53 protein-coding genes are annotated in these 57,479 nt (G+C 55.3%); 13 read left to right on the forward strand and 40 right to left on the reverse strand.

Annotated features, from left to right (window positions below):
- Positions 1 to 109: 109 nt before the first annotated feature.
- The 10 genes from MJ257_RS06800 to MJ257_RS06845 form a co-directional block, all read right to left on the reverse strand.
- Entirely contained in the window at positions 110 to 271 is a 162-nt protein-coding gene (locus MJ257_RS06800; RefSeq protein WP_240268513.1) for a hypothetical protein, read from the reverse strand.
- Between the two features lie 47 nt (positions 272 to 318).
- Complete coding sequence (locus MJ257_RS06805; RefSeq protein ID WP_240268514.1) at positions 319 to 1,611, reverse strand: CehA/McbA family metallohydrolase; 1,293 nt, start codon at positions 1,609 to 1,611, stop codon at positions 319 to 321.
- 19 nt (positions 1,612 to 1,630) lie between these two features.
- Positions 1,631 to 2,503, reverse strand: coding sequence for a carbohydrate ABC transporter permease (locus tag MJ257_RS06810; RefSeq protein WP_240268515.1), 873 nt, complete (start codon positions 2,501 to 2,503; stop codon positions 1,631 to 1,633).
- 2 nt (positions 2,504 to 2,505) lie between these two features.
- A complete protein-coding gene (locus tag MJ257_RS06815) occupies positions 2,506 to 3,384 on the reverse strand; it encodes an ABC transporter permease subunit (protein ID WP_240268516.1) in 879 nt (292 codons plus the stop codon).
- 27 nt (positions 3,385 to 3,411) lie between these two features.
- A complete protein-coding gene (locus MJ257_RS06820; protein WP_240268517.1) occupies positions 3,412 to 4,866 on the reverse strand; it encodes an extracellular solute-binding protein in 1,455 nt (484 codons plus the stop codon).
- Positions 4,867 to 4,935: 69 nt separating this feature from the next.
- Positions 4,936 to 5,973 carry a LacI family DNA-binding transcriptional regulator gene (locus MJ257_RS06825; RefSeq protein ID WP_240268518.1) on the reverse strand — a complete coding sequence of 346 codons (1,038 nt, stop codon included), beginning with the start codon at positions 5,971 to 5,973 and terminating at the stop codon, positions 4,936 to 4,938.
- Between the two features lie 214 nt (positions 5,974 to 6,187).
- A complete protein-coding gene (locus MJ257_RS06830) occupies positions 6,188 to 7,474 on the reverse strand; it encodes an alpha-L-fucosidase (RefSeq protein ID WP_240268519.1) in 1,287 nt (428 codons plus the stop codon).
- A gap of 154 nt (positions 7,475 to 7,628) precedes the next feature.
- Positions 7,629 to 7,880 carry a zinc ribbon domain-containing protein gene (locus tag MJ257_RS06835; protein WP_178024475.1) on the reverse strand — a complete coding sequence of 84 codons (252 nt, stop codon included), beginning with the start codon at positions 7,878 to 7,880 and terminating at the stop codon, positions 7,629 to 7,631.
- 49 nt (positions 7,881 to 7,929) lie between these two features.
- Entirely contained in the window at positions 7,930 to 8,601 is a 672-nt protein-coding gene (locus tag MJ257_RS06840; protein ID WP_240268520.1) for a TetR/AcrR family transcriptional regulator, read from the reverse strand.
- Positions 8,602 to 8,774: 173 nt separating this feature from the next.
- Positions 8,775 to 11,270 carry a beta-mannosidase gene (locus MJ257_RS06845; RefSeq protein WP_240268521.1) on the reverse strand — a complete coding sequence of 832 codons (2,496 nt, stop codon included), beginning with the start codon at positions 11,268 to 11,270 and terminating at the stop codon, positions 8,775 to 8,777.
- A gap of 136 nt (positions 11,271 to 11,406) precedes the next feature.
- On the opposite strand from MJ257_RS06845, the gene MJ257_RS06850 reads away from it, so the two are divergent.
- Positions 11,407 to 12,279 carry a helix-turn-helix domain-containing protein gene (locus tag MJ257_RS06850; RefSeq protein ID WP_240268522.1) on the forward strand — a complete coding sequence of 291 codons (873 nt, stop codon included), beginning with the start codon at positions 11,407 to 11,409 and terminating at the stop codon, positions 12,277 to 12,279.
- On the opposite strand, the gene MJ257_RS06855 is transcribed toward MJ257_RS06850, so the two are convergent.
- The 5 genes from MJ257_RS06855 to MJ257_RS06875 all read right to left on the reverse strand — a co-directional run bounded on the left by MJ257_RS06855 (position 12,242) and on the right by MJ257_RS06875 (position 20,858).
- Positions 12,242 to 13,087: a GNAT family N-acetyltransferase gene (locus tag MJ257_RS06855; protein ID WP_240268523.1), complete on the reverse strand. Its 846-nt coding sequence runs from the start codon at positions 13,085 to 13,087 to the stop codon at positions 12,242 to 12,244. The two genes, MJ257_RS06850 and MJ257_RS06855, sit on opposite strands and share 38 nt — an antisense overlap.
- A gap of 230 nt (positions 13,088 to 13,317) precedes the next feature.
- Positions 13,318 to 18,513, reverse strand: coding sequence for a S8 family serine peptidase (locus MJ257_RS06860; RefSeq protein ID WP_240268524.1), 5,196 nt, complete (start codon positions 18,511 to 18,513; stop codon positions 13,318 to 13,320).
- Between the two features lie 173 nt (positions 18,514 to 18,686).
- Positions 18,687 to 19,745 carry an NAD(P)/FAD-dependent oxidoreductase gene (locus MJ257_RS06865; RefSeq protein ID WP_240268525.1) on the reverse strand — a complete coding sequence of 353 codons (1,059 nt, stop codon included), beginning with the start codon at positions 19,743 to 19,745 and terminating at the stop codon, positions 18,687 to 18,689.
- Between the two features lie 94 nt (positions 19,746 to 19,839).
- Positions 19,840 to 20,550: a PIG-L family deacetylase gene (locus tag MJ257_RS06870; RefSeq protein ID WP_240268526.1), complete on the reverse strand. Its 711-nt coding sequence runs from the start codon at positions 20,548 to 20,550 to the stop codon at positions 19,840 to 19,842.
- Positions 20,547 to 20,858 carry a DUF1806 family protein gene (locus MJ257_RS06875; RefSeq protein ID WP_240268527.1) on the reverse strand — a complete coding sequence of 104 codons (312 nt, stop codon included), beginning with the start codon at positions 20,856 to 20,858 and terminating at the stop codon, positions 20,547 to 20,549. Before MJ257_RS06875 ends, MJ257_RS06870 begins: the two co-directional genes overlap by 4 nt.
- A 185-nt stretch (positions 20,859 to 21,043) precedes the next feature.
- Here MJ257_RS06875 and MJ257_RS06880 point away from each other — a divergent pair, with 185 nt between their 5' ends.
- The 3 genes from MJ257_RS06880 (at position 21,044) to MJ257_RS06890 (ending at position 23,844) form a co-directional block, all read left to right on the forward strand.
- A complete protein-coding gene (locus MJ257_RS06880) occupies positions 21,044 to 21,388 on the forward strand; it encodes an iron-sulfur cluster biosynthesis family protein (RefSeq protein ID WP_240268528.1) in 345 nt (114 codons plus the stop codon).
- Positions 21,389 to 21,628: 240 nt separating this feature from the next.
- Positions 21,629 to 22,546 (forward strand): aldo/keto reductase, encoded by a 918-nt coding sequence (locus tag MJ257_RS06885; protein WP_240268529.1) that lies wholly within the window; start codon positions 21,629 to 21,631, stop codon positions 22,544 to 22,546.
- A 92-nt stretch (positions 22,547 to 22,638) separates the two neighbouring features.
- Positions 22,639 to 23,844: an MFS transporter gene (locus MJ257_RS06890; RefSeq protein ID WP_240268530.1), complete on the forward strand. Its 1,206-nt coding sequence runs from the start codon at positions 22,639 to 22,641 to the stop codon at positions 23,842 to 23,844.
- 106 nt (positions 23,845 to 23,950) lie between these two features.
- Here the strand turns inward: MJ257_RS06890 and MJ257_RS06895 are convergent, their stop codons facing one another.
- Complete coding sequence (locus MJ257_RS06895) at positions 23,951 to 24,373, reverse strand: NUDIX domain-containing protein (RefSeq protein ID WP_240268531.1); 423 nt, start codon at positions 24,371 to 24,373, stop codon at positions 23,951 to 23,953.
- A 192-nt stretch (positions 24,374 to 24,565) separates the two neighbouring features.
- Between MJ257_RS06895 and MJ257_RS06900 the strand changes: the two genes are divergently transcribed.
- Entirely contained in the window at positions 24,566 to 26,467 is a 1,902-nt protein-coding gene (locus MJ257_RS06900) for an FAD-dependent oxidoreductase (protein ID WP_240268532.1), read from the forward strand.
- Positions 26,468 to 26,529: 62 nt separating this feature from the next.
- Here the strand turns inward: MJ257_RS06900 and MJ257_RS06905 are convergent, their stop codons facing one another.
- Together MJ257_RS06905 and MJ257_RS06910 are read right to left on the reverse strand one after the other, a co-directional pair.
- On the reverse strand, positions 26,530 to 27,114 hold the full coding sequence (locus tag MJ257_RS06905; protein ID WP_240268533.1) for a TetR/AcrR family transcriptional regulator: 585 nt from the start codon (positions 27,112 to 27,114) through the stop codon (positions 26,530 to 26,532).
- A gap of 123 nt (positions 27,115 to 27,237) precedes the next feature.
- On the reverse strand, positions 27,238 to 28,965 hold the full coding sequence (locus tag MJ257_RS06910) for a methyl-accepting chemotaxis protein (protein ID WP_240268534.1): 1,728 nt from the start codon (positions 28,963 to 28,965) through the stop codon (positions 27,238 to 27,240).
- A 331-nt stretch (positions 28,966 to 29,296) separates the two neighbouring features.
- On the opposite strand from MJ257_RS06910, the gene MJ257_RS06915 reads away from it, so the two are divergent.
- Both MJ257_RS06915 and MJ257_RS06920 read left to right on the forward strand, forming a co-directional pair.
- Positions 29,297 to 29,482, forward strand: coding sequence for a hypothetical protein (locus MJ257_RS06915; protein ID WP_240268535.1), 186 nt, complete (start codon positions 29,297 to 29,299; stop codon positions 29,480 to 29,482).
- 17 nt (positions 29,483 to 29,499) lie between these two features.
- Positions 29,500 to 29,748: a spore coat protein gene (locus MJ257_RS06920; protein ID WP_240268536.1), complete on the forward strand. Its 249-nt coding sequence runs from the start codon at positions 29,500 to 29,502 to the stop codon at positions 29,746 to 29,748.
- 87 nt (positions 29,749 to 29,835) lie between these two features.
- On the opposite strand, the gene ssuE is transcribed toward MJ257_RS06920, so the two are convergent.
- The 11 genes from ssuE to MJ257_RS06975 form a co-directional block, all read right to left on the reverse strand.
- Positions 29,836 to 30,405, reverse strand: a complete 570-nt coding sequence (ssuE, locus tag MJ257_RS06925) for an NADPH-dependent FMN reductase (protein WP_240268537.1) — start codon at positions 30,403 to 30,405, stop codon at positions 29,836 to 29,838.
- Positions 30,406 to 30,423: 18 nt separating this feature from the next.
- Positions 30,424 to 31,761, reverse strand: coding sequence for an LLM class flavin-dependent oxidoreductase (locus MJ257_RS06930; protein ID WP_240268538.1), 1,338 nt, complete (start codon positions 31,759 to 31,761; stop codon positions 30,424 to 30,426).
- Positions 31,762 to 31,813: 52 nt separating this feature from the next.
- Positions 31,814 to 32,281: a DinB family protein gene (locus MJ257_RS06935; RefSeq protein WP_240268539.1), complete on the reverse strand. Its 468-nt coding sequence runs from the start codon at positions 32,279 to 32,281 to the stop codon at positions 31,814 to 31,816.
- A gap of 34 nt (positions 32,282 to 32,315) precedes the next feature.
- Complete coding sequence (gene solA / locus MJ257_RS06940) at positions 32,316 to 33,482, reverse strand: N-methyl-L-tryptophan oxidase (protein WP_240268540.1); 1,167 nt, start codon at positions 33,480 to 33,482, stop codon at positions 32,316 to 32,318.
- Positions 33,479 to 34,678 (reverse strand): amidohydrolase, encoded by a 1,200-nt coding sequence (locus MJ257_RS06945; protein WP_240268541.1) that lies wholly within the window; start codon positions 34,676 to 34,678, stop codon positions 33,479 to 33,481. Before MJ257_RS06945 ends, solA begins: the two co-directional genes overlap by 4 nt.
- A 2-nt stretch (positions 34,679 to 34,680) precedes the next feature.
- A complete protein-coding gene (locus MJ257_RS06950) occupies positions 34,681 to 35,697 on the reverse strand; it encodes an LLM class flavin-dependent oxidoreductase (RefSeq protein ID WP_240268542.1) in 1,017 nt (338 codons plus the stop codon).
- Between the two features lie 18 nt (positions 35,698 to 35,715).
- Positions 35,716 to 36,468, reverse strand: coding sequence for an amino acid ABC transporter ATP-binding protein (locus tag MJ257_RS06955; protein ID WP_240268543.1), 753 nt, complete (start codon positions 36,466 to 36,468; stop codon positions 35,716 to 35,718).
- Positions 36,465 to 37,175 (reverse strand): amino acid ABC transporter permease, encoded by a 711-nt coding sequence (locus MJ257_RS06960; protein ID WP_240268544.1) that lies wholly within the window; start codon positions 37,173 to 37,175, stop codon positions 36,465 to 36,467. Before MJ257_RS06960 ends, MJ257_RS06955 begins: the two co-directional genes overlap by 4 nt.
- Positions 37,172 to 37,957 (reverse strand): amino acid ABC transporter permease, encoded by a 786-nt coding sequence (locus MJ257_RS06965; RefSeq protein WP_240268545.1) that lies wholly within the window; start codon positions 37,955 to 37,957, stop codon positions 37,172 to 37,174. The genes MJ257_RS06960 and MJ257_RS06965 overlap by 4 nt, the downstream gene beginning before the upstream one ends.
- Before the next feature lie 30 nt (positions 37,958 to 37,987).
- On the reverse strand, positions 37,988 to 38,821 hold the full coding sequence (locus MJ257_RS06970; protein WP_178023460.1) for a transporter substrate-binding domain-containing protein: 834 nt from the start codon (positions 38,819 to 38,821) through the stop codon (positions 37,988 to 37,990).
- A gap of 103 nt (positions 38,822 to 38,924) precedes the next feature.
- A complete protein-coding gene (locus tag MJ257_RS06975; protein WP_240268546.1) occupies positions 38,925 to 39,833 on the reverse strand; it encodes a LysR family transcriptional regulator in 909 nt (302 codons plus the stop codon).
- Between the two features lie 238 nt (positions 39,834 to 40,071).
- On the opposite strand from MJ257_RS06975, the gene MJ257_RS06980 reads away from it, so the two are divergent.
- Positions 40,072 to 40,620 (forward strand): GNAT family N-acetyltransferase, encoded by a 549-nt coding sequence (locus MJ257_RS06980; RefSeq protein WP_178023462.1) that lies wholly within the window; start codon positions 40,072 to 40,074, stop codon positions 40,618 to 40,620.
- 100 nt (positions 40,621 to 40,720) lie between these two features.
- Positions 40,721 to 41,470 carry a GTP pyrophosphokinase gene (locus MJ257_RS06985; RefSeq protein WP_178023463.1) on the forward strand — a complete coding sequence of 250 codons (750 nt, stop codon included), beginning with the start codon at positions 40,721 to 40,723 and terminating at the stop codon, positions 41,468 to 41,470.
- An 84-nt stretch (positions 41,471 to 41,554) separates the two neighbouring features.
- Here MJ257_RS06985 and MJ257_RS06990 read toward each other — a convergent pair whose 3' ends face one another.
- The 3 genes from MJ257_RS06990 to MJ257_RS07000 all read right to left on the reverse strand — a co-directional run bounded on the left by MJ257_RS06990 (position 41,555) and on the right by MJ257_RS07000 (position 43,927).
- Positions 41,555 to 41,698, reverse strand: a complete 144-nt coding sequence (locus MJ257_RS06990; RefSeq protein WP_240268547.1) for a DUF3934 family protein — start codon at positions 41,696 to 41,698, stop codon at positions 41,555 to 41,557.
- Between the two features lie 30 nt (positions 41,699 to 41,728).
- The gene (locus MJ257_RS06995; protein WP_240268548.1) at positions 41,729 to 42,967 is read right to left on the reverse strand and encodes a DEAD/DEAH box helicase; all 1,239 of its coding nucleotides are present in this window, start codon (positions 42,965 to 42,967) and stop codon (positions 41,729 to 41,731) included.
- Positions 42,968 to 43,333: 366 nt separating this feature from the next.
- Positions 43,334 to 43,927: a GNAT family N-acetyltransferase gene (locus tag MJ257_RS07000; protein ID WP_240268549.1), complete on the reverse strand. Its 594-nt coding sequence runs from the start codon at positions 43,925 to 43,927 to the stop codon at positions 43,334 to 43,336.
- A gap of 252 nt (positions 43,928 to 44,179) precedes the next feature.
- Here MJ257_RS07000 and MJ257_RS07005 point away from each other — a divergent pair, with 252 nt between their 5' ends.
- Both MJ257_RS07005 and MJ257_RS07010 read left to right on the forward strand, forming a co-directional pair.
- Positions 44,180 to 45,955, forward strand: coding sequence for an ABC transporter ATP-binding protein (locus tag MJ257_RS07005; protein WP_240268550.1), 1,776 nt, complete (start codon positions 44,180 to 44,182; stop codon positions 45,953 to 45,955).
- A complete protein-coding gene (locus MJ257_RS07010) occupies positions 45,942 to 47,720 on the forward strand; it encodes an ABC transporter ATP-binding protein (protein ID WP_240268551.1) in 1,779 nt (592 codons plus the stop codon). The genes MJ257_RS07005 and MJ257_RS07010 overlap by 14 nt, the downstream gene beginning before the upstream one ends.
- A 62-nt stretch (positions 47,721 to 47,782) precedes the next feature.
- On the opposite strand, the gene MJ257_RS07015 is transcribed toward MJ257_RS07010, so the two are convergent.
- The gene (locus MJ257_RS07015; RefSeq protein ID WP_178023474.1) at positions 47,783 to 48,322 is read right to left on the reverse strand and encodes a CarD family transcriptional regulator; all 540 of its coding nucleotides are present in this window, start codon (positions 48,320 to 48,322) and stop codon (positions 47,783 to 47,785) included.
- Positions 48,323 to 48,649: 327 nt separating this feature from the next.
- Between MJ257_RS07015 and MJ257_RS07020 the strand changes: the two genes are divergently transcribed.
- Entirely contained in the window at positions 48,650 to 50,197 is a 1,548-nt protein-coding gene (locus tag MJ257_RS07020; protein WP_240268552.1) for a flavocytochrome c, read from the forward strand.
- 145 nt (positions 50,198 to 50,342) lie between these two features.
- Positions 50,343 to 50,540: a hypothetical protein gene (locus MJ257_RS07025; protein ID WP_240268553.1), complete on the forward strand. Its 198-nt coding sequence runs from the start codon at positions 50,343 to 50,345 to the stop codon at positions 50,538 to 50,540.
- Between the two features lie 264 nt (positions 50,541 to 50,804).
- Here the strand turns inward: MJ257_RS07025 and MJ257_RS07030 are convergent, their stop codons facing one another.
- The 7 genes from MJ257_RS07030 to MJ257_RS07060 all read right to left on the reverse strand — a co-directional run bounded on the left by MJ257_RS07030 (position 50,805) and on the right by MJ257_RS07060 (position 57,408).
- Entirely contained in the window at positions 50,805 to 51,512 is a 708-nt protein-coding gene (locus MJ257_RS07030) for a DNA alkylation repair protein (RefSeq protein WP_240268554.1), read from the reverse strand.
- 99 nt (positions 51,513 to 51,611) lie between these two features.
- Positions 51,612 to 52,478 carry a formylglycine-generating enzyme family protein gene (locus MJ257_RS07035; protein WP_240268555.1) on the reverse strand — a complete coding sequence of 289 codons (867 nt, stop codon included), beginning with the start codon at positions 52,476 to 52,478 and terminating at the stop codon, positions 51,612 to 51,614.
- 90 nt (positions 52,479 to 52,568) lie between these two features.
- A complete protein-coding gene (gene xynA / locus MJ257_RS07040) occupies positions 52,569 to 53,204 on the reverse strand; it encodes an endo-1,4-beta-xylanase XynA (protein ID WP_504928357.1) in 636 nt (211 codons plus the stop codon).
- Positions 53,205 to 53,589: 385 nt separating this feature from the next.
- Positions 53,590 to 54,063: an IS200/IS605 family transposase gene (gene tnpA / locus MJ257_RS07045; RefSeq protein ID WP_240268557.1), complete on the reverse strand. Its 474-nt coding sequence runs from the start codon at positions 54,061 to 54,063 to the stop codon at positions 53,590 to 53,592.
- Positions 54,064 to 54,267: 204 nt separating this feature from the next.
- The gene (locus MJ257_RS07050; protein ID WP_240268558.1) at positions 54,268 to 55,782 is read right to left on the reverse strand and encodes a solute symporter family protein; all 1,515 of its coding nucleotides are present in this window, start codon (positions 55,780 to 55,782) and stop codon (positions 54,268 to 54,270) included.
- 5 nt (positions 55,783 to 55,787) lie between these two features.
- On the reverse strand, positions 55,788 to 56,120 hold the full coding sequence (locus MJ257_RS07055) for a DUF485 domain-containing protein (RefSeq protein WP_240268559.1): 333 nt from the start codon (positions 56,118 to 56,120) through the stop codon (positions 55,788 to 55,790).
- 244 nt (positions 56,121 to 56,364) lie between these two features.
- A complete protein-coding gene (locus tag MJ257_RS07060; protein ID WP_240268592.1) occupies positions 56,365 to 57,408 on the reverse strand; it encodes a LacI family DNA-binding transcriptional regulator in 1,044 nt (347 codons plus the stop codon).
- Positions 57,409 to 57,479 lie beyond the last annotated feature (71 nt).

Below are 57,479 nucleotides of genomic sequence, written 5' to 3' on the forward strand. Positions count from 1 at the left end.
ATTACTCCATTCCGATCTAACGATCATCGCCAATCTATCTGTCAGTTGGGGCTTTCATTTAGCTGTTCTTTGCTCCTGCGAGTTTGACTCTTATTACTTTTTAACCTGATCAATCGGGATAATCATGCAAAGGAGTCGGACAGCAGCCGAACGGCACCTTATTGACCTGCCGCCCAGTGCCCAGAGCCCGGCGCTCTCCCAGTGCCCAGAGCCCGGCCCGGCTCACAGAGCCGGCACTCTCCCATTGCCCGGCGCTCGGTGCCCGGCTCACAGAGCCCGCGCTCTCCCAGTGCAGTACCAATGCGCGGGGAGCAGCGCCTAGCGCCCAGCGGGAAGCACGGCTTGCGCGATATAGACCGGGTTGGTCAGGCAAGTCATGACTTCAACGTCCCACTCGGGCAAGTATCGCCGTGCCTCCACACGGTAAAACAACCGATCCGCCGGCATACGGCAAACGAGTTCCCGTTCGCCTTCTTCCATCGTCCATTCCCGCTCCAAGCCGCGGTCCGACCAGAGGCCAACGCGATCCCCTTGCGCCCCGAGAATGGTCATCGTTAGCTCTATGTCGTCCCGCCCGGCAACCTTCAGTTCTTCGCCTACGCCTGCTTCATCTGCCTCCAACGTGATAAACGTATCCTCCGGCCCCATCGACAGCACTACCGCACCGCGTCGAACGGCTTCCAGCACCGCCGCAACCGTCTCCTGGGCGACGTAAACATGCGCGGTCGGCCCCCCGTGCCGGACAAGCGGATCCTCCCGGTGCGTATCGCTGCCGCCGACAGCCACGATGCGCCGGCCTTCCGCAAGCCGTTGCTGCCACCAGGCCACCGCCTTCTCGTTCAGCCCTCTCCACGGCCCGTTCCACACCTCGATCGCGTCGAACGGCACGTCGAAGCCGAGCTCCCACGGGCAGTCCGGGCAAAACGGATGATTCAGCGAGACCAGCGCGCCTTTCTCCCGTGCCTGGCTCAGCTCCTTTGCAGCCGCTTCCGTCGTTAAAACCCGGAAGTCGGTCAACGCGTCCGGATGCCCGAGCAGGTTGGCGTGGCCTTTATAGCTGGTCAGCTCTACGCCGGGGATCAGCAGCAACGTCTCATCCTTAGCCCCGGTAAAGAGATTTTGCGAAGACGTGTTGTGGTCGGTCAATGCCAGGAAATCGAGCCCCTTCATCCGGCAAGAGTCCAACGCTTCGCTAATCGTATATTTCCCGTCACTATGGACGGTATGGGCGTGCAAATCCCCTTTGATCCAATGCGGGTGCTTTAAGATAATCGTGATATGGAGCTCTATCAGAATCCCTTCCGCGGGGACCCGATAAGCCCCTAGCAGCACTGCCCATTCCCCGGCGTGGATCGGACCGGCGAGGTAACCGGGCGTTGCTTTTTCCAAACCTATCTGAAAACCGTCCCGCGCCCCACCGCTCCAACCGATGATCCGGTCCGGCGAACGCAGGCCGAGGTCGACCACGGAACGATCGTTTTTTTCATAGCGATAACGAACTTCGATGGACTCCGCCCCCTCCGGAACGGAAAAGGCGACCTCCGGATAACTCCGCTCCTGTTCATGACCTAGCCGGACGTGAACTTGGCGCTCCAATCGGTTGTTTGCCATATCTTAGCCGCATCCTTTCCTATTCCTTGCTGGCTCCCAGCATGATGCCCTTCATGAAAAAACGTTGAACGAACGGGTACACCGCAATCAACGGGAGGATCGCGATGACGATGCCGGCCATTTTCACATTGGTCGTTACCAAATAATTGCTCGACACGCTGCTCGTATCGATGATGATCGATTTCAGCGCGACCTGCAGCGTATATTTCATGCTGTCGTTAATGAAAATAAGCGGTGCCGTAAACATGTTCCAGCGCCCGACAAACTCGAACAGCGACACTGTGGCGAGTCCCGGTGCGGCGAGACGCAGATAGATTTTGGCGAAAATCCAGAAATCTCCCGCTCCGTCGATTCGACCCGCTTCGGCGATCTCGTATGGGATGCCCATAAAGAAATTCCGCATCAACAGAATCGAAAAACCGGACACCAAACCAGATAACACTAGCACCGTCAGGGTATTAATCAGATGAAAATCCTTGTTCACCACGTACAGCGGAATCAACACCGCTTCCTGCGGTATCATCATTGTCAGTAAAATAAACGTGATCATCCCTTTCTTCCCCGGCACATGCGGATGGATCAGCACATATCCCGCCAGCGAGGACAAGAGCACATGCAGGACCGTCCCGACTCCAGTGACGATCGCGCTGTTCAGGAACGGCCGCCACAGGTCCAGGCTTTCCCAAATCGTCTTGTATCCCTCTGCGCTAAACTGCGTCGGAAACAGCACGACGTTCGGCTGCATCGAGGCAAGACCCGACGAGAATGACAAGGCTAATACATTTAGAAACGGGATTACCATCACGAGCATCAAAAGCAGCAGAAAAAGCACGTTCACGGCGTCAAACAGCTTGTTTTTCCAGCCCAATCGTTCGAAACGTTCGCTCCCCATCGTTATCCCACCTCGTCGAATCGGGTTATTTTGCGTACGATCAACGTCAGCGCCAGGGTGAACAGCAGCACCATGAAGCTCGCGGCCGCGGCTACGCCGACCTGCATGTTCATGATCCCTTTTTCGAACGTATACACCATCAACACGTCGACATCCGGTGCCGTAGATGGATTGCGAAGCACAAAAACCTGGTCGAAGATCCGCAGCACGCCCATCGTGTTTAGCAACAAAACGACTTTCATCGTACCCAGCAACTGAGGCAGCGTTACGTAACGAACCTGCTGCCAGCGGGTTGCCCCATCCATGCGCGCCGCTTCATAGAGCGACGGATTGATCGTTACGATGCCTGCCAGGAACAAGATGCAATTGTAGCCCATGTCCTTCCAGGTCGCGACGAGGATCATCACCCAACGGGCCCAAAACGACTCCGCCAAAAAGTGAATCGGCGGCGTGCCCGCCCAGCGCTGGAGCAGTAAATTGACTAACCCGGTATCCGGCGAAAGCAGGAATATCCAGATCCCGCCAACGATGACCCAGGACAGCAAATGAGGAATGTAGAGCACCATTTGGGCTGCTTTTTTGAAACGGGCATGCAGCACCTCGTTTAAAGACAACGCCAGCACCAAGGGAGCGGCAAAGCCAAAGGCCAGAATACCTCCCCCGATCACCAGGGTGTTCGTCAGCGACTTCCAGAAGAACGGGTCATGCCAGACCTGCGAGTAATTCGCAAGCCCGGCATAAGGACCGTCCCCCATGAGCCGATAATCCTGAAAGCTAACCTGCAGCCCCTTAATGAGCGGATAATAACCATAGACAAGAAAGTAGATGGCTACAGGGATCATCATGAGATATAAAGCCGCGTACTTTCGAAGAGCTTTCATGATTGAACGTCACTTCCTATCCTTGGCCTATTCGTCGATGAGATTCGCTGCCTTCAGTTCTTTCTGCATTTGCTTCACCGCATCGGCCGCCGGCATTTCCCCGGACATCGCCTTCAGGGCGTAGTTTTGCACGATTTTTTCGGCGTCGGCCCACTCCGGCAGCGACAACTCCAGAGTGGCATACTGCTTGACCAGATCCTGCGCTTCCTGCACGCCCGGCAGCTTGCCGAACGGCGGCTTGACCGTTTCGTTGTACCAGAACGGTACGCCGTGGTCCATGTTATGCTCCTTGCCGGTCGCGGTCAGCATGTACTGGCCGCCGTCCTTCGTATAATCCTCGCCTTCGATCCCAAGGCTGCCCAGCGTAATCCCCGCTTCGGTATGCCAGAACTCCAGGAACTTCTTCGCCGCGTCTGGGTGCTCGGCATTCACCGGTACCATCCAGTAGTCAGGGTCTCCGCGGCGCATCAGCAGGCTGCCATCCGGTCCCGTCGCACTGGCTAAAGCCTTCGCTTCAAACGTCGTGTTCGGGTCGGCTTCCTGACGCGTGCTGTTAAACATGCCGACCCAAGCATCCCAATAAGTAACCATGCCGACGCGGTCGGTCAGGAACAGGTTGCGCATTTTGCCGGTATCGTTCGTGACGAAGTTCGGGTCCATGATGCCTTCCTTCGTTAGTTTGGCAAACCACTCATACATCGGGATTGCTGCGTCTGACGCGTACGGGATCGTCCGTTTCCCATCCTTGACTACATAGCGGTATTTCAAGCCCGCCGCGCTCATGAAGCCCTGAATATCGTACAGCCCGGAGGTACTGAGCCCATAGGTGTCCGCTTTCCCATTGCCGTCCGGATCCTGTTCTTTGAACGCCTTCAGTACGTTGTAGTAGTCGTCCAGCGTTTTGGGCTCTTGCAGGTTCAGCTTATCCAGCCAATCCTTGCGAACGATCGGCATCGTACCGCCCTGAAATTTGGAGAACACGGCATAAATGTTCCCATCTTGGCCTTTCAACTGATCCCATTCCGAAGCGGGAACGACGCTAGGATCCGACAATTGGCTTGAACCCTGCACGAAACCGGTGAGATCGGTGAGCGCGCCTTGATCGACGAAGCTGTTCAGCTTGCCGAGATCGCTGCCTTCGATGAGATCGTATTTCTCGCCGGAACCCAGCGCCGTCAGTACCTTTTGGTCATAGTCGCTAGCCGGGCGTTCGATCGTCACGTCGATGCCGGTTAATCGCTTAATCTCCTGCTCGAATTTAGCGTTTTCCTCCGGCGTTTTCCCGCCTACGTTAGCGGACAGGATGCGCAGTTTCATGTCGCCTGCCGCTGTATCCGTTTGCTCCGCGGCAGATGCGCCGTCTTGCGTTCCGGTCGTTCCGCCGTTCGCCGGGGCACCGCTATTCGGGGTATTTCCGCCGCAGGCGGACAGAAGCATTGAGCCGATCGCCAGCAGCACCATGAGTTGGGTCGCTTTCCTCATCATGATTTCCTCCTTAATAATCTTATAGGTTCCTATCCTGATCTTGTTTTCTCTCTCTTCTTCTACTCTCTAGAGCTTAGCGCTCACCGGGGACGCGCAGGAACCGCGTACCACAATGTCGGCCGGGATCAGCGTTCGCTTGGCGAGTCGCTTGCCGGTTTCAAGCTGCTCCAGCAAGAGCAGCATGGACTCTTGGCCCAATTGGTCGGCATGAAGCCGGACTCCGGTGAGAGGCGGCGAAAATTCCTGCGCCAACGGGGTGTCATAAGCGAAGGACAACACGGACAATTGCTCCGGAATGCCTAACCCCAGCTGCTCCGCGGCTTGGTATGCGCCAAGCGCCATCGAGTCGGTATCGGCGAGTACCGCTGTGATGCCGGGGTTTGCGCGCAGCTCGGCCAAAACCGTTTCGCAACCGAACGTCACTGACGAGGTGGTACCGTCCGGCTTGTGCACGATCATCTCCCTTGGAGGCGTTAGCCCCGCCTGCTCAAACGCGTTCAGATATCCCTGCCCGCGGTCCACGGCCACCGTGCGATTCGCCGGTGCATTCAGGAACAGAATGCGCCGGTGCCCTAGCGACATCAGGTAGTGCGTCGCTTTGGCAGCGATACCGACGTTGTCGTTGTCGACGTAGCAGACGCGGGACTCGTCCTCCTCGGACGGACGGCCGATCACGACGATCGGGATGTCCCGCTGCAAACAATCGTCGATCCGGGAATCGCCGATCACCGCGTCGAGGATAATCTCGCCATCCACGGGATCGGAGGCAATGTGTTCGACCTGATTTTTGAACGTAGATGACACCGTGTTGATTAACAACCGATAACCTTTCTCGTAACAAACGGGCAGCACCCCGTTAAGCAGCGAATACTGGAATTGGTTCAGCTTCGCCTTTTCTTCGCCCCTCATATTGAGGCCGATGATGCGCGTCGTTTTGTTCACCAGACTACGGGCCCAGTAGTTTGGCCGGTAATTCAGTTCCTTCGCCACTTTGAGAACCTCTGCCGTCACCTCTTTGCTGATCGGGCGCTTTTTGCTGAACACGCTGGACACGGTGCTCTTCGAAACTCCCGCCGCTTTGGCCACATCATCAATCGTTGCCACTGCCAATCGTTCCTCTCCACATTTCGTACTAGTACGAACCTAGATTAAACCGGTTTTGTTAAAAGCGTTTCGGCTTCCCGTCCGAAGTTTGTAAAATCGCTGCCCGATTGTTTGCGAAACCGGTTTAATGTAGATCCGCCGTTTGGAACACAAAAAAGCGGCCGGAGGGCCGCTTTGCATCGAGATATATTGTGTTTGTTAACTTCCCCTGCTGCTAGTTATGGGTGACGACCGCGCCGGTACCGCCGTACATTTCGACCTGCTCGGCAAACTCCAGCTTCAGGACGGTGACCTGCTCATGACAATCCTCGGACGTCAAATCAATCCATGTCGTACCCGGGATGTTAAACCAAGGCACGCCGCCGTGAATCTCATATTTCAGTTCTTTGCCCGAATGGAGCACGGTTATTTCCCGAATCGGATTGCATAAGCCCTTTAGGCAGACGCTTTCCTTCGGATCATCGTAAACGAACAGGTATAACGTCTTCCGATCTTTCGTTAACGTGCTTCCGCCTAACCAATAGCGGGTCATGAGCCCTTCGACCGTGCCATACACCGCTTCTTCATGCGTTCGGATCCAGTCGCCCAATCCAAGCAGGATGTCGGCTTGTCTCGGATCGATCGTTCCGTCCTCCCGGGGACCGATATTCAGCAGCATATTGCCTCCCATGGAAATACAGTCGCAGAACATGCGAATGATTTGCTTTAAGGTTTTATATTTTTGATCTTTGGGCTGGTACCCCCAAGACGTGTTGATCGTCGTACAGAATTCCCAAGGTCCTTCGGGTCTCGTGATCGGCAGCCCTTGTTCCGGCGTTTTGTAGTCCCCGTGGCCGGCCAAACGCGAATTGATGAGGATATTCGGGTTAAAAGACCGCAAAAACTCCTTAAACTCCGGCAGTCCCCATTGCTCGGCGCTGCGTTCCCAGTCCCCGTCGAACCAAAGCAAATCGACCGTGCCATACCTCGTCAAAATTTCGCTCAACTGATGACGATTAAATTGCAGGAAATTCTGCCACTTCTCCTCGTCCTGTTCACCGTCCAGCGGGTCCGAGAATCGGTTAACCCGGCTCAAGTCCTCAGGCACGATTCCGCCGGGATACACGCTAGGGTAATCCGGATGCGACCAGTCAATCAGCGAGTAGTACAAGCCCAGCCGGATTCCCCGTTTCGAGATGGCTTCGGCATACTCCTTGACGATGTCGCGTCGGGCCGGCGTTCGCTTCACCACGCTCAAATCGCTGTACTTCGTATCGAACAGAGCTACGCCGTCATGGTGTTTCGTCGTCAAGACCGCGTACTTAGCCCCGGACTTTTCGATCAATTCGGCCCAGGAATCGGCATCGAACCGGGAAGCCGTAAACCCGTCCAATTGTTTCATGTAGTCCTCATACGAAATCACGCCGTTATGAAAGGACCAGGATTCGGAAACGCCGTCAACCGCGTAAATCCCGTAATGGATAAAGATCCCCAACTTGGCGTCTTCAAACCATGGCTGCATCGTCTTGCCCTCCTCTGTCGTTTATTCCTCTCTAACGATAGACTTTAGGGGCTTGAGGGGTAAATATGTGGTTTTTATGAAAGGTATGTCGTTTTGGAACTCGCTCCCTGGTTTAACTTCTGAAACCGACGTTCCATGGCGTCCATTCGCGTTCCTATCCTTCCCGCAGTTGCTCCTGCCAAGCCGGCAGCCGCGCCATCTGACTTCTGGCGGCGGACTCGGCCGCCTGCATGTCCAGACCTTGGGTTCGAACGATAAAAGCCGTCATGGATTTCAACTTCTCTTCCAGCGACTGCATGGTACCGTCCGGCCGTGCACAATGCACGCAGTAATCCTTACTCGTGTCGCCCAAGGCGAACTCGGACGGCTCCTGCATCGGCATGCCGCAGGCAATACATGTTTTCATATTGAACACTCCTTTTTTTGGATACTGTTTGAGGTCTAGATGGGTTCCTTTATCCCCGAGGCGCGAGCAAAAATAGATAATGCTCCAGCAATTCCTCCCCGTAACGCTCCAACACGGGGCCTTCCGGGGCAAACAGATCGTCGTTCGCCAAATAATAATGGAGCAAACCGATCCAGGTGTTGAACAGCAAGTGGAGCGGCATGTTCCGAATCAAACCGGCTTGCATCTCCCGCTCGGCGGCGGCGCAGAGATGATGCGAGACTACCGACTGGACCGCGGTTAAAATATGCCGCGATTCGTCCGGCAGCAGCCGGTTTTCCCGGACTAGCCGGGCATAAAAAGGCTCCGCTTCCCGCAATCCCGCCAAATGGGCCTGCAGCACCTCGCGCAAGCTGCTGCCCTGGGAAGCCAGCTCATGCAGCCGGGCACCCGTTTGCGTGCCAAACGCCTCGATAACCGCATTCAAGAGCGCCTCCTGCGTGGCGAAGTGGGCAAATACCGTGCCGTGCGACACCCCCGCCTCCCGGGCCACATCCGCAGTACGGGTGGCTACCAGTCCTTGCCGGGCATACAACGACAGCGCCGTATCGATTAACCGCTGACGGGTTTGTTCCTTTTGCTGCTGGCGCTGCGACTTTACCGTCCTCCCGCTGCCCTTGTTGTCCAAGAAAAAATCCCCCTCCTTTCCGTCCATTGTCGAAGTTTCATGCAATTGGTTCATGAAGCGATTCTCCGTTCGCATCACACTGAGTCTTGACTCATTGAGTACAAACTCAATATAATCCCCTGGGATCCCATTGTCAAGTTTTGGTTTTGGGTCTAGACAGCCCATGTCAGTGGTTCTCAAAACGCAAGAAGGGTGCTCCATCAGGAACACCCCGTATCTTCTATAGGTTAGATATCGTACACGCTGCGAACCGTGAGCCGTTCTTGCAGCTCGGTGAGTCCCGCCGGCCGGCTCAGTGCCGATTTGGCGACGGTGACCGTCTTCCGCGTCCCGGCCGACAAATCGAAGTAGTTGTCGCTGAAGATCGCGTCCAGCCCAGTAAAATCCAACTCCACGAACCGGGCATAGGCTTCCGAGCCCAACGTGATCCTAAAACGTTCTTCCTCTTCCGTGATCGCCGCTTGGATGCCCGGATCGACGAACCCGAAATGTTTCGGCTTCACGAACAGGACCGTCCCGCCGCTCACCACTTCTCCGTCCGCCACCCAAGCGTATTCGAGGTAGGTATCGCGTAACTTTGCTTTGGTGTCCAGCTCTCCGGCAAAATCCAGCTGCTCCAGCTCCACGGTAGCAAACGAAGCGACCTCGGCCGCCCGTTCCCCTTGCCGGAGCACTACGGAGCGCGCATTCCGCAGCGTCCAGACCAGCTTGCCCTTCGCGGTCCGCTTGCTTTCGTTAGATACGTGCAAGGCAACCTGTGTGCCTTCCTCACAGGCCGATGCGAGCACCGGGGCGAAGAAGCGCTTGGCCTCGTACTGCAGCGCCTTCCAGCGTCCATAGTAATCGATGCTCGACCAGGAGGCCACCGGCCAGATATCGTTCAGCTGCCAGTACAACGCTCCCATGCAGCGGCCGCGATGACGCCGCCAATGCTCGACCCCGCAGCGCATGCCTTCGGCTTGAATCAGTTGGGAGGCATACAGCAAGGACGAGAAATCCTTCGGATAACGATACGTCTCCCCGATGTAGTAGAGAATCTTTTCGTTCCCCGTTCCGTTCTTCTGGTGGGACTCCATCACATACGAGAAGATGTTCCGGTCCTCGGGCAGCGTAAACGTCTCCACCGTCTTGAGCGACGGGAACGATTGCAGACCGAACTCCGACATATACCGCGGATACAGCATGCGGTAAGCGGTGAAGGGCTTTTTGCCGTGCCAGACGTCCCAGTAGTGCATGTCCCCGTAATTTTCGTCGTTGGGCTTGTCGAAGCTCCCCTTCGAGGACGGCGAAGCCCGCCAATAAAACGTGTTCGGATCGATTTCCTTCGCGATCTCCGGCAGCAGCACCTCGTACATCTTGATGTAGTCCGCCTGCAATTGCAGCGAGGTTTGCTCCGCCCAGTTCCACTCGTCCCAAGCCATCTCCTGCTCGTTGTTCCCGCACCAAAGCCCCAGCGAAGCGTGATGGCGCAGCCGCTTCATGTTGTCGATCGTCTCCTGCGTGATGTTCTCCTTAAATTCCTCGGTCAACTCATATACACCGCACGCGTACATATGGTCCTGCCATACGACGATCCCGTATTCATCGCACAGATCGTAAAAATAGTCCTCCGGATAATGCCCCCCGCCCCAAACGCGAATCGTATTGAAGTGGGCTTCGGCACAGCTGCGGATCAGGTGCTCCGTGCGTGCTTTGCTGCGCCGCGGGAAGATGTTGTCCTCGGGAATGTAATCGGCCCCCATGGAAAAGAACGGAATCCCGTTCGCAACGATTTGGAACGATTCGCCCCATTCGTCTTCTTCCTGCAGCACCGTCAGGGTCCGCAGGCCGATGCGCAGCACGCGCCGGTCCAGCTCCTGGCCCAGCTCGTTCAACACGATCTCCACTTCGTATAACGGCTGCTCGCCTAACCCGTTCGGCCACCACAGCTCCGGGTTCGGGATCTCCACCGGAATATGCCGCTCCTGGAGAACGCCATCCGGTCCCGCCGTTGACTGCTCGGTTCGTTCCGAAACGCCGGTTTCGATCACGTTGCCTGATGGGCCGGTTACGCGCACGGCGATCCCCCGGCTCCCTTCCGCCCAGCCGTTGGTTCGTACGCGCACGTCCAAGCTGACCTTGCCAGGCTCATGGGCTTGCGTAATGTACACATCCTCGATCCGGGAGCGATCGTAGCCGCGAAGGGTCATATCTCTCCAGATCCCAAGGTCGGGGAGCTGCGGTCCCCAATCCCAGCCGAACATCGAATGTGCCTTGCGCAGATGGGAAATGCCCGGAACGGCGTCGGCGCAGCCGATCAGCGGCCGCTCCGCCTGCTTGCACAGCACGTATTCCACGGGCGAGCGCAAAATGACGTGAATACGGTTTTCCCCGATGACCAGCAGGGGTTTGACGTCGACCTCGTACGTGCGGTGCATGTTGTCGGCGTTTAGGACAGGTGTCCCGTTCAGGTAAACCTCGGCCAACGTGTCGAGCCCTTCGCATAGCAGCACTACTCGGTCATGGGCTACCGCAGACTCGTCCAACCGGAAGGTCCGTTCATATTCATAATCGTAGTTGGATAACTCCAACACTTCGTACTCCTGATCGCGGAAGTAGGGATCCGGCATTTGTCCGGCATTCAACAAATCGTAATACACCGAACCCGGCACGGTTCCCGGGAGCCATTCGGCCTGATCCAGCCGTTTCATCCGCCAAGCCTCGCCCAAATCGACAAGCAGCATTCGTATTGCCTCCTCATGTACTTTTTTATCCTGGATATGGTTTGATTGTACTAAAGAGGCAAGGGAGTTTCTTGTATTGTGTTCACTAAAGTCATGTGCTATTTTAACATCAACATGTTGCGGAGAGGTGTCATCCATGCTGAAATATACCGAGGAAAACTATATTGACCCGGAAGTGCCGGTTAACCCGTTTCGGGTGGAATCGTTGTCCCAGGTATCGCCGGAGCATACCCATGATTTTTATGAGTTCTTCGTGATCGAAGAGGGGCGCTGCCGCCATGTCGTCAATGGGGTAAGCCAATCGCTTCGTGCCGGCTGCCTGGTCTTTATCCGGCCCGAGGACGTACATAAATACGAGCGGGAGGGGGAAGAGGACTGCCGGTTTTACAATGTCCCCTGCCGCCATAGCTTGATCGGCGAGGCGCTGGCTTATTTGGGGGAAACGGAGATGGCCGGGCAACTGCTGCAATCGCATTTGCCCCGGGTGGCCATGCTCTCGACAACCGAAGTCGGCGAATTCGTCGCCTTGTTTGAACGCATCAAGCTGTTGTCCGCCATCGATAAGCCGAAGGCCCGCATCGTCCTCAAAGGCGGGTTGGTCGAGCTTCTGACCCGGTACTTTTTCAACCCGGACCCGGTGAAGCAGACGGAGATCCCGCTGTGGCTGGAGCACGCCCTCGGTAAAATGCAGCTAAAGGACAACCTCCACCGCGGGTTGCCCGCCTTGTATGAATTGTCCGGGAGAAGCGTCGGCCACGTGAACCGCGCCTTCCGCCAATACCTGCAGCAGACGCCGACGGAATACCTCAACCAGTTGAAGTTGAAAGCAGCCCGCAACCTGCTGCTCACGACGGAACTGCGCGTCGTGGAAATCGCCCTGGAATGCGGGTTCGAGAACGTCAGCCATTTTTATCATCAATTCAAAAAATGGTATCGCCAGGCGCCCCTGGATCTGCGCAAAAGCAACAACGTCAAACGCGCGCCGTCAGCCGGTAGTAAGGAAGGGTAAGCGTCGGCACGAAACCGAGTTTTTGCGCAAGCCGATAGGAGCCCTCATTCCCTCTGCGACAGGCCCACACCGGCTCCAATCCGAGTCTTAGGCACTCGTCGATCAAAGCCTGAGAAACAAGATAGGCATACCCTTTGCCCCGGGAAGCTTCCGCCGTCTCGATGCCGATTTCCAGCTGTCGCTCGTTCCGGTAAGCCGAAAACGCCGTCGCCACATGCGCTGCGCCGCGCAGCAAACTATATCCCAAGCCAGCCTGCTCAAACGCTGCCGCGTTCCGCCAGAAGTGCTTCGGTACCACCGAGCCCTCGATTTGGTCGAACAACGCTCCGTTCGTTTTGACGAGCCGATGCTCCTCCGGGACCACAGCCGCCTTGGCTACCAAGTAACGGTCGCGGTCAAATGCAAAGTTAACCCGCTCATGAATTTCGACGCAAGGACCGGCCGGAGCGGTACCAGCCGGCTCCGCTTCCCCTACGTGAATCAGCTTCTCCCCCAGCATCCCGCGAATCTGCCCGTTCCACGCATCCGGGTAAACTTGCAGCCATTCGTCGGCGGTTCGCACGCGGTCTTCATCCAGCAAATAAGCTCGTAAAGCCCGATTGAAGTTTTCTTTCTCCGTGCTGCCGAACAATAACGACATCCCGTAGGGATGGACGACATAAAAAACCTCCGGCCGCGCCGGATCGTCGGCGTAAATCTCCCCTTCCGACTCCCCGCGGACTACGGACTCCGCAAACAACCGGTTGATTCCGACCTCATGCAGCGGTTTTACGGCTTTGGCGTAATCCCGCTTTTCCAATTTGTACAATGCTTTCCCTCCATTCGAGGCCCGTTTGGTGCCCGTCCCGCTTGCGCCTGGGCCGATATTTTACGAGCCATTGTATCGGGGGATGGCCAACCTCGCTAGGAGAGAAATCACGTCGCGGCCGGTTTGTCGGTTTCGCTACTTTTTGTCCACCTGCACCAGCGTGACTTGTTTGACGGAGAACGTCCCCGCCAGCTTGTCCTCGGGGATCACGTTCAGCTTCACGAGTCCGGCTACCTTTTGCGCGTCTTCACGGCCTCCTCATACCAGCTTCCTGCTGGAACATCAGTGAAGGAAATCGTGTTAGCCACGGTTGGATCCCCCTTCAGTTCCAGAGCTCGCACCAGCATGGATACGAACTCGGCGCGGGTCACCTGGGTTTCGGGATAGAAGCTGCCATCGCTCGATCCGGCCAGAATGTCCTTCGACGCCAGGATTTCAATGGCATCCACTGCCCACGCGTACTTCTCGAAAGTCACATCGGTAAAGCTAACGTTTTTGGCTAGATAGATGTACCGGCTGAACCCGTACAGATTAGCAACAACCTTACCATCCGTTATTCTTCCGAAGAACTGGGTCAGCTGACCTTTATCTCCCAGCTTGAACAAGCTGATCTTTTCCCCTTTCATCGCCCCGGGGTTCAATGCCGTAAGCGGGATCGCCGCTTCGGCCGGCTTGCTGAGCGTGATAGGTTCCAGCGGTTTCCCGTCCTTCGTCAAAACCTGGATATCATAGTAAATTCCGAACGGTTGAATGCCATCCGCCAGCTTCAAGCCTTCCAGCAACTTTTTCGTCTCTTCATCGGTAGCCGGCTTGATTTGAACGTAAGCGGCCTCCGGCGAAGTGATTGCGCCCGCGGGAATCGTCAACGTAAACCCGTTCGGCAGCTTCACGACCGTAGGCTCGCCTGCCTTGATGGCTACGGCATCCTTAGGAATTGCCGGTGGAGTTGGTGTAGATGTTGGTGTTGATGTTGAACCTCCACTGCTCGATCCGCCTCCACCGCCGCTGCCGCCGCCGTTGCCTCCCCCGCCTCCGTTGCTAGGCGGATCGGCCGGGGTGACCTTGACGGTTACGTGCTCCGTCAAACCTTGGTAGGTCACGTCGATGGTGGTTGAACCGGCTTTCACGGCCGTGACTAAACCCGTACTTGATACGGTGGCGATCTGCGGTTTTTTTGATTCGTACACCGCATCCGTCACGGTGGATTCTGTGCCTTCCGCATCCTTATACGTAACCGTCAACTGGGCACTGGTTCCGGCTTTCAAGGACAGAGAAGCTGGCGTGACGGTCAACGAAGGGTCTCCTGGTTCTTCACTGCCGGTGACGGTCACCGAGACGGACTTGGTGAGACCTTCGTGCTCGACCTCGATCGTCGTCGTTCCGGCGGTAAGGCCCGTCACGTTCCCGGCATTCACTTCCGCTACCGCCGGATCCGCTACGCGATAGACAGCTACTGCGGTTACATCGCTTTCCGTTCCGTCCGCCGCTTTATACGTTACGGCCAGGGCTTGGCTCTCGCCTGCTTGAAGCGTCAGCGTTTCCGGGCTCACCCGCAGCTCCGCCTGCACTTCGCCGCCTTCGGCCGTAACCGTGACTTGGACGGTTTTCGTCAGGCCTTCGTGCTCGACCTCGATCGTCGTCGTTCCGGCGGCTAGGCCAGTCACGTTCCCGGCATTCACTTCCGCTACCGTCGGATCCGCTACGCGATAGACTGCTGCTGCCGTTACATCGCTTTCTGTTCCGTCTACCGCTTTATACGTTACGGCTAGCGCTTGGCTCTTGCCTGCTTGAAGCGTCAGCGTTTCCGGGCTCACCCGCAGCTCCGCCTGCACTTCGCCGCCTTCGGGGGTGACGGTCACGGTTACGGTTCTTGAGAGACCATCGTACACAACCTCAATCGTTGTCGTACCTTCCGCTACCCCGGTCACGTTGCCGTTGGTAACTGTTGCGATGGTTGGATCTACCACGCGATATTCCGCCGCTGCCGTTACATCGCTTTCCGTTCCGTCTACCGCTTTATACGTTACGGCTAGCGCTTGGCTCTTGCCTGCTTGAAGCGTCAGCGTTTCCGGGCTCACCCGCAGCTCCGCCTGCACTTCGCCGCCTTCGGGGGTGACGGTCACGGTTACGGTTCTTGAGAGACCATCGTACACAACCTCAATCGTTGTCGTACCTTCCGCTACCCCGGTCACGTTGCCGTTGGTAACTGTTGCGATGGTTGGATCTACCACGCGATATTCCGCCGCTGCCGTTACATCGCTTTCCGTTCCGTCTACCGCTTTATAGGTGACGGCGAGCGCTTGGCTCTCGCCGGCTTGAAGCGTCAGATTCTCAGGATTTACGAGCAATCCCGGTTCCACGGCGTGATTGTATCTAACGATATGAGCCGGAATCCAATATCCATTCCCGGCCAAGTCATAGACGTAAACCTCGTAATAGTTCTCTCCAATTACAACCGGGACGTCGATTTTAAAGTTTCCTTGATTATCAATAGTCCCTATGCTTGTTTCAACCTCACCATTTGCGTTCAAATACATGGCCTCAACGCCAATCACAACGTCCATATCCAGCCCGCCGGCGGTGACCAGATAATTGATCAGCATATCCTCCGTAACCTCGCCGTAGATGACCCCGGTCTCACCGGAGCTCTTCACTTTCAATGCCGGCTCGTTAAGCTTGGATACCGGCGCTGAAGTGTCGACGAAGAAAACGTATCTCGAGTCTTCCGAAGGAACCGATTCAAATTTGGACGGTCCACTGTAAGGGACCAGCAGGTATTCGCTATCGGGAAGCGCTATTTCCTCATCGTATTCTCCGTAGATGATTCCGTTCCAGCCGCGCAACGTGTAGCTTCCCGGATCGATGCCCGTATCTCCTTCAGCTATCACGCCTAACCAATTTCCGTCCATGTCATGAACTTCCAACGAAAAATAATCGGCATATTCGTTCACCGTAAACGAAATATCCGTGGTATCAAAAAGCCCATCTTCGTTTGGCGAAATCGGGTTGTTCGACAGCTCTACATCCGTAATCACATCTTGCTGCGGCGTATCGCCGACGTAAACCGAAACCGGCAAGTTAATCACATGCCCGGTCGCCGTATCGGTCAGAACCACTTCGCCTTCGTAGCGCTGATTTGCCGCTTCTTCCGGCACCACAACTTCGACGTCGAAGCTGTTTTCCCCGCCGGCGCTTACCGCGACTTCAGCCGCAGACAAGGTCAGGTCAATCGGTGAATTTCCATACCACTGGGAGCTAATCGCGTAGTTCGAGGACTCGCCGGCAATGTCTTTGACGATCACATGTTGTTCGGCAGAGAAGCCGTTACCGACATATCCAAACGACAAGCTACCCGTATAAAAAGTTTCCGGAACCTCCCCCTCGACGTAAGGCGTCGAATCCTCCGCCATCGCTACCGCTTTGGCCTCGAGCACCTGATCCAGCGCAATGCGTCCGGCCCCCTGATCCATATGGGTATAGCGGTCACCGTTTCGATCGTTCAACTTCACCGTATTATTCATGAATAAAGACTTGATTTCATAAGGCGTCAGGTTTGGATACTTCTGCACCGCAAGCGCCGCTGCGCCCGCAACATGCGGCGCGGCCATGCTGGTGCCGTTTTGGGCGGCATACCAGCCCTCGTACTCCGGCACGCTGGAGCGAATGCTCATCCCCGGCGCGGAAATGTCCGGTTTGATGTCATAACCCGGTTTGGCCGGTCCACGCGAGCTGAAGCCTGCCATAATATCTTCTTCTATCGTCGAGCTGAATTCAGCGGACAACTCCTGTTCCTTCAAGGCGGTCCGAATTCGTTCCCCGTAAGCCCCGGAGAGCGCGTAAACCGGGATGTTTACTTCCGCGTCCCCCAACGTGCCGCTTTCCAACGCTTCCGGCGCATTGTTGAACACGATCGCGGCCACCGCGCCTGAAGCTTGGGCGTTCAAGGCTTTATCCGCAAAGGAGATTTCGCCGCGTTTGATGAAGGCGATTTTACCGGTTAAGTCTTTTCCCGCATAATCCCCCGGCTTCCCTACCCCGACATCGACCAGCGGGTAAGACTCGGTCAGATCCTCAATTCCCGCGGATTTGTCGAACGTCTCCATAAAGAAGCTTTCCTCACCCATTGCCGCAATCTGCATAATGGGCGTGACGAGCGGCGGCTTGGAAGCGCCGACGGTAATCGCCAGCTCCGAAGTGCCCGGATCGCTAACGGTAGCGGCCCCAGGCCCCGAGTTCCCGCTGGATACGACCGCAACGACGCCGGCTTTCATCGCATTGTTGACCGCGATCGAATCGGCGGAGCGCTGGTTATTCGTCTCCGATCCCAGCGACAGATTGATGACGTCCATCCCGTCCTCTACGGCCCGCTCGATGCCGGCGATCACGTCCTCCGTCGAGCCGCTGCCATATGGCCCCAATACCTTGTAGGCGTAAACTTCCGCCTCGGGCGCAACCCCTTTTACGCCTGCCAAATCGTCCTTGCCGACGGCGCGGCCGGCTACGATGCCCGACACATGACTGCCATGCGAGGTATAGTAAGGTCTGCCGTCTTCATTAACTTCGGGCAGCGACGGATCATCGGCCAGCGCATCCAAATAATCCTGCTTCGTCGTTTCGTAAGGCTCACTATCCTCGTTGACGAAGTCATAACCCCAATATCCTTCGGGAATTGCTCCCTCCAAATCGGGATGGTCCTTGGCCGCACCGGTGTCGATCACGCCGACCTTCATGCCTTGGCCCTCGGTCCCTTCTTCCCAGAACGCCCCGCTGCCGATAAACGACACGCTGTCCAGCGGCGCGGCCGGAACCTCTCCTTCCTCCGTGGCATAAACCGTTTCATTCGGATAAACCGCCTTGACGCCCGGAAGCTTCAGCAGGCCCTCGACCTCGTTTGCCGGTATCGTCAGCGAATATCCATTAAAAATACTTTCGTACTCGCGATGAATTTTCGCATTCAGCTTGCCAACCGCTTGCGTCTTGAACGTTTGCTGCTGCAAATCGACCGCTTTTCTATGGGAGCTCAGCGACTGGCTCGTACGCTTGTTGCTCTGCGAAACTTCAAACACCTTTAATGGCGCTTCCTGCAGCTCGACGATCACCGTCGTCGGTTCGCTGCCGTCCGAAAGCGGAACGTAGTTTTGCGGTTGAACCGCGGCTGCTTCCGCGTCCTGGCGCTCCAGGGTTAATCCGTTGTCCACAGCGGAATCCTGTCCGGAAACCTGACGTTTCTCTCTACCTGTGAGCTCAACCTTCGATGCTTGGTCCCGCAGCGCTTCCTGCGTTACCGCATCCTGATTCAATCGGGGAACGCCTTCCCTCCTTCCGTCGGCTCCCGCCAAAGCGCCGCCTTCCGCTCCCGCCATCGGCAGAAGCAGCGTAAACGCCAGGATGAAGCTTAAGATTCCTGCGACGACTCTCTTGCTCAAACTCTCATCTCCCTCACCATTCATAGTTTTCAAGGAGCCTATACAAGCTGATACCTTTATATCTATTGGCGAGGTTTCAATATATTCCCATTTCCATGGTGCGACAGCATTTAAAGGATAAAAAAATACGCCTACCCATATAAGGTAAGCGCATCCATATCAAGCAGATTCGGTCAATCTGCCATTGCCGCAAATAGCTGCTTCTTCAGTTCCCGATTTTTTTCCATAAAGAGATCATTATGCGAAGAGACCATTCCGTAAGCTTCCGCCTCCGGGGTGATGTACTGTTTGGCCCGGTTAACGGCGTTGGCCGCATCCTGAAAAGCCCCGGCGATCAAGTGGAGCTTGCCCTCATAGGCCAAAATATCCCCGGCAGCGAAGATTCCCTCCACCGAGGTTTCGCTCATGGCCGTTCCCGCGATGCCGTACTCGTTAGCCATGCGAATCTGGACTTCGCTGTTTTCCAGCAGCGCCTTATCGCGTTCATACCCGTGGCTGACCACGACCTCATCGATTGCAAGTTCGACGATGGAGCCGTCTTCATGATTTTGAATCCAGACGCTGCGGATCGAATCCCCACCCTTAGCCCCTGTTAATTTCACGATCGATGTGTTCAAAAGGCAGGCGACTTCGCTCTTCATCAGCTTCGACACCTCGGCCTCATGGCCTTTCAGCATTTCTTTGCGATAGGTCAAATACACCTTCTTCGCAATCGGAGCCAGTTCATTCGCCCAATCGATCGCGGTGTTCCCGCCGCCGGAGATCAGCACGGTTTTTCCTTTAAACCGGCTCAGCGACTTCACCGTATAATGGAGATTGGTCACCTCAAACCGTTCCGCCCCCTCGATTTCGAGCTTCGTTGGCTTCAGGATCCCGCCTCCTACGGCAAGGATGACCGTCTTCGAATAGTGCTTGGCTCCGGATGCGGCGTGCAGCGTAAAAATCCGATCCTCGCCCCGAGAAATCGAAGTCACCTTCTCGCCTAGAACGACTTCGGGCTGAAAGGTCAATCCCTGCTCGATCAGTTGCCGAATCAGCTGTTCCCCGGTGACCGGCGTCAAGCCGCCGATGTCCCAGATCATTTTCTCCGGATACACGTTCACTTTGCCGCCAAGAAAAGGCTGATACTCGATCAGCTTCGTTTTCATCTCGCGGAGGCCGCTGTAGAAGGCGGAATACAACCCGGCCGGGCCTCCTCCGATTATCGTGACATCATATACGGTTTGTTCCATCAGTCGCAACCTCTCCTTTTTTACCGCGTAAGGAAATGATTTTTCACTAGGATGGAACCATCGTATCATATCTAATTGAGAATGAAAATCATTATTATTTAAATAGTGAATCCTTCCCTGGCTGCGACTGACTCCCGCGGATGAAATATTCGTAACGGCCGAGGTTCCGCAGCGCCTTCTCATCCCGTTGCCATACCCATTCCATGAGCTCCGACTGGCAGCGGTGGGCGCGGAAGGCGGCCAGCTTGGCCTTCAAATGGTCTTGCACGTCCACCCGGACGATGTCATCTTGAGTGTAGCCGAACTTGTCCGGCTGCAGCATCATGTCGCCGAAAGAGACAAAATACAGCGATCCTTGCCCGTACCGGCGGAACGCGGCCGTAGCCGCTTTGCCGATCGCGCAATGGTCCGGGTGCCCGCCTAACGTCTCGTGAAACGTGATTACTGCATCAGGCTTGAGTTCGTGCATCAGTTCTTCGATCCGTCCGATGAGCAGCTCCTCATCAATGAACTCGACCGTCTTGTCGCGGATATCGAGAAATTTCAGTTCGTGCACGCCCAAATGGCCGCACGCCTGACGCAGCTCGATTTCCCGGGCCGCCGCAAGCGTCTCCCGGTTCAAATACGGCGGATTCCCCATCCGTCTTCCCATCTCGCCGCGGGTTGCGCTCACCAACGTGATCTCCACGCCTTCGGCCGCATATTTAGCCAACGTGCCTCCGCAGATAAACGATTCGTCGTCAGGGTGAGCAAATACCGCCAGCAGTTTACGTCCCATATTGGTTAGCGATTTCTTGGTATTCATTCCGGAAACGGCTCCCTTCCCAAATGCAATGCGACATCCATACGTCCCCTGTCGTCAAAGCCCTCGAACAAAAGGCGGCCTTGCTCGTCCAGCTCCATATGCGTCAACCCTTCGATACGCAGCCAGCCGTGACCGTCAAACCGCAGGGCCGCGCGGTAAGGTCCTTCTCCGGCAATAAACGCATCCGTCAGGCTCACCTTGAAATTGCGGACAAATAAATAGGAAGTCGCTTCACTATGCAGATACACGTCGGATCCGACAAAAGCACGGAGCAGATCTTCCGCGTGTTTCTTTTCAATGAGATTCATGTTGGCACGCCGTCCTTTTCGATGTATTTGATGGCTATCCAAATCACAGTAACTATTATACGCTCAGGGTTCGTTTGTACAAGTGACTTTCCCCCGCTTGACAAATCGCTTTAAATTGATTATAAATAAATTGTAGACAATTTAATTTTGTAAAATTTAAATACATTCAAAAGGATGTGTGTCGGATGAGAGTAGAAATGACGAATCTCACAAAAGAAAAGCTGCAACAAAGCCTGGGCGGGCGGCCGGGGTACTTCAAGCTGGTCGGCGAATCGGAAGGGTGCAGCGCTGCCGGCGTCTATTCGCTGCATTTGATCAGCGAGCCGCTTCCCACCGACATCGCGTTTGAATCGGGCGGCTTCACCTTTTTGGTGGATCGCCAACAGGAAATTTTGTTTGACGAAGTCATGCGATTGCTTGCCCATGATCATTTCCCTACTTTCCGTTTGAGCAGCGACTCGATGTTATACAGCAACAACGTCGTGCTGAAAGACAAACGCGTCGCCGCTCCGGCCGAAGCCCTTCGCTAACGGCCAGGGGTTCCTATAGATTTCCGCTTTCGGCTGCCGGGATTCATGACCCGGCGGCCTTTTTGCCGTTCTCCGCAGGCTCTCCCCCCGGCTCTTGAAACCGTCGTCCTTCTATGTCACAATGATGGGGGCGTCCCGGCGCAAACACGTTTAACCGTGTTGAATGTTATTCCTATCCGTCTACATAGCTGCCCGGGTGACCGTTCATCTATTCCTATTCGACTGAGGAGGATCCGACTAATGAAGACCATCAAGCTTGGAACAAGCACGCTGGAAGTTCCCGTCATCGCCGTCGGCTGCATGCGAATCAACTCGCTGGACAAAGCCGGTGCCGAACGTTTCGTGCAAACCGCGCTGGAAGAAGGCGCTAATTTCTTCGACCACGCAGATATATATGGAGGCGGCTCCTGCGAGGAGATTTTCGCCGATGCGATCCACATGAACCCGGAGATTCGGGAGAAAATCCTGCTGCAATCGAAATGCGGCATCCGTCAAGGCTCCTTCGACTTCTCGAAAGAGCATATTTTGTCGTCGGTAGACGGCATTCTGAAACGTCTGAGAACCGAATATCTCGACGTGCTGCTGCTGCATCGTCCGGATGCCCTGGTAGAACCCGAAGAAGTCGCCGAGGCGTTCGACCAGCTGCATGCCGCAGGCAAAGTGCGCCATTTCGGCGTTTCCAACCAGAACCCGATGCAAATTCAACTGCTGCAAAAATACGTTAAACAGCCGATCGTCGCCAATCAGTTGCAACTGAGCATCACGAACACCACGATGATTTCGGCCGGCATTAACGTGAATATGGAAAATGAAGCCGCTGTTAACCGCGACGGCAGCGTGCTGGATTTCTGCCGGTTGAACGACATCACGATCCAGCCGTGGTCGCCGTTCCAATACGGATTCTTCGAAGGGGTCTTCCTCGGCAACGAGAAGTTCCCCGAACTGAACCAGAAAATCGACGAAATCGCCGCGAAATACGGCGTAACGAACACGACCATCGCCATCGCCTGGCTGTTGCGCCATCCGGCTCAAATGCAACCGGTAATCGGAACGATGAACATCGACCGCTTGAAGGAATGCATCCAAGCCGGCGAGATCCGCTTGACCCGCGAGGAATGGTACGAAATTTACCGCGCCGCGGGCAACATTTTGCCGTAAAGCTAGCGGTCCCTACGCGAAACAACCTAAGCCCCGTTTCTTCAGGACTTAGGTTGTTTTTTTGCCAAAATTCTCGAAAAGGAGGCGTCGGAATGCCTTCCGAAAGCAAGCCGGTTCGGCTAAACCGGTTTCTGGTCCTGATCATGGCCGTCACCGCCGGCATCGCCGTGGCAAACCTCTATTATATCCAACCGCTGTTGGCGGAAATTGCCGCCGCTTTTCACGTCACGCAAGCCCAGGTGGGTTATGCTGCCACCTTGACGCAAGTCGGTTATGCCCTTGGGATGCTGATGATCCTGCCGCTCGCCGATATCCGCGAGAAAAAATCGCTCATCCTGTTCATGCTCGTCTGCTCGGCCGGTGCCCTGCTGTTTATGGCCTTTGCCTGGAACAGTACCGCGCTGAACGTCGCCTCCTTCGCCGTCGGCTTCACCTCCGTCGTGCCCCAGCTGATCGTGCCGCTTGCCGCGCAGCTGGCCGATCCGAAGGAACGCGGCCGAATCATCGGCACCGTCATGAGCGGACTCTTGATCGGGATTCTCGTCTCCCGAACCTTCAGCGGTCTCGTCGGCGAATATCTCGGCTGGCCGGCCGTCTATTTTATCGCCTCCGGACTGATGATCCTTCTGGCCTTCTTTCTGACGTACCGCCTGCCCAAGTCCCCGTCCACGACAGCGGCCGGGTACGGGGCTTTGTTCCGCTCGATGGCCTCGCTCATCAAGGATCTGCCGCTGCTTCGCGAAGCGTCGCTGAACGGCGGCATGATGTTCGCCGCCTTCAGCGTGTTCTGGACGACGCTGTCGTTCCTGCTGGCCGAACCGCGCTATGGCCTTGGCCCTGACGCGGCCGGTCTGTTCGGGCTCATCGGCGTCGTCGGGGCCCTGGCCGCTCCGGTTGCCGGGCGGATGGCCGACCGGCGCAGCCCGCGCTTCACCATCGGCATCGGCATGGGCGCGGTCATCCTCGCCTACGTCTGCATGCTGGGCTTCGGCTATGCCTTGGCGGGGCTGGTTGTCGGCGTGATCCTGCTTGATCTCGGCGTCCAATCGACGCAGATCTCCAACCAGGCCCGCATCCACGCGATCAGCGACGAAGCCCGCAACCGCATCAATACGATCTACATGGTATCGTATTTCGTCGGCGGCGCGTTGGGCTCCTGGGTCGGCTCGTTCAGCTACGCGCATTTCGGCTGGACTGGCGTGTGCATCGCCGGCCTGTTGACGCAAATCATCGCCGTTTACGCGCAAGTGTGCGGCCGACGGCGCGAGCGGGTCGGAAGCTCGGACGCACCGGCGTAATGGGACCAGGGGGAACCTTATTCCCCCATTTCCCGGCGATTTTCCGTCCCAACTCGGCCGGATTGGACCGAATAAGGTCGCTGAGTTCCGTTATTTTATCCCCCGTCTACTCCCGTCTCTGTAGTGCCTCGATCGCTGCCGCTGTGAAGCTCGCCAGCTTGTCCGGCAAACGATTCAGCGGGAACCACTCCATCGCCCCGATGGCTCCCCCCTCCTCCATATTCCGAAGTTCGCCGCCGACAATCGCCGCTTCGTAAATCACCGAAACCCAGTGCTCCGTCTTTTCCGGCCGGATCGCCTCCGCCGTACATAATACTCCGGTTACCTCGATATCAAGGTTCACCTCTTCCTTGATTTCCCGCATGACGCCGTGCTCCATCGTTTCATACAAATCGATTTTTCCGCCGGGGATACTCCACGTGCCCTTTTCCGGTTCCCGATTGCGCAGCACCATCAAGATCTCCCCGCGGTCGTTCCGAATCACCGCACCTACACCCAATCGAGGGACGGCGGTTTCCGTCGTTTTCATGCGTTCCCCTACCTCTCTATGGCGATCTCCCAAGTCAATCAACGGGTTCTATTATAAAGCAAAACCTTTTTCTTTGTTTTGTGAATTATTTCACTTTAATAGGCAAGGAATCGCGCTATTCTGATACTGACCACGGTCACTGACTTCGGTCATCGAACGCGGCCAAATTAGGGTTGAAGGGGAGTTTTGGCTATGAAATCTTGGATTAAGCCGGTAACGGCGGGCTTATTGGGCCTGGCACTCGTGCTCGGCGGCGCGCAAATCGGCAGCAAGTCCGTCAGCGATGCCAATGCCGCTGCTGCTGCGAGCAGCAAGACGGGCACGGCGACGGAAAAAGGGTTCGGAGGCGACGTCAAAGTTTCACTGACCGTCGATGGCAAGAAAATCACCAAAGTCACGATTCAAGCGGACAAGGAAACGCCGGAGGTCGGGGGCGCTGCCGCGAAGAAGCTGCAGGAGCAAATGTTAGCCAAGCAGAACGTCGAGCTGGACGGCATCGCCGGCGCATCCCACACCTCGGCCGCCGTCTTGGCTGCCGCTAAAGCGGCGCTGGCGCAAACCGGCTTGAAGCCATCCGATTTGCAAACGGTTACGACGGGCGGCAAGGTGCAAACCGCAACGGCGGACGTCGTCATCGTTGGCGGCGGCACTTCGGGAACCGCCGCTGCGCTGGCTGCGGTCCAAAACGGAGCGAAGGTCATCGTGCTGGAGAAAACCTCCGCCATGGGCGGTCTCTTAAACTACGCGATGGGCATCGCGGGTACAGAAACCTCGCTGCAAAAAACGGCCGGAGAAACCGTAACGACCGAATACCTGTTTAACTATTTGGAGAAATACAACCATTACCGCAGTAATGCCCCGCTGCTCAAAGCGATTCTCAACAAATCGGGCAGCACGATCGATTGGCTGCAGGCCAACGGCATCGGATTGCGGTTGAGCCTTGGGGTCAACCAGAAGCTGCACGTCGATTCGCCAAAGACTTATCACCTATGGACGAACGCGAAAGCTGATTTTGCCAAACTGCATGAACGGATGCAAAAAGAACTCGGGGTTGACGTCCGCTTCAACACCACCGGCCAATCGTTGATCACCGATGCCAATGGCCGCGTGACCGGGGTCACCGCTACCATGGAAGACGGCAGCACGCTGAAGGTGAGCGCCAAGAATGTCATTCTCGCGAGCGGCGGCTTCGGTGCCAACGAAGAGATGTTCAAAGAGAAAACGAAAGTGAATTACTACAACTATTACGGGTGGGGAAACAAAGGCGAAGGCGTGAAAATGGCCTGGGCAATCGGAGCCGACGAAATCGGCAGCGGCGTCATCCAGATCCACCTCGGCGACCTGTCGGGAACGAAAGGGATCTTTGAAAACTACAACGGCCGTCCGACCTTTACAGTGAAAGACCTGCCGCTGTTCTGGGTGAACAAAGAAGGCACGCGGTTCGTGGACGAAGGGGTCGTGTACGACAACGTTTTGTGGGGGAATGCCGCTTACTCCGTAGGCGGAGAATATTTTGCCGTGATTGACCAAACCACGGTAGACAAGCTGACCAAAGAGGGCAGCAACTTGTGCGGCGCATACCAAGTGAACGGGGACGGCTTGTTTGCCCAAGGGCGCAACGACGTCACCAAGCTGAAGACCGCCCCGATCAAAGATCTGCAAGCCGACCTCGAGACGTTCGCCAAAGACGGCGTTGTCGCCATCGGCAAGACGCTGGACGATCTGGCCGCCAAAACCGGCATGAACGCCGCAAAATTGAAAGCCTCGGCGCAAACCTATAACCAAGCCGTAACTGCCAAAAAAGATACGCTTTATTACAAAGACCCGGCTTACCTGCAATACAAGATCGAAAAAGGTCCGTTCTACGCTATCCGCGTTAGCGGTTCGACCTACGGGTCGATCGGAGGCGTGCGCGTCAACGAGGATCTGCAGGCTTTGACGGCCGAAGGCAAGGTCATTCCTGGGCTGTATGCCGTCGGCAATGATGCCGGTGGATTGTACGACAACAGTTACCCGGATGTGGAAGGCCTGACGATGGCGTTTGCCGTCAACTCCGGCCGAATTGCCGGGGAGCATGCCGCCGCCCATAAATAAACAAGGAAAAACAACAACCCGTTTCTCCGCAGCATTTTGCGGAGAAACGGGTTGTTGACTTGTTACGCACGGATCGCGTTCATCATGAATTCGAAATAATCCATGCCTTCCTCCATCAAGTCGTAACGTTCGCTGTCGGCGATCCAATAACGGACCAGACCGAGGTTACCGTCCGACCAGTAATGGCCGATTTTCTCCGGATTCAGCTCTTCTCGGAAAGCGCCTTGCTCCTGCCCCAGTCGGACGTAACGCTCGATAAAACTGTTATGCAGGTCGGATACGTCCCCGCTGGAGAACTGAACCGTATGGATGATTTTGAAAATTTCCCGCGACATCGCCGGCCCGCATTCCAGGACCGTTCGAAAATACAGCCGGGCGTACTCCCGAAGCTGCCGCTCCGCCGGCTGCTCCGCATTGACCTCCAGGCCGTGGAACAAGCGGACGTTGATGTCCTTCAGGATTTCGATCGCGATCTCGCTTTTGGAGCTGAAGTGGGTATAGAACGAGCCTTTGGCCACCTCGCTTTTCTGGCAAATCTGCGAAATCGTGACCTCGTCATATCCGTAAGCCGTAATCAGCTCAATTGAATTGCGTAATATTTTCTCCTTGGTCAGCAGTGATTGCTGTTCCCTTTTTTTCAATACCATGGCTTGTCCCTCATTACCCGGTTAGGATGACTAACCGCAGCTCATCGTTCTATTCTAGTATCAGTGTAACGGATGTTTTGCTGGAGAGGCAAGTTCGGTTCGCTGTCCATATCTGTTCCCACGTTAGAATTTGAATTGTCCTACCAAGCGATTCAAATCGTCGGCGATCTCCTTCATCTCGCCGGTCGAAGCGGACACCTGCTCCATGCTGGCCAGCTGCTCCTCGGTTGAGGCCGAGATCTCCTCGGTAGCCGCGGTCGATTCCTGAGCGATCGAGGAGATGCTTTCGATGGTGCCGATCACTTCATTTTTATCGTGGTTGATTTGGGTGATTCCGCCGATCAATTCCTGCATGCCTTCGATCATATGATGAATCGTCTGGTCGATTTGCCGGAAGGCTTGGCCGGTTTCCCGCGACACCTCGCTCGTCCGGGTAATGACCTCGGCCCCCTGCTGCATGTACTCCCGGGTTTTCGCAACCGCAGCGGCCACTTCCCGCGCCATATCCTCGATTCCTTGCACCGAACCCGTCGTTTGTTCGGCCAGCTTGCGGATCTGCTCCGCCACGACCGCAAACCCTCGTCCTTGTTCGCCGGCTCTGGCGCTTTCGATCATGGCGTTCAGCGCCAACAGATTGGTTTGCTCGGCAACAGCCTTGATCACCGTCGTGACCTGAGTGATCGATTCCGACTTCTCGCTGAGGTCGTTCACCTGCTCCTCGATGTTGATCGTCACTTCCGCGTTCTCGCGGATCGCCTTCTGCAATTGTTTCATGCTGCTCATGGTCGTTTGGTTCGCTTCCTGTGTTTCTTCGATGCTGGATTTCATCTGGTCCGCCCGGCCGGTGAGCGAAATAATCTCTTGTGCCAAGCGATTCAGCCGCTCCAGCCCTTCCTGTGCATTCACCGCAAGGTCTCCCGAACCCGCCGCCAGCGCATCCGTCGCTGCCGATATTTCCTTCGCCGCCTGCGAGCTTTCCCCGATCATGACCGAAAGCTGCTGCGAACCGGACGTGACCTGGCCGGCGCGAAGCTGGATGTTCTCCATCATCCCGCCCAGCTTGCTGCGCATATGGGCCAGATCCTCCGCCATTTTGCCGATTTCATCCTGGCTGCGACGGGTGAATTCCTCCGAGAAATCCCCGGCGGCATAACGCTTGATCTGTTTAGACATCATCGTGATAGGACGAATCATCTTGCGTCCCATCAGCAAGCCCAGGGCAATCGCTACCAGCAGGATGACCAGCGAAATGACAATCGTTTCGAACAGCGCTTCCCGGATCTGATCATACATGCTTTCCAGCGAGATCCCGACATTCAATGCGCCGGAGAGCTCCTTGCTGTATGCAAAATCCGTGGAGATGTTATAAACCTTCTCCCCGCCTGCTGTTTTCAAAATACTGCCTTGGGTCTCTTGATTGGAAACCACGGTGGTCAAATCCGTGTTCGCCGACGTGGCCGAAGCCGAAGCGGTTGCGTCCGTCCCCTCGGCTGCGTTCCCCTCCCCGGTCTGGCTATCGTCAGATACGATCAGATTTCCCTTGGCATCGGAAAGGGAGATGTAAACGATGTTCCCTTTGCCTTCCTCTTTGATCGTCTGGAACACCTTCTGCAGCTGGCCCATGTCCGACAGCTCGTTGCTGACGATCTCGCGTTTGATGTTGGTCACCAGGGTTGTTCCGTCGCTTTTCATCTGGCTGGTCATCGATCTTTGAACCTCGTAATACGACACCAGCGTGAAAGAAACGGCGCAGACCGTCATCAGCAGCACGATCATTCCCACCAGTTTGCCGATAAGCGAACGAAACCTGAATCTCTTGAACCATCGGAATGGATTACCTAGCCTGGACATTATGATTCCACCTTTTGATTAAATTTTCATAAGTTAGGACCCTTCTGTTTTCCTTGTATGATTGTAATTAATACAAACAAAACCACCTTCCTAATTTTAACCAAATTCGACAATATCACAGTGACTATTTTAATAGTTCACATGTCATGGAAAGTAGGACTAAAGACTCGAATGTAAAAAGATGCAAACCTTAGGCGCCCCTCCTTCCCAGTCTCCGTCACATTTTATTCACCAATCCGCCCCTTTTTCCCGGAGAAAACATGCCAATCGCATATTTGTCCCGGTTTCGCAAACAATAACCAGCGAATACCAAACGAAAGGAGCAGATGGCATGGCCCAAATCAACCAACAGGAGCTGCAAAGCCTGCGGCACCTGATCGGCGCCCACGAAACGGCACATCAAAAAATGCTCACCTACGCGCAGCAGTCCGTCGATCCGCAAGTCAAAGCCTACTTTCAAAAATCGGCCCAGGACGCGCTGAACACCAAGCAACAGCTAATGTCATTTTTGAACTAGGGAGGTTCTCTATTACGATGATGCAGGATAAAGAAATGGTGAACGACGCGTTGTCCATGGTCAAAAGCAGCCTGAACACGTACAGCAGCGTCATTTCGGAATGCGCCAATCTCCAGCTGAGATCCACCGTTCAGCAAATCCGGGATAACTGCGAGAAATCCCAATACGAGCTGTTCCAGTTGGCCGAGTCCAAAGGCTTCTACCAGCCGGCGATGATGGCGAATGACCAGGAAGTGCAGCAAGTGAAGTCGCAGCTCGGCAGCTGAACGATTCAACGGCAGGCAATTACACGCGAAAAAGCTTCCTCGCCATCTTAACGGATGCGGGAAGCTTTTTGCTCTTTTTACCCATCTCTAGCCTAGCTTTAGTACCTGCTCCTGATTTATCTGCCGGTAGCGTGCCAATTCCCGGTTCAACTCGGCGACCGCCTCGTCCATCCGTTCCCGGAGCTGCTCCTCAAGCGCATATCCCCCGTTCTCCAGACGGCTCACCCATTGATCGACGGCGAACACGCCGCCTAGAATATGCGTACCTCCAAGCGATGCAACCACCGGCTTCAGGGCATAATCGACGGCCAGCAAGTGGGCGATTGTCCCGCCGATGAACAGCGGGAGCACCGGTTTGCCCTGCAGCCCTTTTTGCGGGATCAAATCCAGGATCGTCTTCAGTGCACCGGAATAGGACGCTTTATAGACCGGGCTGGCGATGACCACGGCGTCCGCCGATTCGACGGCATCGAGCGCGGCTTTTATTGCCGGACTGCCAAAGTTAGCCCGCAGCAAATCCTCTGAAGGGAGCTCTGCCGCCGAAATCCAAGCGATGTCGTTACCGGCACGGCGCAGCCGTTCTTCCACATGTTCGGTTAATCCGAATAACCGGGACCCTAAGCTAGGGCTTCCAGCAATGATGGCGATTCTTGCCATGGCTTCTCCTCCTTTCTGTCAGGCCTTAGCTACCGCTTGGCGCTCCAGCGTGTACCGGTTCTCCGGAACCGGGAGGCCCAGGTTGCCGCGCAGCGTATCGCTTTCGTACTCCGTCCGGAACAGGCCGCGCTCCTGTAAAATCGGGACGACCAGATCCACAAACTCCTCCAGTCCGTTCGGAACGGCGGCGGTAATCATGAACCCGTCGGCAGCGCCTCCCTCGAACCAGGCCTGAATTCGGTCCGCGACCTGCTCGGGTGTACCGATGAAGCCTCCGCGCGGCGTTGCGGCCTGCAGCGCCACTTGTCTCAGCGTCAGCCCTTTTTCCTTGGCGTCTTTTTTGATTTTATCCGTGCCGCTTTGGAAGCTGTTCTTGCCCAAATCGCCGAGTTCCGGGAACGGCTCGTCGAGCGGATATTGGGAGAAGTCGTGGTGCTCGAAGAACCGTCCCAAATAATCCAGGGCATTTTCGATCGTCACCAGGCTGGCGACCTCTTGATACTTGCGTTCCGCCTCCTCCGGCGTGCGGCCAAGGATCGGGCTGATCCCCGGGAAGATCAAGACTTCGTCCGGATTGCGCCCGAACGAGGCGGCGCGGGACTTCACGTCTTGATAAAAGATCTGCGCGTCCTCTAGCGTTTCATGCCCCGTGAACACGGAGTCCGCATGCTTCGCCGCGTAATTTTTGCCGACCTCGGAGGAGCCCGCCTGAAAGATGACCGGCTGCCCCTGCTTGGAACGGGCGATATTGAGCGGCCCTTTCACCGAGAAGAACTCTCCGACGTGATTGAGCGTGTGCATTTTGTCCGGATCAAAAAATACTCCCGTCTCCTTATTCCGCAAGAAGGCGTCATCCTCCCACGAATCCCACAGACCGCGGGCAACCTCCAGAAACTCGGTGGCGATCCGGTAACGTTTGGCATGGTCCGGATGCTCCTTCTTCCCATAGTTCAACGCCGAGCCTTCCAAGGGAGAGGTCACGACATTCCAGCCTGCGCGCCCACCGCTGATCATGTCTAAGGAGGCGAACTGTCGGGCGACGGTGAACGGCTCGCTGTATGAGGTGGACAACGTCCCGACCAGGCCGACATGCTTGCTGACCGCCGCCAGGGCGCTGAGGAGCGTTAAGGGCTCGAAGCGATTCAGGAAATGGGGGATCGATTTCTCCGTGATATATAAGCCGTCCGCAATAAACACCAGATCGAATTTGCCAGCCTCCGCCTTTTGCACCCAGCGTTTATATCCGTCGATATTGATGCTGGCATCCGACTGCACGTCCGGATGGCGCCACAGGGAGGTTCCTCCTCCTACCCCATGCAGTAACGCGCCCAATTTGAGTTGTTTTGGCTTCGCCATAACTTCGTTCCTCCTTATCGATTCGATATCGTTTCCTTATTTCTTCCCTTGCTCAGGCAATCCCGGCCGCTTGTTTGATTCGATCGATTTGCCCCAAATGGCGTTGCACGTGGCGGGTAAAGCCCTCCACGATATCCGTAATCTTAACGGTCTCTCCTTTGGCATTCACGCCGGTTTTCTCCAGATCGGCCGCATCCAAGCGGCTAAGCAGCAGACTGTTGTAGAGCAACAGCGCATGGAAAGCCTGCAACACGTCGGCAACGCTACCCGCATTGGCATATTGGCCGCTGACCCAGGCATCTTGGTTAAAAGCCGGCAGCCGGGCCTCCGTCCCCGCCAGGATATCGCGAATCCGAAAGGAAATGACGAGGCTGTGATCCACTAAGTGGGACAACACCTCCAGTACGCTCCAACTCTCCGGCTTCGGCTTCCATGTCGTCTGCTCCTCGCTCAGGCCATCGATCGCCGAGGCGAGTTGCCCATGCGTATTCAAAAAAGCTTCAAAGTTGACTAGGGTCATGCAATCCCCTCCGATTCAAAATCAGGTTTCCTCCCTAATCACCCGATCGAGCCGGCTGAATGAAACGATCGAGCGCAAACGGCCGCAGGGAGTAACCTGCCTTCCCATCTACTATGAAGTCCGCGAGAATTTCCCCGACCACGCTGGAAAATTTGAAGCCGTGTCCGGAAAATCCGCCCGCCACCCAAACCTGCGCGTGTTCCGGGTGCCGGTCGATAATGAAGTCCTCGTCCGGCGTCAACTCGTATTTGCAGGCAACGCCTTGCTTCAGACGGCCGGCTGCCCCCGGCATATAGGCCGACAACACGCGGCGCAGATCGCCCTCATCCTCGGGATGGCTCCCGAAAGGCGCCAAGGTCTCCCCCGGTGCCCAGGGAACTCCTCCGTCGTGGCGGCCGATCTTGAGGCCGGCTCCGCCGATGCTCGGGAACCCGTAGTAGCCGCCTTCCGGCGTACCCAGCGTAAACCCGGGAAACCGTCCCGCGTCAAAGCCAGAACCCGTTGTTTCGAACCACCCGACCACCTTGCGCACGGCGCGGATGGGAAGGTCGACGAACGGAGCGAGCGTGCTAAACCACGCTCCGGCGGTAAGCAGAACGGCCCCGGCATGAAACTTGTCGTCCGCCGTATAGACCGTAACGCCGCCGCCTTCCCCACTATGCACCTTCACCTTCCGGACGATGGAGTAGGTCAGCAGCTCCGCGCCTTGCGCCAAAGCCAGCTTGCGGTACGCCTCCACGCATCGCTCGCTGTACAAATACCCGGCGTCCGGCTCAACCATCGCCTCAAACGAGTCCGGGATCGTCAGCTCCGGCCAACGAGCGCGGATTTCCGCCGCGTCCAGCCATTCCGTGCGGACGCCCAGCGCCTCCGCCTGCGCGATTCGCTGCTTGTAGGAGTGTAGTCCTCGGTCTGCAAGATTCAACACGCCGGATGGCTCCAGCAGCCGGGTCCCGGTCAGCTCCTCCACTTCATTCCATAACCGGTGGGCGCGAACCGCCAATTCCGTATACACGGGATCTCCGCTGTATGCGTGCCGGATCAGCCGGGGTTCGCCGTGATGGCTGCCCTCCCGATGCGGGGGATCATAGGCGTCGATCAGCAGCGTCCGCAGGCCCTTGCGGGCCAAATAATAACCGGCGCTCATCCCCATGGAGCCCGCGCCGACGACAATGACGTCATAGGAGGCGACCGTACTCATCGGAGCGCCCCTTCCTTCCGCCCGACCTCCCTTTGCTGACCATCCAGCGCCAGTTCCGCCAGCTTCACGAAGAAGCCGATGCTTACCGGAATCGCCTGCTCATCAAGATCGAAAGCTGGGTGGTGCCATTCCCGCGGTCCATCCGTCCCCATGAAGACGAAGAGTCCCGGAACTTCCCGTTGATACCAGGAAAAGTCCTCTCCCGCGGGCGATGGAACCGGCGTAACGGCCCGATATCCCGCCGCCTCCGCCGCGGCCAGCCCGAGCTCCGCCAGCGCAGGGTCGTTCAGCACGGGCGGCGGGCCTTCGATCCAGCGGATGGCGGCCGTCGTGCCAAACGCAGCCGCCACTCCCTGAACAACCTCCTCAAAGCGCTTCAGCACCCGCTGCCGCACCTCTTCGTCAAAGGTCCGGATCGTGCCTTCCAGCAGCGCTTGTTCGGGGACGACGTTCCAGGCCGTCCCGCTATGCAGCTTCGTGACGCTGATGACGGCGCTTTCCAGCGAACCGACGTTCCGGCTGACGATCGATTGCAGCGCCGTCACGAGATGCGCGGCGGTGACGATCGGATCGTTGCCGGCTTCCGGCACGGCCGCATGGGTCCCCCGCCCGGCGATTTCGACGACAAAGCCATCGGCGGCGGCCATCAACGGGCCGCTCTTGATCCCGATCGTTCCGACGGGAAGATCCGGCTTATTGTGCATGCCGAAGATGGCTTGCACCCCTTCCAATGCGCCGCTGTCGATGACTTGCCGCGCGCCTTTGGCTTTCTCCTCGGCCGGCTGGAAGATCAGCCGGACCATGCCCTTCAGCTGCGACTCCCGGGCTTTCAGCGCATATGCCGTACCGATCAGGGCGGCGGTATGGAAATCATGCCCGCAGGCATGCATCTTGCCCGGATGCGTCGAGGCAAACGGCAGCCCGGTCTCCTCCTGGATCGGCAGCGCGTCGATATCCGCCCGAAACGCGATAACCAGTCCACCCTGGAGCCCGCCGACCTCTGCGACCAGCCCGGTCGCCAGCGGTACGTCCAGGATCCGGACGCCCGCTTCCTCTAACCAACCGCGGATCCGGCGGGTCGTCTCGAATTCCTCGTTCGACAGCTCCGGGAATCGGTGCAGCTCTCGGCGAATCGCCACGAACCGTTCTGCCGTTATCCCGGGCGTCCCTTGAATCGTATAAGTATCGTTAGACATGGTTACGCCTCCGCCGTCACTTCGACCAAAGCCTCGTGAAGCAGTTCAAAGGAGCGGACACGCTTCTCGAAAGGGCTGATATTGCTGGTAACGATCACTTCCTCAATGCCGGTATCCCGCTGCAGCGCCAGCAGCTGCTCGCGGACGGCTTCCTTGGTGCCTTTGACAATCCAGGGCTCCTGCTCCTCGATCGTATAAGACTCTCCCGCCTGACGGCCGAACTCTTCCGCTTGCTCCCGCGTGCCGAGCGTCACCGTTTTGCCGCTGCCCAGCCGCACCTTCACGACCTTCTGCTTGCCGGCGAGTTCGGCGGCTTCCGCTTCGGATTCGGCGACGACGACGGACAACGCCAGGATGACTTGAGGCTCCGAGCCGTACGACGTATCAAAGCTCTGCCGGTAAGTTTGGATCGCCTTGAGTGCGATTGCCGGATCCCCGTTAATGAACAGGGAGAACACATAAGGCAAACCGAGTCCGGCGGCAATCTCCGCACTGTCCACGCTCGCTCCGAGCACGTAAAGCTCGGGGGCCTGCGCCGGGCGCGGGGCGGCGCGCAATCCAGCCAGCGGGTGATCCGCCTCCAGGCGGTCCTGCACGTATTTGCGCAGCTCCACGATTTTGTCCGTCAGGGAAGCCGATTCCCGCGTGCCTTGCTGCAAAGCCTGCGTGCTTTTTGGTAATCCTCCGGGAGCGCGGCCGACGCCAAGGTCCACTCGCCTCGGCTCCAGGGAAGCCAACACATTAAAGTTCTCCGCCACCTTATAGGGACTGTAATGCTGCAGCATCACGCCTCCGGAGCCGATGCGGATCGTGTTCGTTTTGGCCAGGAGGTAAGAGATCAGCACCTCCGGCGAGGAACCGGCTACCTGTTCCGAATCATGATGCTCCGACACCCAAAACCGCCGGAACCCCAGCTCTTCGGATTTTCGGGCCAGCGAAACGGTATGCGCGAACGCCTCCTCCGCCGTTTCTCCCGGGTAAATCGGGCTTTGATCCAACACGCTAATCGTGAGTCCCATCTCTCTTTCGCCTCCAAACTAAATGTTATAGTTAAGCTCGGGAGTAATTCGTTTCAGGAACTGCTTCGTCCGTTCTTCGCGCGGATGGTACAGCAGCTCCGCCGGGCTCCCTTCTTCCACGATGACGCCGCCGTCCATGAACACGGCGTGGTTGGCCACGTCGCGGGCAAACCCCATCTCATGGGTTACGACAATCATCGTGATCCCTTCCTTGGCAATCTTACGGATAACCTCCAGCACTTCGCCGACAAGCTCCGGATCCAGAGCCGACGTAGGTTCGTCGAACAGAATCACCTCCGGCTCCAAGGCGAGCGCCCGGGCAATGCCCACCCGTTGCTGCTGACCTCCCGACAGCTGGCTCGGATAGGCGTCCAGCTTGCCGGCCAGACCGACCTTCTCCAGCAGTGCGATGCTGCGGGCTTTGGCCTCTTCCTTCGGCATGTTTTTGACGATGACCAGGCCTTCCATCACGTTCTCCAGCGCCGTCTTGTGCCGAAACAAGTTATATTGCTGGAACACCATCGCCGACTTTTGCCGAAGGGCATGGATATCTTTCTTCGTCGCTCGACTGCAATTCAGCTGAAAATCGCCGATGGCAATCTCGCCGCCGCTTGGCTTCTCCAGATAGTTGATGCATCGCAGCAGCGTGGTTTTGCCGGAACCGCTGGGTCCCAGAATGACTACGACATCACCTTGGTTTACCGATAGATCGATGGATTTTAACACCTGCTGGCGCCCAAAGGACTTGGAAATATGACGGAGCTGAATCATGCCACTCCCCCCCGGTTGTAAAGTTGGATTCGTTTCTCGAGCCGCGCCGTCAGCCGTTCGATCAAGACGGTCAGTCCCCAGAAAATCACCGCCGCCGCTAAGTAGGCCTCAAAAAACTTCCAGTTGGTCGAAGCGACGATTTGCGCTTTAGCGTTAATATCTACGACGGAGACGGTAAAGGCCAGCGTCGAGCCGTGCAGCATCCCGATCGCCGAGTTCGACAGGTTCGGGAGACTGACCGCCAGCGCCTGGGGGAACACGATCCGCCGAAGCGCCTGAAACGTCGTCATCCCGACGGAATAGGCCGCCTCGAGCTGACCGCGGTTCACCGCCAGCAAACCCGAACGAACCACCTCGGACATATAAGCCCCGGCTGTGATGGAGAACGAAATGAAGGCAAAAGCGATCATCGGGATGGAGGCGGATTTGAACCCCCAACCAAACCAGCTGGATAAGCCGTCAAGGATCACCGGCAAACCGAAGTAAATGAGCAGTAAGTGCGTCAGCATCGGCGTTCCGCGGATAAAGGTGACATAGGCGGTGGAAAGCGGACCCAGCACAGGCACCCGATACAGCCGGAACAACGCGGTGATCACGCCGATTCCAAAGCCGACCGAGACGGACACGGCGGTAATCAGCAACGTGGTAGGAATCGCTGACAGCAATTGAATGAATGCCGTCCAGATGAACGAGGGGTCGATTTTCATAGTTTTGCGCCTCCTTTTTCCGCGCCGATCCCGGCGAACATGCCCCGGATCGATGGCTTCCGCTCGATGCGAAATCTTCTTCTCTCCGCCCCACCCGGCTGCTCATGCTTCAGCAAACGCCGTTCGGCAGCTCGCAGAAACTTCTCCAGCGTGAAGCTCACAATCAAATAAATGAAAGCCAGGGCCAGATACGCTTCGATAAAATGCTGGGTGAGCGCGCCCAAAGTCTGGGCTTTTCCGGTCATTTCCATGACGCCGAGCGTAAACGCCAGCGAAGTATCCTTCAGCAAGGCAATCACCATATTGGAAAATACCGGCACCGCAACCGCCAGCGCCTGCGGCAATACGATTCTTGTAAACGCCTGAGTCCCCTTCATTCCGATGGCATAAGCCGCTTCAACCTGTCCCCGGTCCACGGCCGTCACCGAAGCGCGGATGGTCTCCGACATAAAGGCTCCGGTGTGCAAACCGTAGGTCAAAATGACGAAGAATAACACGGGCGCGCGGGAGATATCCAGGTGGGCCAGCTTCAACAGCTCCGGCAAGCCATAATAGAACAGGAACAATTGAATCAAAATCCGCGTCCCTCTAAAAAACGAGACATACGCCATCGAAAACTGCTCCAAGACCGGAATGCGGTACAGCCGAGGGAACGCGATCAAAAACCCGACGACGATCCCCGTCAACAGCGACCCGCCCACAATCAGCAAGGTTACGCCCAGCGTCGACCACAGCTTTGAAAAGGCGCCGATCACGAAAGAGAAATCAAACGGTGCCCCCACGAAAATCTCCCTCCTTTCCCGTCTTGCTCGTTAGTTATCGGAAGTAAAGTCTTCCCCGAGCCATTCCTTGCTCAGCTTGCCTAACGTGCCATCGGCTTTCAATTCCTTGATGGCGCCGTCGATGTCGTCGGCGAGCTTCTGCGCCTCCGGATCGTCCTTCCGGAATACAAAGAGGATATCCGCTTCGGACAGGTCCTCACCGGTCGTCTTCAGTTTCCCTTGGGGGTCGATCAGCGAAAGCGAGAAGTCCGCTCCCAGCGTGGCATCCACGCGTCCCGACGTGATTTGGCTGACCGTATCGTTCGCCGCACCGCTTTGATAAACGATTTCGATCGCATTGTTATTTTCTTTGTTATAGTTCTCCAGGATTTGCGCCTCCGCGCTGGTAGCGCCTGTCAGCACCTTTTTTCCCTTCAAGTCGTCCAGCGAATGAATCGTATCGTTGTCTTTCGCGACGATAATTTTGTTTCTCCAGTGGGCGTAGGGCTCTTTGTTGAACAGGTACTTCTCGGACCGCTCCGGATTCTTCTCCATCTCGTGGGCGACAAAATCGATCTTCTTCGTCTCCAGGCTTAGCAGCAGGTTGGAAAACTCCTGGGTCTGGAACTCGAATTCATATTCTGCCAGACGGTTATCGATTTCGCGAACAAGTTCAACGTCAAAGCCGGTTAACTTCCCGTTCTCGTCGATAAAGCATACTTTAGGAAATCCCGTCCCCGTACCCACGATGATTTTCTTGACTTCCCCCGAGGCCGCGCTCGCTGCAGCTCCCTTGGATTCCGGCCCGCCGGATGTCTCCGTTCCGCATCCTGCCAGCACTCCCGTTAACACCAGTACGGCCACCGCATTTAACCATCTCTTCATGTCTCTTGCCCCTTCCCCATTCGCGATTTTCTTTGTTTTACAATTCCTATAAGTTTAGTCAGGATTATGTTGACACTACTTTACTGTGATTTTTGTTACGCGTCTAATCGAGTTTTTCTATGGGTACATGCAAATCGTTAATGGGTGGAGCGCCTAGTTCCAATAGGGCGTCTATAAAAACATTGTTTTCGCCGCTGAGGGAGATCAGATGGGTTTGCAGGGAGACGCCCGCCGTCTCGAGGATGTCTACCGGGACAAGGCTTCCCTCCTCAACTTCATGTCTGGCGGACAGACCGGGGAGAAAGCAAATGCCGGCCCGGCTTAATACGAGTTTCTTGGCGGTCTCGGCATGATCGACTTGAAACACGATGTTCGGTGGCTGCTCCAGGCTTTCGAACGCGCGGTGAATTCGCATCCAGTCGAGCGAGCCGCATTCGAAGAATACGAGCGGTTCCCGCCGGATGTCACGGATGGAGGCGCTACCTGCCGTGGCAAGCGGGTGATCTTTATATACGTAAAGCCGGATGGGGTCATCGTAGAAGGGATAGGATTGGAAGGCCGGACTCATTTGCTTGCGCGCGAAAGCCAGGTTGATTTCTTTAGCGGTCAGCTTTGCCGCAAGGACGTCGGTCGGGCCGGTTGTCACCTTGAAGTTGATCAACGGAAAGCGTTGATGCAGAAGCATGAGCAAATGCGGCATCAAGTAGTTGGACACGGATACGGTACTGCCGATTCGAAGCTCCTCGGGGGTACCCGGCCGGGAGTGGAGATGATGTTTCCCTTTTTGGTAAGTCTGGAGGATTTGCTGGGCATAAGGTAGAAATTGTTTGCCTTTTTCCGTCAATTGGATTTGCTTCCCCAAGCGATCAAATAATCGGCTGTCCAGCTCCCGTTCGAGCGATTGTATCCGCGCGGTCACCGTCGGCTGGGAAAGAAACAGCACCTCCGCGGCCTTGTTGAAGCTGCCGTAGTGATTAATGTACACAAAAGCCTCGATATGATCGATGTTCAAAACGGTCCCTCCTCTAACGTTCATATATCTCACTATACCAATCTACATAGACGGTTTTCGGTTAAATTATCCTTTATCTTAGGGAGCCCGCCACTTTTTGTCAATCCTCCGATATAGAATTTCTTAATGGAAGTGCAAATATTTTTATATTCCGATGCGTTTAGTTGGTATTTAGCTTATACTTAGCTCACTTCACTTGATTGATGAACGAACTACCTCTATAAAGGGAGTGTTGGAAATGAGCCGTTTCGAACAGGAAGTGAAAATACGGGATGCCCGCGACGAAGAACGCGAACAAATCGCCCATGTGATGCTGGAGGCTTATCGGCAATATGCGTTTGACATGCCCCGTGAACGGTGGGAGGAATACCGGGAGAACATCCGGAGCTCCGTGTACGGCAACGGTCCCTACGCCCGCCTCGTAGCGGAGCTTGACGGAGAGATCGTCGGGAGCGTGCAGCTGTTCCTGACCTCGGAGGCGGCTTACGGAAGGTCGGACCTTGGCATCGAATCGCCCATTATTCGGCTGCTTGCCGTATCGCCCTACGCCCGCAGACGCGGGGTCGCCAAGCTGCTCCTCCGCGAGGCCGCCCGCAGATCCCTTCAGCTCGGCGCCCGCACGCTGTACCTACATACCTCGGACATGATGGCCGCTGCGGTGAAGCTGTATGAAAGCTTGGGTTTCGAACGGGCTTACGAAGCCGATACGTCCAATGGAGAAACCCTCGTCAAATCCTACAAGATTCAATTGACGGACGCGCTGCCTCTGCTTCAAGCGGGTGTCTGAGCGGCTCCGCGCCCGTTTCTGGCATCCCCGGTTCCCCCTAAGGTATAATAGAGTAGGCCACTCTATACACATCTAAAGATAAAGGACGGAACCCATCCCTATGATCGATAATTCCTATATCAACCCTCTGGAGCAGATGAAGGCGTTGCAAAAAAAGCTAACGCGGTTCATTATGATGTACAAATTTGCGCTCCACGAAGTGGAGACCAAAATCGAAATCTTGCAGGAGGAATTCCAGCTTCTGCATGAGTATAATCCGATCGAGCACACGAAATCGAGAATCAAATCCCCGGAAAGCATCATGAAGAAGCTGTACCGCAAGGGCGGCGCTACCTCTATCGAGGAAATCAAGCGCAACATCCGCGACATTGCCGGCATTCGCATCACCTGCTCGTTCATCTCGGACATTTACCGGATCAGCGAAATGCTGCGAGCGCAAAAGGACCTGAACATTCTCTCGGTGAAGGACTACATCAAACACCCCAAGCCCAACGGATACAAAAGCCTGCACATGCTGGTCGAGGTGCCGGTGTTTATGTCGGACGGCGAGGAGTTGGTCTGTGTCGAAATCCAGATTCGGACGATCGCCATGGATTTTTGGGCCAGCCTGGAGCATAAAATTTTTTACAAATATAACGAATCCGTGCCGGACCGTCTGCTCGAGGATCTCAAGAATGCCGCCGACACCGCCTATGAGCTGGATCTGAAAATGGAGCAGCTCCAGCAGGAAATGGAGGAAATCAAGCACGCGCATCAAGCCGAGGCTTCCGGAGAATTCCAACTGCTCATCGATAACCAAAAAATCAGCATCCCGCAAAACCTGCTGAAGTTGTTGTCGGGCGGGGAATGAGGCTTCGCCCTTTCCTCACAAAAGAGAGCTTCCCTACACCGAAATCCCGGCATAGGGAAGCTCTTTGTCATTAGGGTTTATAGCTTACTTAGATTCAACGGATCCCTTTTTATCAGCTTTGCTCGTATAAGGTTTAGGCGCGCTTTTCGCTCTTCGTTCACTTGCTTGCCAACGATTCCAACCTTTTTTGTCCGTTCCTCTGCCTGTACCGCCTTTCCCTTTGGCCATGTCATCACTCCGCTATAGTTGGTATGGCAATTATCTTTTCACTTTAACCTTTGGTTTAACCCTTTCCATTTCCTTACCCTTGTTTCTAGGCGCACGAACAGGCTGGGCTTCTTTTGGGGTTGGTGCTGTCTGCGTCATTGGGTAAGGATGGTCCTTGATTACGGGGATTCGCTTGCCAATCAATTTTTCGATATCTACCAAGTATTCCTTCTCGTCGAAATCGCACAAGGAAATCGCCACGCCGCTTTGACCGGCCCGGCCTGTCCGCCCGATCCGGTGAACGTACGTTTCGGGAACGTTCGGCAGCTCATAGTTGATGACATGGGACAACTCGTCGATGTCGATGCCCCGCGCCGCAATGTCGGTCGCCACCAATACGCGCAAGGACCGGTTTTTGAAATCTTGCAAAGCCGTCTGCCGGGCACCTTGCGATTTGTCGCCGTGGATGGCTTTCGCGCTGACCTGCGCTTTCGACAGGTGGCGCACAAGGCGGTCCGCTCCATGCTTGGTCCGCGTAAAGACGATGGCGGATTCGATGGATTCGTCCTTCAGGAGATGAAGCAGCAGATCCTTCTTATTGCTCTTGTCCACGTAATAAAGGTATTGCCCGATGGCATCCACCGTCGAGGATACCGGCGTAATCGCCACCTTTACGGGATTTCTCAAGATGGAATCGGCCATCTGAGCAATGACGCCGGGCATGGTTGCGGAGAAGAGCAGGGTTTGCCGCTGGGACGGCGTTTTTGCGATGATTTTCTTGACATCGTGGATAAAGCCCATGTCCAGCATGCGGTCCGCTTCATCCAGAATCAGGAGCTCCACGTCCTTCAGATCGATCAGCTTCTGCTGCATCAAATCATTCAGACGGCCGGGGGTAGCCACTAGAATATCAACGCCTTTTTGCAGCGCGGTCTCCTGCGGTTTCTGTGACACGCCCCCGAAAATGACAGCGCAGCGCAAGGGCAAATATTTGCCGTAGGCGCAAAAGTTCTCGTGGATCTGCAGCGCCAGCTCGCGCGTTGGCGTGATCACCAACGCCCGGATGTTCCGCCGGCCCGCCCGCGGCGCGTTGTCCTTGTGCAGCAATTGCAGCGTAGGAATCGCGAACGCGGCGGTTTTCCCCGTGCCGGTCTGCGCGCAGCCCAGCAGGTCTCTCCCGCTCAGAATAGGCGGGATCGCTTGTTGTTGAATCGGCGTAGGCGCCGTATAGTTCTCTTGTTCTAATGCTTTTAATATGGAAGGGATCAAGTTTAGTTCGTTAAATTGCATAATAACTCCTTGCCGAAATCGCTAATTTCGGCGGCCAGCATGTAAGGTCACCGATCATACCAATATAACACGGTGCGGGTGACCCGGCAAATGGGGAGCGGACTAGACGTTCCGATAAGGCCGTTTTTTGACCTTATTTCCACCTTGTTGCCCGCCATGCAGAAAATAAGGCCATTTTAGGGTCTTATTTTCTGATTGAAGGACTGAAAGGTCCTGCTTCTGCCCGATTTCGAATCAAATAAGGCCATTTTATGGCCCTATTTACCGCAACACGTGGCTTTTTCGAGAAATAAGGACACTTTTTACCCTTATTACCGCCGAGTGCGGCCGAGGATCGGGGACAGGGGACCACTTTACGTTCATCAATCATTGCCCACCCAGGTAATCCCCCACGTTGCACAACCAAACCAGATGGTCCTGCCCCGGTCCCCAGTAGTCCTTGGCCACGGCATAAGGCGCTCCGAACTTGCGCAGCCACTTCTGCTGCGCCCTCTTGTAGCCGCTGTCGAGGCAAAATCGCTCGATGCCCCGCTCCTTCAGCTCTTCCGCCAACGCCTGGATCAAAGCCGCCCCGATGCCTTGCCCTTGATAGGCGGGCAGCACGTACAAGCTTCCCAGTTCGCCAACATCATCCAGAGCGCGCCGAGTACATTCGGCGATTTCCTTCCCGCGGGGACCATAGGAGATCGTGCCGACCACCTCCCGATCCGCCTTCGCTATCAGAAAAAAGACGGTCCCCTCCGCCGCATGCGGCCAAGGCTGGAGCGGATCTAAGTCTGGTGCGGTCCGAAGCGCCGCGTCCACTAGCCTCTTCTTCCCTTCGACTTCTCGGCGGATTTCTTCTATTAAATCCCCGAGCCCTTCCCCGGCGAAAGCCTCTGGGATGGTTTGCTCGAATACCCGGCAAGCCTCCTCCCGATCTGCGGGAACTAACGGAACGATGTGGATACCTTCGACCATCGCAATCCCTCCTTCACATTTTTTCGAAATCTGCCTTCAAAATCCTTGATATCACCTTCATATTCTAAAGATTTTACCGAAATAAAAGCAAAGGGGCGATCCCCCCGAGAAAACGCAAACATACGTGATAACAAGCTGGAATACGCGGGTTTTACCTTTGGGTGGTTGTGGTATAATCACGATGATTTGCGAAAACGGATTCCATCCGGCAGCTTTGCATGCAAGAACGAACAAACAGAAACGGGTGATCAGATGTTCGAACTCAAATGGCTATGGCAGAATTTGGAGGGCAACCGGGCCAGGTACATTACGGCGCTGGTTCTTTCCGTCGTGGGCTCTTCGCTCATGATTATCAATCCGTACATAGGCCAACGCATTGTCGACACGTTTATTACGGGCGAAAATGCGGTACAGAATCTAACGCAGGAACGAGGGCTGCTCATCATGCTCTGTCTGGGCATGATCGGGTTTTCCTTGCTGCGCACGGGGCTTGCTTATCTGACGACGATGCAATACGAGCAGGCTTCGCAAAATATGTTGTACAAAGTCCGCATCTATCTGTACAACAAAATCCAAGGCCAGGATATGGAATACTACGACCATAACCGGACCGGAGACCTGATGACCAAGATGACCGGGGACTTGGACATGGTGCGCCACTCGATGGCGTGGATCATCAAGACGATCATCGAATCGGTAACGATCTTCGTCGCGGCCGTCGCCTATTTTTTCACGATTGATGCCGTGTTGACGTTGTGGCTGCTCGTTCTGGCGCCGCCGATCTTTATCGTGGCTTATATTTTCGCGAAAAAGGTCCGCCCGATGTACATCGACCTGCGTGAGCGGCTGTCGCAACTGAACACGACCACCCAGGAGAATATCTCCGGGAACCGCGTCGTTAAAGCCTTTGCCCGCGAGGAATTCGAAATCGAGAAGTTTACGGACAAGAACATTCACTTCTCCCAAGCCAACAAAAAAGCGGCGCTCGTTTGGCTGGACTACTTCCCGTATTTGGAGACGTTCGCGCAGGCGTTTAACGTAATCCTGATGCTGGCCGGCGGCTATTTCGTCATGCAGGGACGGATTACCTTCGGGGAATTTTCCGCGTTCTCCGCGCTGATCTGGGCCGTTTCCAACCCGATGCGCAATATCGGCATTATCATTAATGATATTCAGCGTTTTTTCGCCAGCTTAAGCAAAATCGTAGAAATTTACTATGCCAAACCTAACATTGTGAACGAGCACAAGGCCACCCGCAAGCGTCGTTACGAAGGACGGATCGATTTCGATCACGTCAGCTTCAAATATGACGGAGGCGAAGTGCTTCACGATATCAGCTTCTCGGTTAAACCGGGAGAAACCGTCGCCATCATGGGCTCCACCGGATCGGGCAAAACGTCTCTCGTGAACCTGATCCCGCGTTTTTACGACGTATCCGGCGGGCAAGTGTTGGTTGACGGCGTCGACGTCCGCAAGCTGGAGCTCGACGAGCTCCGCAGCAACATCGGCATCGCGACCCAGGACGTGCTGCTGTTCTCCGACACGATTGACGGGAATATCGCCTACGGCGATCCCGAACTGCCGGAGGAACAAACAGTCGAGTATGCCCAGTTGGCCGCGGCGCATGATTTTATAACGAAAATGCCGGAAGGGTATGACACCATCGTCGGAGAACGCGGCGTCGGCTTGTCCGGCGGGCAGAAGCAGCGGATTGCACTAGCCCGGGCTCTGGCGGTGCGCCGGCCGATTCTGATTCTCGACGACACCACGTCTGCGGTAGACCTTGAAACCGAGGAGCATATCCAGAAGAGCTTGCGTGAGTTGGACTTCCCCTGCACGAAGCTGATCATTGCTCAGCGCGTGTCCACGACGGCCGAAGCCGACCGCATTCTGATCCTGGACGGCGGCCGTCTGATCGAGGAAGGCACCCATGCCGAATTGCTGGCCAAACGCGGCTATTATTACGAGGTATTTATGCTTCAGAACGAAGGTATCGGAAGGACGGTGAGCGCTCATGGCCAGGAATAAATTCGATGTCGACGAGAACCTGGAATCTCCCTTTGACATCAAGCATTTCAGGCGTGCCATGGTGTACATCAAAAAACAGCAGAAGCCGATGATCGTTGCCTTCGTGTTAAGCGCCTTGTCAGCAGCGATCGCGCTGTCGGCGCCGCTCATTATTCAACACGTCGTCGACGTGACGATTCCGGAGAAAGCCTTCGGCGCGCTGATCGGGTGGTCCGTGCTGATGCTGCTCACGATCGTGGTCAGCGTCGAGCTGGCGACCATCCGCTCCCGGATCATGACCCGGGTCGGCCAGGATATCATCTTCGATATCCGCACGGACTTGTTCAAGCATCTGCAGGATCTGCCTTTTAAATATTACGACGATCGCCCGCAAGGGAAAATCCTAATCCGGGTCGTCAACTACGTCAACGCCGTATCGGACGTTTTGTCCAACGGGATCATCAACTTTATTCTGGAGATCGTCAACCTGATCTTTATCGCCGCATTTATGTTTGCGGTGGATGTCCGGTTGTCGCTGGTCACTTTGGCCGGTTTGCCGGTGTTCCTCGGCGTCATGCTGCTGATCAAAACCCGGCAGCGCCGGGCTTGGCAGGCCGTTTCGAACAAAAGCTCCAACATGAACGCTTATTTGCAGGAGAGCATCAGCGGGATCGGCGTGACGCAGATTTTCTCCCGCGAGAAGCATAACGAAGGCATCTTTACCCGCCTGGCTGGCAACTACCGCAAGGAGTGGATGCGGGCGCTGCGCTACAACGCCCTGATCCCGTTCACCGTCGACAATCTGGCGACGATCGTAACGACGCTCATTTATTTGGTCGGCTTGCTTGCGATGGGGCCGGAAGGCGTAACCTTCGGGGTGATCCTCGCAATGAGCAGCTATGCGGCCCGGTTCTGGCAGCCGATCCTGAACTTGTCGCAATTGTACAACAACTTCATTAACGCCGTCGCTTACCTTGAACGGATATTCGAGACGCTGGACGAACCGGTGACGGTCAGCGATGTGCCGGGGGCAAAGGAACTGCCTCCGGTGAAGGGCAACGTCAAGTTTAACGACGTGACGTTTGCCTACGATCCGGGCCTTAACATTCTGGAACACCTGAACTTCGACGTGAAGGCCGGGGAAAGCATCGCCCTCGTCGGTCCGACGGGCGCGGGCAAAACCACGGTCGTCAACTTGATCTCGCGCTTCTACAACTTGACCGACGGCGAGATTCTGATCGACGGTCACGATATTTCGCAGGTCACGTTGAAGTCGCTGCGCAGCCAGATGGGGATTATGCTGCAGGACAGCTTTATTTTCTCCGGCACGATCATGGACAATATCCGCTACGGCAAGCTGGACGCTACAGAAGAGGAGATCATCGCCGCGGCCAAAACGGTCTGCGCCGACGATTTCATCCGCGAGTTCGAGCAAGGTTACCAAACCGAGGTGAACGAACGCGGATCGAAGCTGTCCCAGGGTCAACGGCAGCTCATCTCGTTCGCCCGGACCCTGCTGGCCGATCCGCGGATCCTGATCCTGGACGAAGCGACCTCCTCGATCGACGCCAAGACGGAGCGCCTGCTCCAGCAAGGCTTGAACGAGCTGCTGAAGGGACGCACCTCGTTCATCATTGCGCACCGGCTGTCGACGGTAAAGAATTGCGACCGTATCATGTATGTCGCAGATAAGGGGATCGCCGAATCCGGTTCGCATGACGAGCTAATGGCCAAACGCGGCTTGTACTACCGCTTGTATACCGCTCAGAAGATGGAAGTTGTATAAAGCACGCAAATAAAGGCAATTCCGCCAAGCCGTTTGATCATGGCTTGCGGAATTGCCTTTTGTTATTTCCGAACGCTTGGCTCGTTGCTGACAGCTATCTTATGTTCGAACAAACCGATCCGGCTCTCGATGTATTCTTCAACCGCTTCGATGGGAATGTTCAAAGCGATCGCCAACTCGCCGTGCAAATTCTCCGAGGCCGAGCTCAATAGGCGTTCATCCGATTGCCGCAGTTTTTTGCCTAAACCGTTCTGCTCCCTTTTCTTGTGTAACATCGTTTTGATCACCTTGATCCATTCCACGTAATCGCAGGTGCCGATCGCTTGCTTGCAGCTGGCTTCCCGTGCCTTATCGTTGCTGATCCAGGTCGTGTCGATACTCGGAATCCGGGAGATCAGACGCTCGGATTCCTCACGCGAAAGGATGCTGCGCATGATCACCTTAACATTATCGACCGGCGTATAAATCGTAGTCCCTTTGAGATAAACCGGGTTGAGCAGATAATACTTGCGGTCCCCCTCTACTCCCGGCGGCGTGCAAATGTCTTTAATTTGACAGACTCCGTTGCTTCCGTAGATCACGTACTCATTTACCGCAAACATGGCCTTCCTCCTTTGGTATTCTAGTGAGAACCCTCCAACCTGGACCCCAAAAAATAAAAACACCGCCCACTCGATCTGAGTGAAACGGTGTTTGAAAACTCCGCCGTTTGGTTATTTATCACCCTAGGGATGTACCTATAATTTCATTATAGACTAAAAAACAAGGTTCATGTCATTTGTTTAGGAAATACTTCTGCGGATCCCTACTGGAAAATGTTTGGTTGTGAATCAATTCACTTACTTTGTCCGAAACGTATGTTATCCTCGCTAAAGGGCAACGAGAGAAAATCGTTTCCCTATATAGACATATAAAGTGGAGGGTTTATCATGCACAAGAAAGTAACAGCAACACTCATTCTCGTACTATCGCTGATGCTCGTCATCGCGGGATGCGGCAACGGGAATGAAGCCAAGAACCAAGCCCAGGAGCAGAACCAGACCCAAGCGGGCGGGCAGGCGGACGCGTCCAAAGAAAACGAAGCCGTAGCCGGCGCATCCGAAAAAAGCTATACTCCTTACGATCAGATGAAGGACAGCTACGATATTATTATCATCGGCGCAGGCGGTGCCGGTATGACCGCGGCACTCGAAGCCAAGGCTAGCGGCATGAATCCGGTTATTTTCGAAAAGATGCCGGTTGCCGGCGGCAACACGACGAAGTCGTCTTCGGGCATGAACGCCTCCGAGACGAAATTTCAAAAGGAACAAGGCATAGAGGACAGCAACGACAAGTTCTATGAAGAGACGTTAAAAGGCGGCCACGGGACGAATGATACCGACCTGCTCCGTTTCTTCGTTGACCATTCCGCAGGCGCGATCGATTGGCTCGATTCCATCGGAATTCGGTTGAATAACCTTACGATAACGGGCGGAATGAGCGAAAAACGCACACACCGTCCTGAAGACGGCTCCGCCGTAGGACAATACCTCGTCGACGGTTTGGTCAGAAACGTCCAGGAACAAGGCATTCCGTTGTTCGTTAACGCCAATGTCAAGGAGATTACCGAAAAAGATGGGCAGATCAACGGCGTGAAAGTGGTCATTAACGAAACCGAAGAAAAAACGATTACCGGCAAAGCGGTCATCGTGGCGACGGGCGGTTACGGGGCCAATCAGGAAATGATCACCCAGTTTAGACCCGATTTGAAAGGGTACGTCACGACCAACCAAATCGGCAGCACCGGCGACGGAATTACGATGATTGAGAAATTAGGCGGCGTTACGGTCGATATGGATCAAATCCAGGTTCACCCGACCGTGCAACAGGAGAAATCTTACCTGATCGGCGAAGCCGTGCGCGGCGAAGGAGCGATCCTCGTATCCAGCCAAGGCAAGCGGTTCTATAATGAAATGGATACGCGCGATAAAGTAACCGCGGCGATTAATGCGCTGCCCGAGAAGTCCGCTTATCTTGTCTTTGATTCCGGCGTGAAATCCCGTGCCAAAGCGATCCAGCAATACGAGAAGATGGGTTTCGTGCTTCAAGGCGACACGATTGAAGCCTTGGCCGACGCCATGGGCGTACCGGCGGATGCCTTGGCGAAAACCTTGGAATCCTGGAACGGAGCCGTTCAGAATAAGAAAGACGCCGAATTCGGCAGAACCACCGGGATGGATCACGATTTGTCCGGCGCGCCGTACTACGCCATCAAGATTGCTCCCGGTATCCACTACACCATGGGCGGCGTGAAAATCAACGCCAACACGGAAGTGTTGAATCAGCAAGGGAGCCCTATCCCAGGCCTGTTTGCCGCTGGCGAAGTGACCGGCGGGTTGCACGGGGATAACCGGATCGGCGGCAACTCCGTAGCCGATATCATCATTTTCGGACGCCAGGCCGGCGTCAAGGCTGCCGAATTCGTCAAGGCGCAGTAACCTTCAGCAACAACTAACGACACCCGCCAATGCTTGGACTCCAAGGAGTTCGAGCATTGGCGGGTTTTATTTTGACCCCTATGAACGGGTGACCTTTGGGAAATACTGAAGACCATCCACGAAAGAAACCCAAGGAGGTGTGCTGATGAACGATAACGAGAATAACGCAGAGCAGCTGCTGGAACGGGCAAAAGCCGCGGATTCGACCGATGAAGGACGAAAAGGCGCCTTCATGACGAAGGACGCCTGGAACCAGGACGGCAACCCTGCCGCAGCGGTGGATGAATTTGGCCCGGAGATGAAACCGGAGGACCCACCGACGTTGAATGGAAAGCCAGTGTAACTCGTTCGCGTTCGCAACCAGCTGGTCTTTTTCCGGTGTGCGGAATTACCAGGCGAATCTGTATGATTTTTCGAATATATTTTGCCGGAATCGTTAGAATCGACGAATTGTATTCGATTTTTCATACAGATTACTCCCTTCCAACTGCACCAAGCTCAAATCTGTATGATTTTTCGAATACATTTCTTCTGAAACGATGAAAGTGGAAGATTGTATTCGATTTTTCATATAGAATGCGCTTTAGATTGTACCCAGCGAGTCGCATCAACACCGCACATACTTCCGCTTAAATCCAAGCTGGCCGCGATCCAGGGCTTTTTGTATATTTTCCGAGGCGTTCAGGAACGTGTTCTTCTTGTTGTCCCGTTTCATCTCGACCGGACCGATCGCCTTGGCGGCCTCCACCGCTTGGTCGTGGAGCGGCTTATAAGATACGGCGACGGTGTAGACAAAGTTGTTCATCGCGGATTTGGTTCGTTCGGGCGCCTCATGGATCGTGTTCTTCACCGTTTCCAGCATGCCGGCGAGTTTGCTTTCGGAAAATTCGCTGTCCGGACGGCTCCCCAATAGCCAGCAATAACAGCTCCAGCCCGCCGACATCCTTAGCTCTTCCCCGCTGGCGATCCACTTGTCGGCAACCTCCTGGGCGATATCCGCCTCCGCCAAGGTAACGGCCACGACATAATCCGACAGCATATAGAAATAAGCCCCCTCGATCCAGCGCTCAAAATCCGTGTGCGTCATCGCTTTGGGATCGGCAATGATCCCGGCAAAATACATGGCATCGTAATTTCCCGTTGCGTATAGCTGCTCGGCCAAAGGCTGATTGATTTTGATTTGGCGGAACAACGGCTTCATCTCTCCAGTAGCCACGCCAAACAGCGGTTCCCGGGCGCCGTTTCCGAGATACATTTTCTTCAGCCGTTCCTTGCCGAGCGCCTCAAGCTCCTGCATCACGGTTTCCAGATTCATTATGGCCGACTCCCTTCATTCCGCATGGATGCTTTCGTCTAGCATACTACGTCGGGAGGGCTGGATTCAAATCCTAAACCGGCGGGCGTTCCATCGCGTTTACTTGCTGCGAGCCAATCGAAATCCTTGATCCGGACCCAAGCCGTTTGGTTCAAACTTGCCGCGAAACGAAACTTCGCTGCTGCCGATATCGCCGATCCAGCCGCCGCCTTTCACCACCCGGAAAGCGCCGCGGTCCACGCTCTTGTTCACATCGTCTCCATACCAATCCCAGCACCATTCCCTGACATTGCCGGACATATCGTACAGCCCCAACTCGTTTGGCTTCTTGCCGCCGACAGGTTGGGTGGTGCTGTGGTTGTTTTCGATGATCGGCCAGTTCCAGTCTCCGGTCAAGTATTTATCCCCGACATTCCGCCAATACCAAGCCACGTCATCCGCACGGGAGCTTCCGCTGTATTTGTTACTCCTGCTCCGTTGGCCGCCGCCGGCGGCATACTCCCACTCCGCCTCCGTCGGCAGCCGGTACCCGTTCGCCTCCGCATTGATCGATACGAGCCATTTCATGTGATCGTGTTCGCTTTGATTATTCGGGTCGATTTTACTCTTATCTATATGGTAAAAGGGCTTCAAGCCCTCTTTTATGCTCCGCTGATTGCAATACTCAATGACGTCGTACCAGCTTACCCTTTCCACCGGCAAATCGCTGCCTTGGAACTGGGACGGATTGCTGCCCATCACTTCCACCCATTCCTTCTGGGTGACTTCATATTTTCCGATATAAAAATCAGCCAGCGTGATATTCGAGCCGTAGTAATTGGACAGGGTGTTCATCACACTCCCGCCTTGAACCAGCACGAATTGATCGTTCAGCCGCTCCGGCTTTCCCGTAGCAACCAGCGAGCAGGCCGAGACCAGCAACATCATGGTGATGAACTGAAACATGAATCTGAACCGCTTCCTCATGGGTAGCTCCCCTTTGATTGAAAGATCGAGAAAGGCCGCCGGCGGTAAACCGAACGGCCTTGAGACGAAGTTCAGCGATGAACTAACCGATTACCACACCGTTACGTTAGAGCTTCCGCTGCTCTGATAGCCTTCCGTCGCCAGGACCTGATAAGCCCAACTGCTCCCCAAGTTCATGCCTTTGCTCTTCCAAGCGTTCACGTGATTGCTGAAAGTGATCGCGACGTTGTTGCCGGTTGGTCTTTTGGATTGCCGGACGCTCCAGAACTGTTGGAACGTTTGTGTGCCGTCGATCGAAGGCGCATTGTAGCGCATCGTCGTATAGATGTCGTAGGTGCCCCCGTCGCTGGTCACCGTGCCTTTATGGGTGCCGGTCGGCCGGTACGTGCCCCAACTGTCGACGACGTAATATTCGATCAGCGAGTTTCTTGTCCATCCGTAAAGCGTTAAATAGCCATTTCCCGAAGGAGCCCATACGCCGGCATTGTAATTGATCGTCCGATTGGGTGAACCGACGCTCCAGCCTTTGCCGACCACGAAATTGCCGGTATTGTACCAATTGACGCTGTAATTGCCTCCGGCCCCGTTTACCGCATTCACCGTCCCGCCGCCATCCGTCCAATTTTGCCAATAATCCGTTGCTGCATTAGAGGTCGCCCCAAACAAACCGAAACTCATCGAAGCCGCCAGGAGTAATGTAAACACTTTCTTTTTCAACTTCATGATCAATTCCTCCTCAGAACTCTTTTTTTAGAAAAGTCATTCGTTCCCGCTCCCTGCTTCTGCTTCATACCGAGATGCGACTTTGCTTTTGTGGGGCATCACCTACCCTGTGTCATAATCTAGAAACATTTAACTATCACCCCCTTTGTTAGAAAATTATAGAAGGTAAGCGCATACATTTCACTTCGCAAATTAAAGGTTTTACCTTGTTTTTTACATAGAATGATAGAATCGTGAGGGATGGAAAATCATAACCACCCGTCCAACGGGTGGTTTGCTCTTGGGGTATAACCCCCTGTTGCCAAACTGCGCCTAAAGACGCTAGCCTGACAATAAAATTGTTCAGGCTCAGTGTATTTTGTCACCTTCACTTACCAGTTAAACTGGTTTACTTCTTCTTGCCACCGTTACTGCTGAACGGATCTTCATATTCTTTTACACTCAGCTTATCCATCGCCTGGTCGTGTACTTCTTGTTCACGAATATACTTTGCTACGGTAGCTTCATTCAGTCCCACTGTACTCACATAATATCCCTCCGCCCAAAATTTTCGGTTCCCGTATTTATACTTTAATTGGGCATGTTTCTCAAAGATCATGAGGGAACTTTTTCCCTTCAGATATCCCATGAAAGATGACACGGATATCTTTGGTGGAATGGCTACCAACATGTGTACATGATCCGGCATCATATGACCTTCTAGAATCTCCACGCCTTTATACTTACATAGACGTTTGAAAATTTCGATCAAGTCTTTCCTCACTTGATTATAGATTTCTTTCCGTCTATACTTCGGGGTGAACACAATATGGTATTTGCACATCCACTTTGTGTGAGCAAGACTGTAGTTCTTGTTTGCCATCTAAGACCATTCCTTTCATTGAGCCTGAACATCTCAATTTTATCGGGATGGTCTTGTTGGTCAAACCCTCGTTCCCTCCACCCGCATAGCGGGTGGTTTTTTGTTTCGCACGCTTCGCGTACTCAACTGGCTAAAGCCTAAATAAAAAAACGACCCCATTGGGGCCGTCTGATTGGTTAGCATTCTTATGAGGGTTGCCGCACATTAAACCCCGGTATTCGCCTTGACGAGAACCTCGGCATATTTCGCCTCGTCCTTGCTGCGGGAAAGGAGGGTCCCGACAAATGCGGCAAGAAAGCCCAGCGGAATCGAAATGATCCCTGGATTCGTCATCGGGAAAATCGCCGTTCCGGTCAAGATCGCCTTGCCCGGTTCCGGGTCCCATACGTTCGGACTTAAGGCTACGAGAATAACCGTGCTGAACAAGCCGACCAGCATGCCGGAGATCGCTCCCGTGCGGTTGAATCTTCGCCAGAACACGGTGAACAGGATGATCGGCAGGTTGGCGCTTGCCGCGACCGCGAAAGCTAACGAGACGAGGAAAGCCACATTCATCTTCTGGGCGAACAAGGCGAGCAGGATCGATATGATCGATACACCGATCGAAGCCCAGCGAGCCATGCGCAGCTGCTCTCGTTCGGTCGCGTTGCCTCGGCGGACGATCTGGCCATAGAAGTCGTGCGCGAAGGCCGACGCGGCGGACAGAACGAGGCCGGTAACGACGGCCAGGATCGTCGCGAACGCCACCGCCGAGATGAAGGCGAACAGGAAGTCGCCGCCAAGCGCCTTGGCCAGCAGCGGAGCGGCCATATTGCCGGCCTTGTCGACGGCCGTGATCTCCCCGGTTCCAACGAACGCGGCGGCTCCGAAGCCGAGGAAGATGGTCATGACATAGAAGATGCCGATGATCCAAGTCGCGTAGACGACGGAGCTGCGGGCGGTACGAGCATCCTTAACCGTAAAGAAACGGGTCAAAATATGCGGCAGCCCGGCGGTCCCCAGCACCAGCGCCAGGTTGAGCGATAACGTCTCCAAGGGGACCTTGTACTTGTTGCCCGGATTCAGGTAGTTCTCCATCAATGGCGTCGCCGTTTTCATTTGCTCGAACATACCCGTCAAGCTGAAATCGAACTTTGCAAAGACCATCAGCGAGATGACGAAGGTACCGCCCATCAGCAAAATCGCTTTGGTGATCTGCACCCAGCTCGTGGCGTGCATCCCGCCGAACACGACGTATACGGTCATAAGCACCCCGACGATCAGCACCGACGTAACGTAATCGAGTCCAAGCAGGAGCTTGATCAGCGCCCCCGCTCCAACGAGCTGCGCAATCATGTAGAAGATCGAGATCGCAATCGTATTCAGCGCCGCGAACCCGCGAACCTCTTTGTTGGCAAAGCGGGCGGCAATCATGTCGGCTACCGTATATTTGCCCAAATTACGGAGCGGCTCGGCAACGAGGTACAGCACGACGAGGTAGGCAACCAGAAACCCGATGCTGTAGAAGAAGCCGTCGAAGCCAACCAAGGCAATCGACCCGGCGATGCCGAGAAACGACGCGGCCGACATATAGTCGCCGGCGATGGCGGTCCCGTTCTGCCAGCCCTTCAGCCCGCCGCCGGCCGTGTAGAATTCGCTGGTGTTGTTCGTTTTTTTGGCGGCAAAATAAGTAATGACCAACGTCAGCACCACAATCGCGCAAAATAAGGTGAACGCCATGATCGTTACGCCCCCATTTCCCGCCGAATTTCGTCCACTAACCGGTCAAAGCGCCGCGAAACGCGGGAGTAAAGGATACACAGCACCCACGTCATGACAAACTGGGCGAACGCGAACATCCAGGCCCAGGAAATCGGGCCGATCGCCGGTCGATTCAGCACCTCCGAATACGAAGTCATGACCGGAAGCGCAAAGTAAAACAGCAGAAAAAACACGGTTAGCGGGATAATGAATCTTTTCTTGCGGGAGATCAGCGTCTTGAACTTCGCGGAATGCAACACCTCGGTGTAGCTTTTCCCTTTTCCGGCTTTTGTAGCTTTCGCACCTTTCGCACCCATACGTTCCCCTCCAATCATGAACTTTGAAGATCACCCAATATATGTAAGCGTTTCGAATTCATTTTATGCAGGGGATGGCTTGCGAATGTTCAAATTTTAACCTTTCGGCAGTTTCATAGATTGAGCGTAGAGCGGCTCAGACGTTTCGTATCTTTCACAGCCCTTCCCACTTTGGGGTACTCCTTCAGATATGTAAACATACCGAAGGAAACCGCTGGAATCCCCCCCTTGGGCCCGATCACGTTCAATTGATTTTGAAAGATTCCCGGAGCAATAAAGCGCCGTGTATCATCGTTTTCTCGAAGGGGCGATCCGGGTCCGCCAGCCGTTGGAACAAGATCTCGACCGCCCGCCTTCCCAACGTCTCGTTCGGAACATGAATCGTGCTCAAGGACGGAAGGGCCGGGTCCCGTTCTTCGTCCGTGTGGTCGAAGCCTGTCACCGCCACTTCCTCCGGCACTTTAACGCCGTTGACGATCAATGATTTTAGAATAAGGTAAGCAAAAAAGTCGTTCCCGCAAACAAAAGCCGAAGGGAGCTTCCGATTCGCGGCGAGTTGGGGAATTTCCCGATCGACGATAAGGTAAGCGTCCTCCTCCAATTGGAGAAACGGATCTTCTTCCTGCGCCGGAACCGGCACCCCCGCCTCCTCCATCGCAATGCGATAGCCGAGCCAACGGTCGTGGAAGCTGCGGGAATATCCCGGGCTTCCGGCAAAGCGAAGGTCACGGCGGCCCGATTGAAGGACGAGCGAAGTCATCTGCCTCATACTGTCGTAATTATTCATGAACACCGAGTCGGAAGGAATGAGCGTGTCCTCATGATCGACAAGCACGAACGGAATGCGCAAATTCCGGATCTCGAGAAGCAACGGAGTCGCAATATACCCGATCCCGATCAAACCCAGTACGCCCTTCGGGTTTATGCTCTTGAGCGAGCGATCCGAATACCCTTCGGTCACCATCATGACACCAAGCTCGCGTTCCGCTAAAGCGGCGGTGACGCCGTCGATGATTCGGCCCCAGAACAGCGATTCCCGGCTTTGGAACCGAACATTTGGCATCAGGATGATCACCGTGCCCTTGGAAAGCGAAGTTTCGTCCCTCAAGTCCGGTCTTCCGGCGTTATCCTTCAGGGGAGACTGGGTTCTCCAGGAATAGCCCAGTTCATTCGCGGCCTGCACGATTCTCATCCTGGTTTCCTCGGAGACTCCGGGTTTGCCGGACAGCGCCTGGGACACGGCAAATTTGGACACGCCCACTTTTTCGGCAATCTGCTGCATGGTCACTTTCTTCAATCGAGGTTCCCTCCGTTAAATCAACTTCTCTTATTGTAGCAGAACTATCCCGTTTGAGAAGT

The organism is Paenibacillus timonensis (genome assembly GCF_022427145.1).
Classification (GTDB): domain Bacteria; phylum Bacillota; class Bacilli; order Paenibacillales; family Paenibacillaceae; genus Fontibacillus; species Fontibacillus timonensis.

Excerpts from the sequence above, each read along its gene's own strand:
- MJ257_RS06935 (WP_240268539.1), bottom strand. The coding sequence starts at position 32,281 with ATGACCCTAGTCAACTTTGAAGCTTTTTTGAATACGCATGGGCAACTC.
- MJ257_RS06990 (WP_240268547.1), bottom strand. The coding sequence starts at position 41,698 with ATGGCCAAAGGGAAAGGCGGTACAGGCAGAGGAACGGACAAAAAAGGT.
- MJ257_RS06815 (WP_240268516.1), bottom strand. The coding sequence starts at position 3,384 with ATGAAAGCTCTTCGAAAGTACGCGGCTTTATATCTCATGATGATCCCT.
- MJ257_RS07010 (WP_240268551.1), top strand. The coding sequence starts at position 45,942 with ATGGCCAGGAATAAATTCGATGTCGACGAGAACCTGGAATCTCCCTTT.
- MJ257_RS06900 (WP_240268532.1), top strand. The coding sequence starts at position 24,566 with ATGAAATCTTGGATTAAGCCGGTAACGGCGGGCTTATTGGGCCTGGCA.
- MJ257_RS06835 (WP_178024475.1), bottom strand. The coding sequence starts at position 7,880 with ATGAAAACATGTATTGCCTGCGGCATGCCGATGCAGGAGCCGTCCGAG.
- MJ257_RS07055 (WP_240268559.1), bottom strand. The coding sequence starts at position 56,120 with ATGGGTGCGAAAGGTGCGAAAGCTACAAAAGCCGGAAAAGGGAAAAGC.
- MJ257_RS06845 (WP_240268521.1), bottom strand. The coding sequence starts at position 11,270 with ATGCTGCTTGTCGATTTGGGCGAGGCTTGGCGGATGAAACGGCTGGAT.
- MJ257_RS07020 (WP_240268552.1), top strand. The coding sequence starts at position 48,650 with ATGCACAAGAAAGTAACAGCAACACTCATTCTCGTACTATCGCTGATG.
- solA (WP_240268540.1), bottom strand. The coding sequence starts at position 33,482 with ATGAGTACGGTCGCCTCCTATGACGTCATTGTCGTCGGCGCGGGCTCC.
- MJ257_RS06955 (WP_240268543.1), bottom strand. The coding sequence starts at position 36,468 with ATGATTCAGCTCCGTCATATTTCCAAGTCCTTTGGGCGCCAGCAGGTG.
- MJ257_RS06895 (WP_240268531.1), bottom strand. The coding sequence starts at position 24,373 with ATGAAAACGACGGAAACCGCCGTCCCTCGATTGGGTGTAGGTGCGGTG.
- tnpA (WP_240268557.1), bottom strand. The coding sequence starts at position 54,063 with ATGGCAAACAAGAACTACAGTCTTGCTCACACAAAGTGGATGTGCAAA.
- MJ257_RS07025 (WP_240268553.1), top strand. The coding sequence starts at position 50,343 with ATGAACGATAACGAGAATAACGCAGAGCAGCTGCTGGAACGGGCAAAA.
- MJ257_RS06920 (WP_240268536.1), top strand. The coding sequence starts at position 29,500 with ATGATGCAGGATAAAGAAATGGTGAACGACGCGTTGTCCATGGTCAAA.
- MJ257_RS07030 (WP_240268554.1), bottom strand. The coding sequence starts at position 51,512 with ATGAATCTGGAAACCGTGATGCAGGAGCTTGAGGCGCTCGGCAAGGAA.
- MJ257_RS06950 (WP_240268542.1), bottom strand. The coding sequence starts at position 35,697 with ATGGGACTCACGATTAGCGTGTTGGATCAAAGCCCGATTTACCCGGGA.
- MJ257_RS06840 (WP_240268520.1), bottom strand. The coding sequence starts at position 8,601 with ATGAACCAATTGCATGAAACTTCGACAATGGACGGAAAGGAGGGGGAT.
- MJ257_RS06915 (WP_240268535.1), top strand. The coding sequence starts at position 29,297 with ATGGCCCAAATCAACCAACAGGAGCTGCAAAGCCTGCGGCACCTGATC.
- MJ257_RS06870 (WP_240268526.1), bottom strand. The coding sequence starts at position 20,550 with ATGAATACCAAGAAATCGCTAACCAATATGGGACGTAAACTGCTGGCG.
- MJ257_RS07015 (WP_178023474.1), bottom strand. The coding sequence starts at position 48,322 with ATGTTTGCGGTAAATGAGTACGTGATCTACGGAAGCAACGGAGTCTGT.
- MJ257_RS06970 (WP_178023460.1), bottom strand. The coding sequence starts at position 38,821 with ATGAAGAGATGGTTAAATGCGGTGGCCGTACTGGTGTTAACGGGAGTG.
- MJ257_RS07000 (WP_240268549.1), bottom strand. The coding sequence starts at position 43,927 with ATGGTCGAAGGTATCCACATCGTTCCGTTAGTTCCCGCAGATCGGGAG.
- MJ257_RS06810 (WP_240268515.1), bottom strand. The coding sequence starts at position 2,503 with ATGGGGAGCGAACGTTTCGAACGATTGGGCTGGAAAAACAAGCTGTTT.
- MJ257_RS06880 (WP_240268528.1), top strand. The coding sequence starts at position 21,044 with ATGAGAGTAGAAATGACGAATCTCACAAAAGAAAAGCTGCAACAAAGC.
- MJ257_RS06805 (WP_240268514.1), bottom strand. The coding sequence starts at position 1,611 with ATGGCAAACAACCGATTGGAGCGCCAAGTTCACGTCCGGCTAGGTCAT.
- MJ257_RS06985 (WP_178023463.1), top strand. The coding sequence starts at position 40,721 with ATGATCGATAATTCCTATATCAACCCTCTGGAGCAGATGAAGGCGTTG.
- MJ257_RS07035 (WP_240268555.1), bottom strand. The coding sequence starts at position 52,478 with ATGAGGAAGCGGTTCAGATTCATGTTTCAGTTCATCACCATGATGTTG.
- MJ257_RS06875 (WP_240268527.1), bottom strand. The coding sequence starts at position 20,858 with ATGAATCTCATTGAAAAGAAACACGCGGAAGATCTGCTCCGTGCTTTT.
- MJ257_RS06930 (WP_240268538.1), bottom strand. The coding sequence starts at position 31,761 with ATGGCGAAGCCAAAACAACTCAAATTGGGCGCGTTACTGCATGGGGTA.
- MJ257_RS06850 (WP_240268522.1), top strand. The coding sequence starts at position 11,407 with ATGCTGAAATATACCGAGGAAAACTATATTGACCCGGAAGTGCCGGTT.
- MJ257_RS06905 (WP_240268533.1), bottom strand. The coding sequence starts at position 27,114 with ATGGTATTGAAAAAAAGGGAACAGCAATCACTGCTGACCAAGGAGAAA.
- MJ257_RS06960 (WP_240268544.1), bottom strand. The coding sequence starts at position 37,175 with ATGAAAATCGACCCCTCGTTCATCTGGACGGCATTCATTCAATTGCTG.
- MJ257_RS06890 (WP_240268530.1), top strand. The coding sequence starts at position 22,639 with ATGCCTTCCGAAAGCAAGCCGGTTCGGCTAAACCGGTTTCTGGTCCTG.
- MJ257_RS06820 (WP_240268517.1), bottom strand. The coding sequence starts at position 4,866 with ATGAGGAAAGCGACCCAACTCATGGTGCTGCTGGCGATCGGCTCAATG.
- MJ257_RS06995 (WP_240268548.1), bottom strand. The coding sequence starts at position 42,967 with ATGCAATTTAACGAACTAAACTTGATCCCTTCCATATTAAAAGCATTA.
- MJ257_RS06865 (WP_240268525.1), bottom strand. The coding sequence starts at position 19,745 with ATGGAACAAACCGTATATGATGTCACGATAATCGGAGGAGGCCCGGCC.
- MJ257_RS07005 (WP_240268550.1), top strand. The coding sequence starts at position 44,180 with ATGTTCGAACTCAAATGGCTATGGCAGAATTTGGAGGGCAACCGGGCC.
- MJ257_RS06885 (WP_240268529.1), top strand. The coding sequence starts at position 21,629 with ATGAAGACCATCAAGCTTGGAACAAGCACGCTGGAAGTTCCCGTCATC.
- MJ257_RS06830 (WP_240268519.1), bottom strand. The coding sequence starts at position 7,474 with ATGCAGCCATGGTTTGAAGACGCCAAGTTGGGGATCTTTATCCATTAC.
- MJ257_RS06910 (WP_240268534.1), bottom strand. The coding sequence starts at position 28,965 with ATGTCCAGGCTAGGTAATCCATTCCGATGGTTCAAGAGATTCAGGTTT.
- MJ257_RS06945 (WP_240268541.1), bottom strand. The coding sequence starts at position 34,678 with ATGTCTAACGATACTTATACGATTCAAGGGACGCCCGGGATAACGGCA.
- ssuE (WP_240268537.1), bottom strand. The coding sequence starts at position 30,405 with ATGGCAAGAATCGCCATCATTGCTGGAAGCCCTAGCTTAGGGTCCCGG.
- MJ257_RS07050 (WP_240268558.1), bottom strand. The coding sequence starts at position 55,782 with ATGGCGTTCACCTTATTTTGCGCGATTGTGGTGCTGACGTTGGTCATT.
- MJ257_RS06980 (WP_178023462.1), top strand. The coding sequence starts at position 40,072 with ATGAGCCGTTTCGAACAGGAAGTGAAAATACGGGATGCCCGCGACGAA.